Raw genomic sequence first — 57671 nt, 5'->3', positions numbered from 1 at the left:
TTCACCTGCCTGTGTCTGAAGTGGACTAACTGTCGGTTTCGCGGGTGTCAGGTGCAGTCCAGGCCGCATCGGCGGCACAGCAGCGCAACACCGTCGGACGCCGCGCGGTCGTCAGGGTCGGGCTGTGGAATGCCGGTGGCGTCAAACCAGAGCCCGGTGGAGGTCTGGTCGTCGCAGTACTCCGCGCGCCCCATCGGCCAGGGCCGGTTTGGTACCTCGATCACGGTGCGGCCCGGGTGGACGTACTCGCGGGTCATCTCGTCGCGTCCGTGCCAGCGGACCGGTTCGTCGCGGCGGCGCAGGACACCGAACGCACGGTCAGTAGTAGCGTCCGCGGTCCGGTGAGAGAGCGGAACCGGCGACGTGGTCAAAGACGTCGGGCAGAGAAGCTGGGGCCATCGGATTTCCCCCTCAGTGGACGCAGAATGCGTGGTGTACGGCGCGGACGAGCGTGAATCGAGAGCGGTACAGCCGGCAGGAGACCGCGGCGGGGTAGCGCAGTTCCGGCGGTGCGGGAGCCTCGCCGGGCGCCCGCGCTGGTGGAGTTGTGCTGTCGTAGCGCGGATTCCACGGTGTCCGGTGGGTGTTGCGCTGCGAGTTGTCCCAGCGGATCGTTATCGACCAGTCCGGTTCGGTCAGGTCGCCGTCGCGGAACCGTATGGTGACGATCTCGACGAGGTACCGGCGATGCCAGTACCCGTCCCAGTAGGTGCCGCCGACCTGGCGCGGGCCGATCGCGTCGAACACCTCGCGCATTCGCTCGCGGTGACGCCACAGGCGGGTCTGCGCCGCGTCGAACGCGCGTAGCTCGTGCGGCGGCGGTGCCCATAGACAGTCACAGGGCTGCGGGTACCACGGTTCGGGCTCGTCGCAATCCCACGGCTCGATGGGATCGTCGCGATCGCTGACCAGGAATTCGCCGGTGCCGGCGCAGTCGCGGCAGCTGGCGAAGGCCCACAGCCCGCGCAGGTGGGTTTGGCGGTAACCCTCGGGAACGTGGATCGTCGGTTCCGTCATGTGCACCTCCGTAAACGGTCGGTCACCGGCGGGCGGGGCCCGCCGGTGGTGAACGGGACCTCGCGAGCACGGCGCGGCCCGGGCCGACTACCGCCGGACAGTGGATCGGCACTCTGGCAAGGTCCGGGCCGCGCCGTGCTTTTCTGGTGACCGGTTGCGCCGCGCGGCGTCCCGGCAAGGTCGGCAGCTGGCTACTTCTCGTGCGGCACGTCCAGGATCGGCACGAAGTGGGCGCAGACCACTGGTTGCCGTTGCCGGGCCTCGGAAATCACGATGCCGATGGCGTCGCGCAGGCAGCTGCGGACGGCGTGGTGGCTGGGACGGCTCGCCGGGTGGTGATGGACGACGACCGGGTCGAGAGGCCGCTGGCGCTCGCGGTGCTCGCCGGCGTGGTCGCGTTCTTCGACGCTGGAGAGCGTGGCGGTGAACCCGATGTCGGGCTGGAAGGCGATGCGCAGGCGCGCCCAGGGAAGCCAGCCGTGGGAGGCTGGGCGGCCGAGGTTCCAGTACGCGATCGCGGTGTGGCCTTCCCAGCGGATTACAGGGTTGGGATGCGGGGTGATCGCCGTGTCGATGACCGGGTCGGCCGGTGCAGCGGGTTCGCCGTCGTGCGGGCGGACGTCGGTCTTGTGGATGGTGAAACCGGAGCCGGGGCGCTCGCCGGCGATGGCTATGCACATGCCTTGGTCCTGCACGACCGTGCCGAGCAGGGATGTGCCGCCGTAGGTGAACCGGACGCGGTCGCCTTCGGTGTAGCGGTGCTGGAGCACGGGCAGCCAGCCCGCGGGGATCAGGTGGGCGGGGATGAGGGCCTTTTCCAGGTCGGTGCTGTCCGGTTGCCGCTGCCAGAGCCAGACCAGCTCCTGTGTGCCAGGGGCGGCCGGATCTGATGACGCGATTTCGGGCATCGCAGGGTCTCCTTCTCAGCGGATGGCGAGTCGCGGTCGGGGTATCGGGCGGTCGGTGAGGATGCGGGGGTTTTCGCGGCCGGCGGCGATGCCGTCGCGGATCGTGGTGATCAGTTCGCGGGCGTCGAAGTCGGCGACGCCGAGGTGGTGGCGGGCGGCGTTGGTGAGGTGGTGGGTGATGGCGGCGGCGCTGATCCAGCCGTTGCCGTGCAGTTCGCCGAGGGCCGCGGCGGCGGCGTAGACGGTGATGTGGCGGTGGCCCTCGGTGGCGGTGGTGACATTGCGGCACTCGGCGGCCACGGCGGCCTGGACGTAGGCGCTGACCCGGCGGCTGGTCGCGGGCAGGGGCGGTGGCGGCTGATGCGTGGCCCGCGGCGGTGCCGGTGGCGGGGTGAGGGCGGTGACGAGCCAGCCGGGCAGGACCGCCACCGGAAGATCCGAGGTGATGGCGTAGGGCACCGGCACGCCGTGGACGACGGCGACGGATCCCGGGGCGGCGACGAGCGCGCCGGGGCCGCGGGTGTCGACGTGCCAGCCGAGCCCGCGGCCGCGGGCGCCGACGGTGCTGCGCAGCCGCGAGCCGGGCGGCCGGGCGAAATATCGATGTTCGCCGCCGCGTGGGGTGGCGACGGTGAACGTGTCCACCGGGTCAGGTTCGCCGGCCTGCTGGGCGAGCAGGGTGAGGACGTCGCGGCCGTGGGTGATGCCGCGGTGGGCCCAGTGGAGGGGGATGGGTCCCTGGGCGGCGTCGAGGTCGAGCACGAGCAGGCCTGCTGGTCCGCAGGTGATGCCGATGTTGTGGGTCGGGTGGCGGAGCCACCAGCGGCGGATGCGGTCGGGATCGCAGGTGGCTCGCTGTTGCCAGTCGGGAATGGCGGGCCGCTTGCTGCGCGGGGCGAGCGGGAACACCGGCCACCCGCGCCCGGCGCCGCCCAACGCGGCTGCCAGCAGTCCGGTGGTGGCGGGGACGAGCGCCGCCGCCGGCGTAGTCGTGGTGGTCATGGCACCAGCTCGGCCGCGATCGGGGCCGGGACGGGGTCGATGACCATGGCGGCGGCGTTGTCGGTGCCGCCGAAGTACCGCGCGGCCAGCGTGAGCCGGTTCGCGCACGCGGCCGGGTCGCTGAACGTGCGGCACGCGCGGATGAGGGAGGCGTGCGGGACGAGTTGGTGGACGCCGTCGCTGGTCAGCAGCAACCGCCGGCGCGGCCCGGTTGTGGCGATGTGGCCGAGGGAGTCGTGGTCGGCGGTGGCCACGGAGCTGGTGACGACGTTGTCCCGCCGGGCGGCCAGCTGTTCGAGGTCCTGCGGCCGGTCTCGGTAGTGCTCGGCGAGGCTGTCGCGCAGCTGTTGACCTTCGGTGTGGTCGACGGTGAGCTGGGTGAGGACGCCCGCGTCGGGGTCGTATTCGTAGGCGCGGCAGTCCCCGACCCACGCGATGTCCCACCCGCCACCATGCTCGCGCGGGCGTGGGGCGGCGACGACCATGACGGTGTCGCCCTCGAGCACGGCGGCGAGGGTGCCGGCGGCGGCGAGCAGACCGGCGACGGCGCCGCGGTCGGAGGCGACGTAGGCGGCGGTCGCGGCCGCGCTGCCGGCAGCGTGGGCGGCGAGCGGGGAGTCGCCGATCCCGTCGGCCAGGGCCCAGCCGTGGCGGGCACCGGCGAGGGAGACGTGGGTGCCGGTGGCGTCGGCCTGGTGGGTGCGGTCGCCGATGCGCAGCGCCGAGCCGGGCAGGTAGGTGGGGTGGTCGGCGGCGTAGCGGCGGTGGTGGCGGGCCAGGGCGCGGGCGTCGCGGTGGGATTCGGCGAGCTCGGCCCAGCCGCACCGGCAGGTGGCGTGGGTCCAGCACGGGCCGGGCGGCAGCGGGGCATACGGCCAGACGGGGTGGTGACCGGCGGCGTAGGTGCTGGTGCGGTGGATGCTGTCGAAGACCGGCGGAAGGTGCGGATGCATCGAAGGGACTCCGTTCACGCGCGGGGCTGGCGGCGAGCCCGGCGGGAGGCGAGCACGACGGGACGGGGCAGGACGCTGGGGCGGGCCCGGCAGTGCAGTGCGCGGGCCCGCCCCTGGCCGAGGAACCGGGTGCGGCGACGGTCCGGGCGGCTAGACCGCGGCGCCGATCTGCTCCGCCTCGGCCTCGGCGTCCTGCTCGACCGGCTCCTGATCGGTGCCGCTGGTGGCGTCCTCGGTGTGGTCTGCCGCCGTGTCGCTCTGCGCGTCCGCATCCGCGTCCGTGTCGTCGACGTTGTCGACCCCGTCTGCGGCGTCCTCGACCTCGGCGTGGTCGGCGGCGTTCGGGGCCTCGGCCCCGTCGGCCTCGCCGCTCTCGGCGGTCGTGGGTCCGTCGCTCGTGAGCCCGGTGGCGAGGTCGCCGAGCTGCGCGGCGATGACCTCCTGCTCGGTTTCCGGGTCGATCACCTTCCGCTCCACATCGGAAGCCGGGTAGCCCCAGCCGATGATCGCGGCCATGTACGCCTGCGCTGCGCCCCACGGGCTTCGCCAGGTGTCGGAGCTCAGCTCATCCTCGATCGCGCAGAGGGTGAGGAACAGGTCGTAGAGGGTGGCCTTCCCCGCAGTGGACGCCTTCGCGATCTTGGCGGTCAGGTCGGTGATGATGGCCTCGTCCGGCATGCCCAGCAGTTCTATCGCGAGCGGGTGTCCGCTTTCCAACGCGTAGCGCAGCTCTTTGCTGCCTTCGGCCTTCTGCAGCGCGAGGAATAGCTGCGCGCCCTGCGGCGCGGTCTTGCGCTGCACGAGGGCGGCCAGCCATTCCCGACGCGGTGCTTCGGAGGCATCCCAGTCCTTCGAGTTCTGGTTGACCCACTCGTCGATGATGCGCGCCTTCTGGCGCTCGAGTTCGGAGGCGGCCTGCACGGCGCGGGCTGCCGCGATTTCGTCGCTGGTGACTACGTCGTCGAGGTTGTCGAGGTCGACGGCCTCGTCGGAAGTGCCGGTGGGAATGGGGGGCAGCGAGGTGAAGTCTATTCGGCCAGCCGGTGCGTAGCTGAGGGCGTGACCGTGGGCGCGGAAGTCGGCGCAGCCGTAGACCGCGACCGGGACCTTCTGGCAGTCGTCGTCGTACCGATCGGTGAGCCAGGCCCCATGGCCGGGGCAGGACTTGTGGTCGTCGGCCGCGAGCTCGGTCTGGGGCGCGTCCTCGGGCGTCGGACGAAGCCGATCCAGCGAGCGGGCGTCTGCGTCCCAGGCGGACAGGCTGGTGTCGAAAATTGTGATGCTGGCGTTGGTCAGTTCCTCGATGAGATCCTCGCTCAGGGCTTTGAAGCGAGAATTCTCGTCACGTTCGGTGCGCTTGCGTGCGGCGAAGACGGTGAAATTGTTGGGTGCCTCGCGTGCGATGCGGATCAGTTCCTTGGCGGTGTCGGGGTCGCCGGCTTCGTCGAACTCGGCGATCACCGCGGCCTGCAGTAGATCCAGCTGGAATCGTTCGCTGGCCTTGACCGCCAGCTCACTTCGCCCGGCCTGCAGGACGTTCTCGACGTAGGTCTTGCCCTTCTTGCCCAGAGCGAGCTTGCGGGCGATTCCGGCGGGCTTCAGGTTGAACGCGGCGAGCTGCTGGAGGGCGCGAGCGGTGTCGGCCAGGGTCAGGGACCTGCGCAGGGCGGGGTCGTTCTCGATGAACTGGTTGACGATCCGCTCGATGGTGGCCTTGCGCTCGTCAGCCGGCGGCGGGGTCTTCATCCAGACCGGCACCGTGCAGCCCGCTTCGCGGGCGTTGAGGACGCGGCGCTGACCTTCGGTGACCACGATGGTGCCGGTGTCGTAGTCGCGGTAGCCGTTGACCGCGGTCTTGACGCCGTGGGTCTTGAAGTTCGCCGTGGTGTCCTCGTCGGCCTCCGCGTTGTCGGTGCGCACGTTCTCGGCGAGCAGCACCTCGCCCGGCTTGACCCGGAGGATGGTGTCGATCTCGGCGTCCCACTTCGCGTGCAGCGCCGTGCGGTCGGTGTCGGACAGGCCGTCGAGCGGCGTGCCCTCGACGTCGGTCGCGGTCGTGTCGCCGTCGGGGGCGGTGTCGTCGGTGACGGCACCGCCCAGGTCGGACTGTGGGAGGTCGGTGTCCGGTGTGGCTGTCGGGTTGTCGGTGTCGCGCTGGGTCGGCAGATCCATCCTGCTGGTCACGAAGGTGCTCCTTCACACGGGCCGGCTGGTCACCGGAAACGAATCCGGTGACCGGCCTCGAACCCCGCACCACCTCCCTATCCATCACCGCGTCGCGGTGGAAGAGAAGGGGAGTGCGGGTGTCCCGGTCGGGACGCACTCGCCCGAGCGGGGCCGCCCGCGTCCGCGGCAAGCCCGCCCCGACCACGCGACCAGGAGCAGAGATCGTGATCGGGCGGGCTTCCGCCGACGCCAGGCTCCGCTAGAGTGCGTCGGCCCCGACCGGAACACCCGCACCCGCTTTCCTTACCGATGCAAAACTTTCCCCATCTTCTTGCCTAGTACTCCAGTAGTAGTTCGTGATTTTCATGGTTCCTGGCGTGATTGTCGCTGGTAGTGGGCTTGCCGGGCGCGGTGTTGGTGGCGTCGCCGCCAGCGGGACCAGCGCAGGCATGCGCCGATGTCGCGGGTGGGCTGGATAACGAGCTGGGTGAACAGGTGCCGGATTTCTTTGAGGGTCAAGGGAATCAGCCCGTCCGGTGCGGGTCTGGATCGGGCGGTGACGGTCAGGATCGTGAGGAAGGCGTGGGCGAGCAGCACCAGAGTGGTCCAGCGGTACCAGGAGGTCCAGGTGCGGGCCTGGTGCTCGTCCAGTCCGGTCTGGCCCTTCGAGGTTTGAAACGATTCCTCGATGGTCCACCGACGTCCGGCGACCCGCACCAGCACCACAAGACCCACCTTGTCGGACGCGTAGCAGCGGCAGTAGGCCAACTCGCCGGTGCGGCGGTTGCGGCGGACCAGCAACCACCGATGCCCCGCGGGCTCGTCATCGCCGCCGGTGATGCCGATCCAGGCCCAGTCGTAGAAACGGTGCCCTTTCGCGCCTTTACCGGCCGAGAGCCGCTGCCAGGCCCGTTTCGGCAGCCGCATAACCAGTTCGTCGGCCCGATACGTCCCGGCGCTCGTGGTGACACGGTGGTCGCAGGCCACCGCCAGCACGTACCCGACCTGGGCGGCCCTCCAGGTCGGCACGCAAGCTCGGGTTGCCGCCCTAGACCTCGTCACCGGCGACCCACCGCGCCCGCACGCCGGCGTCGAGGGCCCGCAGGATCATCCGCGACGCTAGTTCGGGCTTGGTCGCGAACACCGTGCCGTCCGGGATCCCGGCCTCGGCGTACCGGCTGAGATCCTCGGTCCACGAGGCCGGCAGGTAGAGTTCACGGTCGATCAGGGCGTGCCCAGTTTTGTTGGTATAGGTCAGAAACACCACGACCTGGGCGTTCTCGATCCGGCCGGCGGTCCCGGTGTATTGGCGGGCCACCCCGACCGTGCACGAGCCCTTCTTCACGCCCCCGGTCTCGTCCACAACCAGCATCGCGTCGGTGTCACCGAGCCGTTCCACCGCGACTTCGCGGACATCGTCGCGTACCGCATCGGCGTCCCACACCCCCGCGACAACAGGTTCTGCATCCCATCGGGGGTGGCATCCCCGGCGTGTTCAGCGATCGTCCAGCAGTTTTTCCGCGGCAGATCCGCCAGCAACCCCAGCACGAACGCCCGCGCCCGCCGCCGCGGCTCCACCCGCACGAACCGTGCCGCCACCCGCGCCATCAGCCCATCGAACCTCTCCCGCCACCGCACCGGATCAGCCTCAGCAGGGTCTACGATGACACCCGTGGCCACCACATGATCTTGAGTTGTCGACACAACCACTCATGATCGACTGGTGGCCGCACCCATCTTCGCTCGGCCCCACCAGGCAAGATCACGAACACCGGTTTGAGTACTTACCATGAGCAATTGAGTTGCGCGCATCACACCAAGACCGATCAATAAGTTTTGCCTTCATTTTTCAATGCGTCAAGCGAGAATCCGACCTCATCCGAAATGCGAGAGCTATCAGCGAACACGTCCGCAGTACCGCATTGGCCCTATGGTCGAGAGTGATGCTATTCGGGTAGTGAATCGAGGTGGCTCTCCAGGCGATCGAGCCGACCGCGCCAGTGTTCGCGGTATGGCTCAAGCCACTCATCCACTTCGGCCAGCGGTGCTGCCCGTAGCTGGTAGAACCGACGTTGAGCATCTTGGCGCACAGACACAAGACCCGCCTGTCGCAGCAGTTTCAAGTGCTTCGACACGGTTGGCTGGGCGATCGGCAGCTCGTTGAGGAGATCGGTGACGGGTCGCTCGCCTTCACGCAGCAGGTCGAGAATCCGGCGCCGGTTCGGCTCTGCCAGCACCTCATACACCGTCGTGTCAGTCGAGTGCATCCGTGCGCTCCAGCAGTTCACGCAGCCGACCGAGACCGGTTCCCCAACCTGGCGCGACGGCCGCAGCGGTTTCCGGCCCATCCACGACGTTGGTGAAGATCAGCAGACAGCCAGCGGCATCGGAGACGAGTTCGAACCGCAAGGTCTCGGCGTCCCACGTGTATTCCAGCAGGTTTGGCGGATCGTATGCCGTGACCGTGCCCGACCCGACCGCCTGGCCGTCGGCGACGTAGGACAGCTTCGCGTCGGGAGCGAAGCGCAGCTCAGAGTGGTCGTAGTCGAGGATCTCAACGAACCAGGACTTCAGCTGGTCGGTCTCGGTCAGCGCACGCCACACCTTGTCGCGCGGGTGGGCGAGCTGACGCTCGAACCGGACGGCCACTCGACCGTCCGGCAGCGTGGTTGCGGTCTCTTTCATCTTTTACCTCCATCCCTCAAGGGCAATATTGCCGGATAGTAATATCTCTCGCAAGGCTGAAACTATCGAGCAGGCAGCAACGGTGCAGCGCCTCCGCGCCGCGGTGAGAGCGTCGTGGCACCGTGCCCCTGGATCGGGTACGGCTGCAGCCCTGGTCCACGCGGGCCGGCCGGGCACCCCACCGCCCTACCCGTCTGCTCACCGCACTCGCACCCGGCTGGCACACCCCAGCCACTGACGCTCGACAGCTGGAACCACGCGGCCGGTGCCCCTACCGCGACCGCGAATCCGGATCGACGCTGCGACCCGCCCGGTGCCTGATAAACCCGTTGACCTGGACGAACCGGCGCCGCCGCCGCCAACATCGAGCCCGCGAAAGCCCACTACCGAGCCCGGCCAGCAACATGATCACGATCTACGGCTGGAGCACTAGCCCCATTGCACCGGCGTGCCGCCCACGGGCTCTTGCCCCACAACTCACCTCCTGTTGCAGCTCATCTAGGAGCCGGATTCCGCAGCAGGCCCAGCATTCCGCTGCGGTGGGAGAGCGTCAGCCAGGTATCGGCGATGTCCGGGTGCGCCCGGCCGTCCAGGTCAGCGCGCGTCCAGGCCAGCCACAGGCACCCCAACGGTAGCGCGCGCGTTCTCGGGCTTGGGTGACGCTGTCCCGCAGCGATTCCAGGACGGCAGCGACGGATCGGGCTCGGCGACGGTTACCTCCCGCAGGAACAGGTCGACGCGATCGAGCAGCCACTGCGGGATCCGGGCGAGGTAGCGCGCACGCTGCGCCGGGGTGCAACGGCACTCTTCGGTCCGGACGCAGCCGGAGGCGCAGTCGCGGGCGGTCGACACCATGCGGGCCCTGGCTGGGCGCGTTTCGGCGCCTGCCGCGCGGTGATGCCGATCGTGCCGTGCTCCAGCGCTGGACGCAGCACCCGGATCCGTACCCACGCGCCGATTAACCGCTTGTATGAAAGTTCATCGTGCATCGTATGTCGCCGGGCGGGCAGATGCTGATGCCGATCATCGCCGACGCCGACGACTGGCTCGAACGACGGGACGCGAACGCGTCGCGGCTGCACGTCCACACCGAACTGGGTGACCCGGCGATCTGAGTCACGATCGGGTGCCTGTGCTCGCGCTGGTGTAGTGGTGGCGCTGCGAACGCGCCCCCGTGCCGGCCTTCGTCGGATCCGGAGCCGAGGCGGAGGCTCGGATGCCGCGTCGAGTCCGGTCAAGGCCGAACATCGACGCAGGGGCGTCCTGGCTTCGGCTCTCGCGTTCATCGGCGATGCCGGTCCGCGCCGCCTCGTTGCCGGAGCCGACGCGGACCGAAACCGTCTATAGGTGGTAGAAGTCGCTGTAGTGGTCGGGTGAGTACCAGACTTCGCCGGAATTCATGTCGACGATGATCCGGTAGGCGTCTCGGTGGGCGCCACAGGTGCGCGGGTAGACGTCGTACTCCTGGAAGGAGTCGCCGCTGGGCAACTGTCCGTCGTTGTTGTAGTACGTTCCGCCGGCGAAGTTGCACTGCCCGTTCGGCCAGTCGTACCAGCCCCTGCTGCCTGGGTAGCCGTCTGCCTCCCAGGTCGAGTTGGCCGACCGGGCATCAGAGCAGCCGGAAATGGTGCACGAATCGAAAGTTGACGCGTTGGCCGGTGTTGCCGCTGCCGCGATGCCCGCGGTCGACATCATGACGGCGGCTGCCACGCCGAGCCCCTTGGCCCACACGGGCCGGGTGCTTAGCTTCCTCTGCATAGGTCCTCCTTGGAAGTGCTACTGGCAAACATTGTTGATGATTATTTTTGGCGAGAAGCAGGAAACGAAAATCTTCGCCAATGGCGAATGAACTCTCGTCGAAACCCGGCAATGGCCGGTAGGGCCTTGGTGCGAAGTGCAGTGATCACCGTCAGGGCGTGCGGATGGCCGGCCCCGAAGACCTTACGTCCGAGATCGGGTTGCCTGTCCTGCTTGGCCGGCAAGCGTGTGTTCGCCGACGGCAGGTGCTCGGCGTGAGGTCGGCCGGCGCCCACCCATGCGGGGTGGGCGCCGGCCGGCGGGGGGGCGATGGTCAGGCGGAGGTGGCGCAGCCGCCGATGTCGTTGCTCCAGGTCGGCTGGACGGCGAACCGTCCGGCCGAGGTGGACAGTGCGGTCAGGCCCTGCCAGGCGCACAGGTCGCCGTTTTCCTCGCCGCTGGAGTCGAGCCAGCCGTTGCCGGCCTGCGGGTCGGTTTCCGCCTCCGCGTATTCGTGGCCGCCGACGATGCTGAACCCGTCGAGGGAGTTCTGCACGGAGTTAGCGCCGCATCCGGATCCGGCGTCGAGCACGTAGGGCATGTTGGTGTAGGCGACGTTGCCGTTCCAGTCGTGCCAGGCACAGAAACCGGCGTTGGGGAAGTTGTCGGGACTGGTGCCCGACGGGCTGACCACGAACACGTCGGCGTTGACCCCGGACACCCCGAAGTGGCTCGCTCCGCGGTTGGCTTCGGAGGAGATCTGCGACGCGGTCGAGCTGGCCGGGGCGGCCGAACCGTTGTCGACCCAGGTACCGCCGAGGACGGGGTTGGCGCTGGAGGCGTTGCCGCTGTTGTCGGTGTACTGGTTCATCACGTTCGACCACCGCTCGGAGCCGTTACCGAGGCCGGCGAAGAAGTTGGTCAGATAGGACCGAACGCCGTTGGTGTCGCTGTTCCACTGAGAGCCCCAGAAGACCAGGTAGACCTTGGTGTTGTGCTCGACGGGGCCGCCGCCCCAGGCCAGCTGGGACAGTAGCGTGCGGGGCGCGGCGTGCGCGCCTCGCTGGTGCATGACGATCTTGTGCGGCTGATGTGCCGTGGTCTGGACGGGGGTCGCGGCGTGGGCGGTGCCGGTCATCGCGGCGGCCAGCCCCAACGCGGTCGCGCAGACTGCCGCACCAGCGCGGCCCCAGCGGGTCTCGGAGACCAAGGACATAATCTTTCCTCCGTGATTTCGTGTTCTTCGACGGAAACAGCTCCATAATGGAATTAATGGGGGAAAACCGATTGCAAATGATGATTTAGGCGGATTCGCTTGATCGATTTATCGGGTATCTATTTCGGGGTGCGCTCAGGGTGTCCGCCGCTTGGTTGCCGTGGCGGCGGGATGTAGCGGATTCGTTTCCGGAATCTGGGTTCAGCCGATGCCCAGTACGGCCTCGGCTGTGGTCCAGTCGGTGAGCATCGCGTCCTGGGCATCGGCGAGGGTTGCCTGCCCGGCGCAGACGGCCTTCTTCACCGCGTTCTCCACCGAGTCCTTGCTGTAGGCGTTCTCGGTCCCTGCGTGAGGTTCGGGCCACAGGTTGGCCGGATCCTTCGGTGCGCCACCGAGTTCGAGGGGCAAGAAGTGATCCTCTTCGTAGTCGGACATGGTCGTGTCGCCGTAGCCGTAGTCGATGATTCCCTGTTGCTTCAGGTTGTTCGTGTAACTGGTCGAGGGCCGGATGGTTGCGGTCCATCCGGGCACGCAGATGGTCGAGTCGACGGTGTCCTGCGTGACGTCCGGGTTCAGGACGCCCGGTGTACACGTGGAATCGGGCAGGGGGAGGTAGGCCTGGGAGCAGCTGGCCGAGAGCGTGTTCGCCTGAGCGGCTGGGGTGAGGGCGCACGCCGCAACCAGGACGGCAGCGGAAAGGGCGAACCGTACGAGCGTCACGGGCATGGCGATCCTTCGAACGGTGGGGAGGAGGTGGGGCGGGTCGACGCCGCTGCGCGTGTGGCCGGGATGGCGGGTTCCGGTCCGGGCGTCGTTCCGGTGGAAGTGTGTGATCTCTCGCTGGTGAATCGGATGGGGTATGCGGTAAGAGTCCCCGCGGGCTGCGCGGTCGGCTACCTACCTCCGTAGGGAGTGGTAGGTAAATTGCAATCTGTTAACCATGCTTGTTGGTCGTTCTTATATTGCGTCAACCCGACATCCGGGGCACTGCGGCCCGAAGGGCACGAAGTGGCGGGTTTCTCCTCGGCGCCAATGTTTCGGGGCCTCGACGCTGCTTCGGCGGCGAGGACGGCCCTGGGGGCGCGAACGGATGGCTGTGTAGGCCGCGCAGGCTAGTTGGCCGTCGGAATCCGACAGCCGGTCGGGACCGCGCGTGTGGCGAGGTCAGCAGCTTTGTCTGTCCGATCCGCGCAGAGGACTTTGTGCAGGCCGCCGCTCGTTGTGCTCCGGCTTGTCGCCTGGTCGCGAGCCACGAACTCGGCATGATCGTGCTGCGCGATCACCCTGGCCCAGCGCACCACGTCCACTCCGGATCCGTCCCGCGCAGCGCAGGCGAGCAGCGTTCAGGGCGCACGGTGGCCTTGGTAACCGATAATAGTTCCGGCGAAGCGGTCGGCCTCGGCGCAGGGGTCGGTGTGGGCGCTGAGTGCTGGGTCGGTCGCGTCGACGGTGACCGCGAGGAGGGTGTTGTCGGCGACGCCGATCATGGTGGTGCAGTGGCCGATGCTGGCGCCGCGGTGAATGCCGGGGTAGCTGTGCACGGTGGTGGGTTCGAATCCGGCGATGCTTGCGCGGTGCTGGTAGAGGGCTTCGACCCCGCCGCTGGTGGTGTCGACGGTGGCCTGGTAGCTCAGGCCTCGAGCGTCACCGGGTGTCCATCGGCAGGCGCCGGCCTGCCCGGTGCCGGGGGTGGTGACGTAGTACTGCGCGAGCAGCTGGGCGCTCATCAGCCCGCACGGCGCGGCGGCGAACCCGGCGAGGTCGATCGGGTCGGCGGCGAGCTCCGGGGACAGCCGCTGCGGGCCGGGCGGACCCGAAGTGCAGCTGGTGACGGCGGCGAGCAGCGTGCCCATGGTGAGCGTGATCGCGGCGATCCGCACGGTGGTCTCCTCTCGGGCGCCCGGCATCCAGGATGGCACGCGTCGGCTCGCCCGGTGCCGGTTCCGGGCGGGCCGTCCGGTTCTCATGCGGATGCCCGATGTGCGGCCGTCGCTGCCCAGTGGGCCGGGTCGAGGGTGATCTGTCCGGTGTCGGTGTCGAAGTCGAACAGTTCCGCGTAGCGGCCCCAGTCGATGGCGGTGTTGAGCTGCTGCTGGGCGTCCTCGGGGGAGAAGCCGCGGCGGAGCAGGTCGAGGAAGAAGCCGGCGCGAAGGTTCCCGTCGGCGCTGGCGGCCAGCGCTTTGTGGATGGTGCGCACCAGGGGCGCGCGGTCGCGGGCTTGTTCGGCGAAGATCTTCTTGCTGTCCTGGATGTCGGCGGTGGTGAACGTCTCGCCGGCCGGGGTGAGGTGCAGGTCGCCGCCGGCGACGAACAGGAAGTCGAGCATGGCGGCGGCGTCGACCAGCGGAAGCAGGTCGTCGACTTCGAAGCCGATTTCGGCGGCGATGTCGGGCAGGTCCGCGCGGCAGCCGCGGGCGTAGACGATCTCGACAAGCCCGGCGAGCCCGCCGACGGACGCGGCCGGCAGGGGGCGCGCGGTGGGGGTGGCTTGAGTGGGTTCGGGCACGGTCTCACCGGGTTCGCGGCCGGTGAGCAGGTCGTAGAGCTGGTCGACGAGGGCGTCGAAGGCCGGGGTCCTGCGGTCGCGGGGGCGGGGGAGGTCGACGGCGACCTCGGCGCGGATGTGGCCGGGATTGGCGCCGAGGACGACGACGCGGTCGGCGAGCTGGACGGCTTCTTCGATATTGTGGGTCACGATGCAGATCGCCTTGGTGGGGAAGCCGTCCTGCGCCCAGAGTGTCATGAGCTCGGTGCGGAGGTTTTCGGCGGTCAGGACGTCGAGGGCGGAGAAGGGTTCGTCCATGAGGAGCAGATCGGGTTCGAGAACCAGCGCGCGGGCGAAGCCGACGCGCTGGCGCATGCCGCCGGAGAGTTCTTTGGGGTAGGCGGATTCGAAGCCGTCGAGGCCGATCATGTCGATGGCTTTGAGCGCGCGTTCCCGGCGTTGTGCGGGCGCGATCCCTTGGGCGGCGAGGCCGAGTTCGACGTTGTCCTGGACAGTCAGCCAGGGCATGAGCGCGAAGGTCTGGAAGACCATGGCGGTGCCGGGGTTGGCGCCGTTGAGTTCGGTGCCCCGGTAGCGGACCGACCCGCTGGTGGGGCCGATCAGCCCGGCGACTGTGCGCAGCAGGGTGGACTTGCCGGACCCGGAACGGCCGAGCAGTGCGACGATTTCGCCGGCGCGCAGGTCGAGGGTGATGTTGTCGAGGACGCGCAGCTCGTCGCCGGCCCGCCCGGCGAAACTTTTGCTGACTTTCTCGACGGCGACGAGAACTTCGGAGCGAGACACGGGGAACCTCGTTTCAGGACAGGGAGAAGCGGCGTTCGGCCAGGGCATACAGGCGTCGCCAGAACAGCCGGTTGAGGCCGACGACGTAGAGGCTCATCACCGCGACACCGATCAGGATCTGTCCGGCGTTCCCGGCGCTGGTGGCGTCCTTGATGTAGGCACCGAGCCCGGTCGCGGTGAGGGTGAGCCCGTTGTAGGAGACGACTTCGGCGACGATGGAGGCGTTCCACGCACCGCCGGCGGCGGTGATCCCGCCGGTGACGTAGCTGGGGAAGATCGCCGGCAGGACCAGCCTGCGCCACCACAGCTTCCGCGGGAGCCGCAGGTTGGCGGCGGCTTCGCGCAGGTCGTTGGGGACCGCGCTGGCCCCGGCGATCACGTTGAACAAGATGTACCACTGCGCCCCCAGGGACATGAGCAGGATGCCGCCCCAGTTCAGCGAGATCCCGGTTGCGACGAGGACGGCGGTGATCAGTGGGAACAGGAAGTTCGCCGGGAACGACGCGAGCACCTGCACGACCGGCTGGGCCAGCCGGGACACCCTGGGGTTGAGCCCGATCCACACCCCGACCGGCACCCACACCGCCGTCGCGACCGCGACCAGCACGAGTACCCGGGCGAAGGTGATCAGCCCGAGCAGCAGGGCGTGGGCGACCTCGCCGAACCCGGCGGTGCCGGCGATGAAGGCGACCATCCGGACGAAGCTGTAGCCGATCAGCGCGAGCACCGCTGCGGTGAACACGACGTCCCCGGCCCGGCGGCGCGCCGGCGAGACCCGCAGGGGGCGTTCGGCGAGCCCGAACCCGGCCATCACCCGGTCGATCGGGTGCACCAGCGGCCCGAACACCCGGCCCAGCAGGGCCGGGACCCGGGAGCGGCGCAGCAGGTCCAAGGTGAGGCTCCGGGGCGCCTGGGCGGTCTCGGAGTATTCGATCCGGAATCGTTCGGACCAGGCGGTCAGCGGGCGCCAGAACAGCACGTTGACCCCAACCACCATGACGACCATGACGGCGACGGCGAGCAGTACCTTGCCCAGAGCGCCCTCGTCGGAGGCGGCGGCGACATAGGCGCCGATGCCGGGCAGGGCGTAGGAGCGGTTGTCGACGCTGAGGGCTTCGGAGGCGGTGAGGAAGAACCAGCCGCCGCCGAAGCTCATCATCCCGTTCCAGATCAGCGGGATCATCCCGCCCGGCACGTCCACCCGCCAGAACCGCTGCCACCGCGAGAGCCGCAGATCGCGCGCGGCCTCGTCCAGTTCGCGTGGCTGGGAGACCAGCGAGTGGTAGAACGCGAAGGTCATGTTCCATGCCTGGGACGTGAAGATCGCGAAGATCGACGCGCACTCCAGGCCCAGTTCCGAACCCGGGAACAGGGCGATGAACCCGGTGATCGTCACCGAGAGGAAGCCGAGGATCGGCACCGACTGCAGGATGTCCAACGCCGGCAGCAGCACCTTCTCCGCGCGCCGCAGCCGGGCGGCGGCCGTCGCGTAGACGAAGGTGAAGACCACCGAGGCCACCAGCGCGAGGAACATCCGCAGCAGCGAACGCCCGGCGTAGTAGGGGAGTTCGGCCGGATCGGTGGACACTGTGGACGGTGCGGTCGCCGGTGTCCACGGACCGGCGGCACCGTGCGCCAGGCGCACCACCAGCCACAGTAGCGCGGCAGCGCCGAGGAACACCGCGATGTCGGCGAGGGTGCGCCGCGGTCGCGCGAGCACGCCCTTGGTCGGGAAGGTTCGCAGCAAGGACATGGTTCACCTGTCCTCGGTATCGTCGTGGTCGGGGGTGGTGACCTGCCAGCGGACGCTGGTCACCGAGGGCTCCAGCGACAGCCGGGACACCGCGGACTCCATCTGCTTGTCGTCGCGCTGCCCGGCCGACAGGTCCGCGCGCACCTCCACCTGGCCGTCGCTGGCCGCATTGAGGCTTTCGATGGACTGCAGCGCGAAGTCCGTGCGCGACAACGATTGCACGAGCAGGGTGCGCACGTGTGCCTCGGCGTCATCGCGGGTCACCGCGCGAAAGGTGTAGGTGGCGGGAGTTTCGGTGCGAGTGTCCGGCCGGCGATCGACAGCGCGCCCGAGCGGGCGCAGCGCCACGTTCACCGCCACCACCACGACCGTGCCCGCCGTCGCCTCGACGTACAGCCCGGTGCCGGCGAGGGATCCCACCGCCGCCGAGCACCACAGGGTCGCCGCGGTGTTGAGGCCTCGCACGGTCAGGCCCTCACGCAGGATGACCCCGGCGCCGAGGAACCCGATCCCGGACACGATCTGCGCCGCCACCCGCGTCGGATCGGCGCCCGCGCCGGTGAACCCGTGCGCGGACAGCAGCACGAACAGCGTCGCGCCCGCCGCGACCAGCGCGTTGGTGCGCAACCCGGCCATCCGGGCCCGGTACTGGCGCTCGAAGCCGATCACCGTGCCGAGTCCGACACCGCTGCCCAGGCGCAGCAGCATCTCCGCAGTCGTCATCCTGCGCTCACTTTCGGTCAGGTAGATGGAGAGGGCGGTTACCACCAGGCGGGGCGGCGGCCGTGGAGCCGTTTGGCCAGCTGCGCTGCCACGGCGTAGGTCACCAGGACGAGGACCAGCCACAGCAGGTAGCCGCCGGGCAGCTGGTGCAGGCGCAGCGGCCCGGCCAGGGGCGACAGCGGCAGCAGCAGCCCGGTCAGCCCGGCACCCGTCGCCGCGGCCACGACCACGCGAGTGGGGCGGGCGCCCCGGGCGAACCCGGCCCGGCTGCGCAGGACCAGCATCACCAGAAGCTGGGAGAGCAGGCTTTCGGCGAACCAGCCCGTCTGGAACAGCAGCGGGTCGGCGCCGGCGCCGAACACCCACCACAGCACGGCGAACGTCGAGAGGTCGAACACGGAGCTCAGCGGGCCGAACACGAGCATGAACCGGGTCAGCCCGCGCGCGTCCCAGCGCCGTGGCGCGCTCAGGTACTCCTCGTCGACGCGGTCCCAGGCCAGCGCGAGCTGGGCGAGGTCGTAGAGCAGGTTCGCGACCACGAGCTGGATCGGCAGGATGGGGAGAAACGGCAGGAACGCGCTCGCCGCGAGCACGGTCAGCACGTTCCCGAAGTTCGACGCGGCGGTGATGTTGACGTACTTCAGCGTGTTGCCCAGCGTGCGGCGGCCCTCGACGACACCGCGGGCGAGCACGCCGAGGTCGCGCTCCAGCATCACCAGGTCGGCGGCGTTCTTCGCCGCGTCGGTCGCGGTGTCGGGGGCGATGCCGACGTCGGCGGCCCGCAGCGCGGTGACGTCGTTGACGCCGTCACCGATGAACCCGACAACCCGGCCCTGCGCCCGCAGCGCCGCTACGATCCGAGCCTTGTGCGCGGGGGCGAGCTTGGCGAACACCGTCGTTCGCTCGGTCAGCACGCGCAGATCGGCGTCGTCGGCCCGCTCGACGTCGCTGCCGAGCACGACGTCGCCGACCGGGACCCCGACCTGTTCGGCCACGCGCGCCGCGGCGTGGCGGTTGTCGCCGGTCAGGATCTTCACCGTGATCCCGCGCCGGGACAGTGTCCGGACGGCTTCGCTCGCGCCGTCGCGGACCGGGTCGACGAACCCGATGAACCCGACCAGGATCAGGCCGGTCTCGTCGTCCTCGGTGTAGCGGCCGGGGCGGGCCGGGCGCTCGCGGGCGGCGACGGCCAGCAGCCGCATGCCGTGCTCGGTGTGTGCCCGGACGAGGTCGGTCACTTCGGCCCGGGCCGCGTCGGTCAGCCTGGCCAGTTCACCGGCGCGGCGGGCGTGGCCGCAGCGGGGCAGGATCTCGTCCGGATCCCCCTTTGTGATCATGATGTGGGCGCCTGCGCGGTGGACGACTGTGGTCGCGCGGCGGCGAGCGTGGTCGAAGCCCAGCTCGTCGACCTTGGTGAACAGCGCGTCGGTCACGAGGTCGTCGTCCGGCTCGGCGAGCTGCGCGAGGATCGCCTCGTCGAGCCGGTCGCGCCGGTCGGCCTGGAAGTGCACCGCGAGGTAGGCGTATTCGGCGGCTTCGCCGTCCGGGCGGCCGTCGGCGTCGATGCTGTGCGCGAAGGCGACGCGGTCCTGGGTCAGGGTGCCGGTCTTGTCCACGCACAGCACGTCCATCGCGGCCAGGTCCTGGATTGCGTTGAGCCGCTTGACGATCACCTTCCGGTGAGACAACGCGGCCGCGCCACGGGCCAGGTTTGTCGTGACGATCACCGGCAGCATCTCCGGTGTCAGGCCGACCGCGACGGCGACCGCGAACATCGCTGCCTGCGCCCAGTTCCCGGTGACCGTGCCGTTGACCACGAGCACGATCGGCACCATCACCAGCATGAACCGCACCAGCGTCCAGCCCACGCGGCGGACGCCGTGGTCGAAGCTGGATTCGGTGCGCGGCGCCGAGGACTGCGTGGCGAGGGACCCGAAGTACGTCCCGGCGCCGGTGGCGACCACGACCGCGGTCGCGGTACCGCCGACCACCGACGTCCCGGCGAGCACGACCGCCGGCGCGTCCACGAGTCCCGTCGGCGACGCCGGTGGTCGCCGGCGTGGTGCGGGCACCCGCTTCGCCACCGGCAGCGCCTCGCCGGACAACGCCGACTGGTCCACCACCAGGTCCGCGGCCGCGACCACCCGGACGTCCGCGGCCACCACGTCGCCCGGCCCGAGCAGCACCAGGTCGCCGGGGACGAGGTCGGCCGTCGGCACCTCGCGTTCGGCGCCCGGGAAGCCCTCGCCGGCCCGGCGTCGGACGGTGGCCGTAGTGCTGACCGTGGCCCGCACGGCACCGACCGCCCGCTCGGACCGTGCCTGCTGCCAGAACCGCAGCAGCACGTTCAGCGCCACCATCGCGGCCACGGTCACGCCGCCGCGGAGGTCGCCGACCACCGCGAAGACCAGACCGAGGGCGGCCAGCAGCGCCACGAACGGGCTGCGGGCCGCAACCCATCCGCGCTTGGCCACTCCCGTCGCGACAGCGGGATCGGGGCGGTTGTCACCGAAGCGGCGCAGCCGGTCGGCGGCCTCGGCTTCGGTGAGGCCCTTCGGCGAGCTTTCGAGCCGGTGGAAGACCGTGATCGCGGGTGCGTCGCCCAGTTCGGGCGGCACGCCGGGGAAACGCGTCATGGGGTGGGGTCCTGTCCATCGAGGGCACAGCTGTACGAGACGACAGCGGCGCGATCACGTGGACCACCGGGTCTACCCCGGCGCGGCCGGGGAGGGCCGGATGTCCCCGCGGTCGCGGCGACTACTTCCTTCGCCGGTCACCCGGCTCACCTCCCTCCACACGACAGGCTGCATCACCCGGCGGGCGACGACCGGGCACCAGTACACCCCAACCCGACACGAACAGTCAAACACTTGTGCAAGTGACCGTCCTTACGTCACTCTGTGGGGACACTCGAGAGGATGTACCCCGTGCCTGCGCCACCCTATCCCGACGCGCTGCCGCCCGATCTGCTCCAGGACGCCGCGACGACCTTCGGCCTGCTGTCGGCCACCGTTCGGCTGCATCTGCTGTGGCTGCTCGCTCACGGCGACCGCGACGTCGGGACCCTCGCCGAGGAAACCAGCCAGAGCGTTGCCACCGTCAGCCATCACCTCGGCAAGCTCAAGCTCGCCGGCCTCGTCCGCGCCCGCCGCCACGGCAAGCATCAGATCCATTCGATCGACGACCCCCAGGTCGCCGACATCGTCCGGCTCGCCATCCGGCACCACCAGGAACTCCGCACCGGTTCATCGCGGGCGCGCCGCACCCGCGGCGCCTGAGGCCGTCCTCTCTCAGTGTCCTATCAGGACACAATTGAGAGCCTCTCCGGAGATCGATCGGACAGCGGGGTGGCGGATGTGGCAGCCGAGGTGAGCGGTGGCCGGGGTGCGCGGCTGCACGCGGCGGTGTTCGGGTGGCTTTCCCGTCCGCTGGCGTCGTTCCACCTGGTTTTGTGCCTGTGTGGACTGTTGACGTTGCTCGGTGCGGTGATGGTGCTGTCGGCGTCCTCGGCGTCGGCGTACGACCCGCACGCCGGGGGGAGTGTCTACGGCACGTTCTACCGGCACCTCGCCTCCATCGCCGCCGGGCTTGTCGCGTTGTGGGCGGGGCTGCGGCTGCCGTTGCCGGCGATCAGGCGGGCGTCGCCGACGGCGATGATCGGGGCGCTGGTCCTGCTGGTGCTGGTGATCACGCCGCTCGGGACGCTGGCCGAGGGGGCCCGGCGCTGGTTCTCCTTCGGTCCGCTGTCGGTGCAGCCCGTCGAGATCGCCAAGGTCGCCCTCATCCTGTGGGGAGCGCACATCCTGGTGACGAAGGCCCGGCTTCTGCGGTACTGGCGCCATCTCCTGGTGCCGGTGGTTCCGGCCGCGCTGCTGATGTTCGCGCTGGTGATGGCCCAGCCGAACTTCAGCGGCACGATCACGCTCGGGATCGTCCTGATGGCTCTGCTGTGGTTCGCCGGCGCGCCGAAGCGGTTGTTCGCGGCGTTGCTGCTCGGGGCCGGGGTGGGGGTGGTCGTGCTGGCCGTGGCCGCGCAGTACCGGCTGGCCCGGGTACTGTCGTTCGTGTCCGACGGAACCGACGCGTCGGGTTCGGGCTACCAGGCGCTGCAGGCGGAGTACGCGCTCGCCGACGGCGGCCTGCTCGGCGTGGGACTGGGACAAGGTGCGTCGAAGTGGAAGTACCTGCCAGATGTTCAGAACGATTTCATCTTTGCGCTCGTCGGCGAGGAACTCGGCTTCGTGGGCTGCGTGGTCGTCCTCGCGCTCTTCGGGGCGCTGGCGGTGGTGGGTTTCCGGATCGCCACACGCAATCGCGACCCGTGGAACCGGATGGTCGCCGCCACGATCACGGTTCTCCTGGTGACTCAGGCTGCCATCAACATTGGCTACGTGGTCGACGTCCTGCCGGTGACCGGTGTCACGCTCCCGCTGGTCTCCTACGGTGGAACTTCGCTGGTGGTCACGATGTTCCTTTTCGGCCTTCTCGCTCATTGCGCCCGGCACGAGCCGCAAGCCGTGGCGGACCTGACGCACCTGGGCCCGGGCCGCCTCGGCCGGCTCCTGCGCTTGCCCGCACCCGGGGTCTCGACGCGGCCGTCGGTACCGCGTGACTCGCCGCGAACCGAGCGGCGGCGGCATGGGCGGACCGATCGTCGCCCGGTTGTGCCCATCGGCGAGCGTGGCGGCGGAGGGCCGCCCAGGTAGTGCGCACCGGCTGCGGTTCTCAGCGTTTTGCCAGCATCAGACGGATATCATCGCGCGCCTCAGGACGGCTCACGCCCGCACGCGCGAATGGCTGTTCTCCGGAATGGCCGTGAGGAGTGCATTATGTCCGAAGTGGACTGCGGGGGATGAGGCTCGCCGTGTGGGCGGTGCTGTGCGCCGTTTGCCTCGCCTCGGACCACGTCGTGCTCGGGGTACTCGGATTACTGGCGCTCTTCGCCGCTCACGGTGGCTCCGCAGATGGTCGCCCAGCACGTCGCGAGCACCCGCTCGCTCTGCCTCCCGCGTGACGTGGTGATTCCGGCCCCGAGTGGCGACGCTGACGAGGTTCGGAGGTAGCCCGCCGATGAACCTGTCCACGCTGGCTCTGGTCTTGCTGGCCGGACTCGCCGGTCCGCTGCTGGCGGCGCCGCGCTGTGCCCGGGTCCCGGTCGTGGTCGGGGAGATCCTGGTGGGTGTGGCGGTCGGGCACACCGGTGCCGGCTGGGTGAACGCCGACGACCCGATCCTGTCCTTCGTCGCTTCCGCCGGCTTTGCGCTCGTCATGCTGGTGGCCGGCAGTCACGTGCCGCTGCGAGACTCGGCGTTGCGGGTCGCGAGCGGCCGGGGCGTGCTGCTCGCCGCGGTCGTCGGCGTGCTGTCGGTGCCGGCCGGGCTCGGGGTGGCTGCGCTGGTCGGTACCGGGCACGGCCTGCTCTACGCGGTTCTGCTCGCTTCCAGCTCGGCAGCTCTGGTGATGCCGGTGATCGACGAGGCGAAACCGGGCACGCCGCCGGTGATCGCGATGATCGTGCAGGTCGCGATCGCGGATACCGCGTGCATCGTCGCCCTGCCGCTGGCGGAGGATCCCGCGCGGGCCGGTCACGCGGCACTGCGCGCACTCGCCGTGATCGCCGTCGGCGCGGTTTGGTTCCTCGTGCTGCGTCGGCTGCACGCCGACGGACTGGTGGAGCGGGCGCACGAGCTGAGCAAGACCCGGCATTTCGGGCTCGAGCTGCGGATCGCGTTGATCGTGCTGTTCGGGCTGGCCGGGCTGGCCCAGCTCGTCGGCGTGTCGGTGATGCTCGCGGGATTCGTGGCCGGGCTGGTGTTGGCTGCCGTGGGCGAGCCCCGGCGGCTGGCCAAGCAGTTGTTCGCGGTGACCGACGGGTTCCTCAGCCCGGTGTTCTTCGTCTGGCTCGGCGCTTCGCTCGACCTGCGCGCGCTCGGCCGGCACCCGGAGATGCTGGTGCTCGCGGTGCTGCTCGCTGTCGGCACGGTCGTCGTGCACGGCGCGACCCGCGTGCTCGGCCAGCCGCTGTCGCTGGCGGTGCTCGCCGGTGCGCAGCTCGGCGTCCCGGTCGCGGCCGTCACCATCGGGAGCCGCGAGCAGCTGCTCGCTCCGGGCGAGGGTGGCGCGATGCTGGCCGCCGCTCTGGTCAGCGTCGCGGTGACCGGGTGGGCCGCGCGGTCCGCGACACGCAGTAGCACGCAACAACGGAGGTCCGCGTGAAGGAACACTGGAAAACCGAACCCGACGAGCACGACTACCCGGCCGCTCTCGACTACCTGACGCTGGTCACCGACGAACGGACGGCCGCGCGCCTGGTCGAGGAACTCAGGCAGGCCGAGCTGACCCACCGCAAGGCCAAGGACATCTTGCGGGCCGCCCGGCTGGAGCTGCTGGATGAAGACAACGTCCACGTCGCCAAGGACCTTCGCAAGGTCAAGAAGGGCAGGGCCCTCTCGCCGGTCCTGCTCGTGCGCGGACACGGCCACCCGGGCCTGGAGACCACCGACAATCTCCTCGTCGCCGATGGGTACCACCGTGTCTGCGCCTCTCATCACCTCGACGAGAACGCCGACATTCCGTGCAAGCTGATCTGACCGGGCAGTGTCACCGGGCTTCTCAGCGATTTGCCAGCGAACGGTGAATAGCATCGGGAACAGCTCGGCTCCGGCTGTCCGTCGTCCTTCGTGACGATGCCGGTGTGCCCGGGCCGTTCAAATGTGTCCACACAGGACATAACGTCCGCTGGCTCCGGTGAGGTTGTCGGGACCGATGATTGCCCGTCTGAAGAGGGTGGTGATGGGCGTGCCGCCCGAAGTGCCGGCCCAGCGGTCCATGACGCGCCGCGGCACCGAGCTGGTGATGCTCGCCTTCGCCACGGTCATCGTGGTGTTCGCTTTCGTTCTGGTGGAGAGCAACCAGGACCACGAATTGACCCAGAGCGTGCTGTGGTACGGGCTGGGGTACTTCGCCATCTTCGGTGTCGCGCACTTCGCGACCCGCCGCTGGGCACCGCACGCCGACCCGCTCATCCTGCCGTGCACGGCCCTGCTCAACGGGATCGGCCTGGTGATGATCTACCGGATCGACTTGGCGCAGGAAGCGAAAGCCATCCAGAACAACGACACCTTCGCGGCCGAGGCGCCGAAGCAGGTCCTGTGGACCGTCCTCGCGCTGGCGCTGTTCCTGCTCGTGCTGATCGTGGTCAAGGACCATCGGCGGCTGGCCCGGTTCGGATACACCGCGGGACTGGCCGGGATCGTCGCCGTCGCACTGCCGGCCGTGCTGCCCAGCGCGATCTCAGAGGTGAACGGGGCGAAAGTGTGGATCAAGCTCGGCCCGTTGTCGATTCAGCCCGGTGAGTTCGCGAAGATCCTGCTGCTGGTGTTCTTCGCATCGTTCCTCGTGGCGAAGCGCGACGTGTTCATGTCAGCGGGCAGGAAAGTGTTCGGCATCGAGCTTCCGCGCGCCCGCGACCTCGGTCCGATCCTGATCGCCGCGCTGGGCTGCATGGGCGTCCTGGCCTTCGAAAAGGAGCTCGGGGCGGCGCTGCTGTTCTTCGGGATCGTACTCGTGCTGATCTACGTCGCCACCGAGCGCGGCATCTGGGTCGGGCTCGGGCTCGTCGTGTTCGCCGCCGGCTGCGTGCTCGCCTACCTGCTGTTCAACCACGTCCGCCAGCGCGTGGCGAACTGGATCGACCCACTGGCCACCTACGACCAGCCCGGCGGGGGCTACCAGCTGGCCCAAGGACTGTTCGGGATCGCGACCGGTGGCGTCGGCGGCACCGGACTGGGCTCGGGCCGGCCGGACATGGTGCCCGAGGCGAGCACCGACTTCATCACCGCGGCGATCGGCGAGGAACTCGGATTCGTCGGTCTCGCGGCGATTCTGATGATCTACCTGATCCTCGCGATGCGCGGCATGCGGGCCGCGCTGGCGGTGCGGGACACGTTCGGGAAGCTGCTCGGTGTCGGCTTGTCCTTCGCGGTCGTGATGCAGATCTTCGTGGTCGTCGGCGGGGTCACGAAGCTGATCCCGGAAACCGGGATCACCGCTCCGTTCCTGTCCAAGGGCGGCTCGTCACTGCTCGCGAACTACATCCTCGTGGCGCTGCTGCTGCGGATTTCCGATACGGCCCGGCGGCCCGCGCCCCGCCCGGCGGCGCCACCGTCACGCCAGGCGCCCTTGGCCGACGCGCACACCGTGCTGGTCAGCGTCCCGGGCGCACCGCCGGCCCCGTCACGGTGATGCCGGAAATCGGAGGGCTTGGCCGATCTTCCGGCGGGTCCGTGGCTGTCGGGTGCGACCACCGGGATGGTTCCTCTTCAACGTCGGGGCGGACGTCTGCACCGAGTGTGCGACGGAGTCATTGAGAAGACGTTGAGGGCGCGCCGTCCTCTCTGGACGCCGATTTCCGGCAGCTCACGGTCCTTTCACTCATCAAAACCTCAGCGGCCTCTCGGTACGATCACGGTGCGCCGCACACGGCACGGGTCCCTGGGCAGGGGCGTCGCGCGCGGCGCACCGAAGAGTGCCGGCCGGGCGGAGGTGTGCTCCGAGGAGAGTGATGGGGGTGGAGCGTGGATCACGAGCAGCGTCGAACGCCGCCGGTTCCGCCCGCCCGTCGTCGGCCCACTCCGCCACGGCCGGCCGCCGGACAGCCCGCAGCGGCCGGGAATCGCGTGGACCGGGAAGCTCGCACGGTCCGCACCGCTGCCGCGACTGCGGCCGCCGCACGCCGTCGGCGGCGTCCGGCCTTGGTCGCGGGCCGGGTCGCGTTCGGACTGGCGTCGTTGCTGGTGCTGACCGGCACCGGGGTGGCCTCGACCATGCTGACCAGCCTCGTCGACGGCCTGAGCACCTCCGACGCCCTTAACGCGAATGGGCCGAGATCCACCGGCCAGGACCAGAACATCCTGCTGATCGGGCTGGACTCGCGCAAGGACCAGGACGGCAACCAGCTGCCCAAGGAGATCCTAGACCAGCTGCATGCCGGGGACGGCACCGAAGGCGGCTACAACACCAACACCCTGATCCTCATGCACATCCCCGGCGACGGCGGCAAGGTCTCGGCGGTCTCGATCCCCCGCGACGACTACGTTCCCGTCGCGGGGATCCCCGGCTACACCCACGCGAAGATCAAAGAAGCGTACGGATTGGCCAAGTTCTATGCCGAACAGCAATTCGCCAAGCAGGGCATCACCGACAGGGCCGAGCTGGAACATCAAGGCCGCGAAGCGGGCCGGAAGAAAACCCTCGAGACCGTCCGGAACTTCCTGGACGTGCCGATCGACCGGTTCGCCGAGATCAACCTCGCCGGCTTCTACGACCTGGCCACCGCACTCGGCGGCGTCGAAGTCTGCCTGAACCACCCGGTCAAGGACAGCTACTCGGGCGCGGACTTCCCCGCCGGGCACCAGACGCTCAACGGGTCGCAGGCGCTCTCGTTCGTGCGGCAGCGCCACGGCCTCGACAACGGGGACCTGGACCGCACCCACCGGCAGCAGGCGTTCATCGCCTCTGCGGCGCACAAGCTGCGCAGCGCCGGCACCTTCACCGACCTGGGCAAGCTGCAGGACCTCATCGACACGGCGAAGAAGGACGTGGTGATCTCCGCCGGGTGGGACATCCTGTCCTTCGCGCAGCAGGCGCAGAACCTCACCGGCGGCAACCTCGAGTTCACCACGCTGCCGATCGCCGGGTACGAAAAAGTCAACGGGCAGGACGTGAACAAGGTCGACACAGAGCAGGTGCGGGCCGCCGTGCGTACCGCGTTCGGCATCGCCACCCCACCGCCGTCGACCCCGCAGGTGAAGGCGTCGGCCACGATCGACGTCCGCAACACCACCGGCAAGACCGGCCTCGCCGCGGCCGTGACGCAGGCGCTGACGCCCTACGGGTTCCGTGCCGGCGAGCGGACCAGTGCCGCTCCCGCCGCATCGGCTGTCGCCTACGGCGCGGGCGCGCAAAGTGACGCCGCCGCGGCGGCGTCACTGCTGGGCGGGCTGCCGGTCGCGGCCGACAGCCATCTGCCGAGGGGACACGTCCGGATCACCCTCGGCACCGGCTTCGCCTTGCCGGCCACGCTCGGCCCGCACGGCGCCGACACCCCACCCGGCGTCCACGCCTCAGCCTCGATGTCGGCCGGACCGACGTCCGTGAACGAACCGCCTCCGGCCGCCGGGCCGCAGGGCGGCACGGTCGACGGCAGCGGCATCCCCTGCGTCAACTGAGTGTTCACGAGGAGTCCCGAGCCGTGCCCGTTCCTGTACCGTTGTCGGCGGTCCCCGCCCTGCTCGCCGGGCGCCGCTGCCAGGTGGGGATAGTGACCGCGCAGGTCGTGTTCGCCGTCGCGGGCGGGCTGCTGACGGTGTTGCACGTGGACCCTCGGTGGGGACCGATCAATCCAGTGACCGGGATGTTGTCGGACTATGCGTGGTGTCCTGGTTGGTGGATGTGGGATACGGCGTTGGTGATGATCGCCGCCGGGTCGGCAGTGGTGCTCGCAGTGCTGTACCGCCGCCGGGTGCTGGTGGGCCGGCTGGAGCTGTCGGCGATGGTTGTGTGGTGCCTGAGTGTGCTGGCGGTCGCGGTGTTCAGCAAGGATCCTCAGGGCGGCGCGGTCACCGCGACCGGCAAGGCCCACCTGGGTGCGACCACGATCTCGTGCGTGAGTCTGCCGCTGGCGGGTTGGCTGCTGGGGCGCCGCCACCGCCACGAGCCGAGCTGGCGGCGGTCGGCGGCGTGGTCACGGGGCCTGGCGCTGGCCACGATCCCGTTCTTCCTGCCGTTCATCGTTCCGTTCACCGCTGACGTTGTGCTTGGCGGGCGCCTGCCGACTGTGGCGACCGGGTTGGTGGAGCGGGCGATGGCAGCCATCGAGCTGGTGTTGCTGGTCGTGCTCGCTCGCTGGGTCCGCCCCGCGACGGCCGGGGATGTCTCGGACTTGCCCTCGTTGACAACCTGAGGGGCGGGCCTGACCGGCCCTTCGTAACCGCACGAGTCCGGCGCCTGCGCAAGCCGTCAGCGCAATGCCTGCTCAATCAAGCAGTGCACCCGGCCTCGGTGGCAGTGCACAATTCCGAAGACGGCGGAAACCTCCTTTAGCCTGCGCGGAGCGTCCATCGGCGGCCTCGTTCTCCGTGTGCAGTCGAGGCGGCAATTCGGCCTGGATGGTTGTGACTTGCCGGATTTCGTACTGGAGGTCATTCACATTTGGCGATGCCGCGCAGTGCTGCCTGCAGGAGGGTGAGCTAAGCGGAGCTTTCCAGCCCGGCAGCCCAAGGACACCACGTCGAGCGGACGGCTCCCGCGCTGGTTCTCGAGCGAGAACAGCGTCGGCTCTGTCATCGCCGCCCTCGCCTGTGGCGGACGCCGTGACGAGCGGGTGTGGATGCCGCACGGCCCGGCTGCCCGGGTTCGCACCTCGCGTGGCCCGGTGGCGGCACCCGCTGCGGTAGTGCCTGCGTTGTCGGCAGGTGCGGGAGCGGGCATGGGAGGATGCCGGTTTCGTGGGCGATGGCGACGGCGTGTGCGCGGTTGCGGGCCTTCAGCTTGGCGAGGATGTTCTTCACGTGGGTGCGGATGGTTTCGGGTGACCGGAACTGCTTGAGCGCGATCTGGATGTTGCTCAGGCCGCGGGCGACGTCGTCGAGGACTTCCCGTTCGGTAGCGGTCAGTGTGGCTGGCTGGGACATGCTCGGATCTCCGATGGCAGGTGGCGAGGCGAGGGGGCTGGCCGGGCAGCGCGGCGCGTGCGCTGGCCCGGCCAGCCCCGAACCGGGAGCCGGCTCGCCCGGGGGAAGGCGTGCCGCTCGGGGATTCCCGGTTCATTCAGGTGGCCTCGCGTGGTGTGGTGTGCGGACGACCGCGGTCACCCAGGTCCCGCCGTGGCGCCGGTCAAGGCCCCGTACCTGCAGGCAGGACGTTGACGTGTCGAGGTGTGGCCTTGACCGGTGTCGCGGGACCTGGTCGCGTGATCGAGGCCGCACAGCACCGCGAAGTCACGGATGGCCGGGAGCCACGGCATCGGCCGTGAGCTCGCGATCGGCCGTCCATGCGATGAGAGCGTCGGTGGCGGCGTGGACGGAGTCGTAGCGGGGCTGCTCGTCGTCGGGCAGATCGGGACGGAGCACGGAACCGGTGAGGGCGCGGGGCTCGTAGCGGTCGAGCACGCCGGCGGCGACGCGACGGACGGTCCCGACGGCGCGGTCGTCGACACGCACCGTCCAGACGTAATCGAACCGGTAAGCCGCGCGGGCCGGCGCGGGCGCGGGTGGCGCTCGGGGCAGCGGTAGGCGGCCCGCCAGTTGGTGACAGAGCAGTCGATGACGTCGTCGCCGGCGTTGACTATCGCGGTGATCGCGTCGCGGCCAGCGCCGGGCCGACGAGGTCGGCCAGCATCGTGAACGCCTCTCACGCCTTCCTGATCACGGCCAGGACCGGCGCGGCCTGCTCTCGCAGCGCTGTCGCGTTCAGGTGCGCGAGTTCGGTTTGCGGTCGGCGTAGGCGCGCTCGTCGGTGAACCCGCGGATCCAGCGAGGGGCGAGGGCGTCCAGACAGGCAATGCAGTCGGGGCAGCGATAGATACTCGGGCGCGACACCGCGATCGAAATCCCGTGACCGGTGTTCGTGCAGCCGTCGGTGCCGCACGTCATCGGCGGGATGGTGCTGGTGCTCATGGCGGAAGTCCTTTCGTGAGCTGGAGCAGCGAGTGTGGGCGGGGACCGGAGGGCGCTCAGAGTGCGGCGAGGACGTTGTGCAGGGTCGCGGCGGCGGTGCGGTCGTGCTTGGCCAGTTCACCGGTCATCACCCGGGTCATGTTCCGTTCGGCACGGGTGGCGCCGCGGATGACGGCCTCGTGGGTGAGGTGGGTGTTGACGGCCTGCAGCACACCCCACCCGGTGTTCTTCCACGGGCTGACGCGGCTGTCGCTGGTCCACAACCGGGTCAGCGCCGAGCGTTTCTTGGTGGCGTTGGTGCGCCCCCGGCCCGGCTGCTCGGGGATCGGGGTGCGGGCGTCGAGGAAGGCTTTCCAAGCCCGGTCGGTGACCGTGGTCTGGCACAGTTTTTTGACTTCGGCGGCGAAGTCGTCGGCGACGGTGTGCACGATCTGCAGGGCGTCTCGGGCAGAGAGCAGTTGCAGGGCGCTGTTGCGCTTGTGGACGACGGCGACTTCCTGGCCGTCTTCGCACAGCCCGATGTTCATGGTGTTGTCGCACACGACGTTGGTGACGACCCGCTTGTAGCGAGTTTTCAGGCTGGCGTCATGGCTGGAGCAGGCGAGCAGGTTGGGCCGGAACTCCACGCCTTCGGGGGTGGTGATGTTGTCGGAGACTTCGACGCTGACCCACGCTTGCTTGCGGTCGCGCAGCAGCCCGGCAGAGCCGATGGCGAGGCCGTCGTCAAGCAGTGCGGCGACGTTGTCCAGCAGCCAGGTGCCGTACTGGTGGATGCCGTATTCGTCGGTGTGGATGGCGAGGATGTCGCCGGTGTCGGAGGTGGTCACGCCCAGGTGGTGCTCGGCGAGGCGGAGCCCGAACCGGTCTTCGACCAGGACCCGGGCCGGTTCGGCGGTCCAGCCGAACAGGCGCCGTTTGACCTCGGTGATGGGGATCGGGCCGGGGTAGTGGTTCGGTTCGGTGCCTTGGTGGTCGGCGCGGTAGTGCCAGGCGTGGCCGCGTTGGTCGGTGAATCCGATGAGGACGTTGGTGTTGAGCCACGTGCTGGTTTCCTTCGACACGGAGATCGCCCTTTCGATGTGAGTGGTGCGGGCTTGACGCCGGGGGCGGCGGGCTCGCGGGGTGAACGGCCACGACTCACCAGGGCGAGCGCCGGCGGTGCACAGGCCCGAGCCCGAGATCGAGCCCGCGGTGCGGACTGGTGGTCGTGCACCGCCGGCGTGGGCCTGGTTCGCTGGGCTGATTGCCGCTGCGACGCCCACGGGGGCGGCGTGCCCGACGGCTCGACGGCTCGACGGCTCGACGGCTCGACGGCTCGACGGCTCGACGGCTCGACGGCTCGACGGCTCGACGGCTCGACGGCGGAGCCTGGAACGGCTTCTTCGCAGCTCGTCAACTGTGCCTTGCGTCTCATTCGACGGTGTAACGAGGGCGTGAGGTTTTTCCGATGTGATCGACGAATCCTGGAAAAACACCAGGTCAAGCGGGCGAAACGGACATAACTCTGTTTGCTCGCGTTCTACCCACGGGGCGAGCGCTCGCAGTGGGCGGTTGAGGTGCGGTACGCGTCGCGTGTCGTGCAGGGGAGGGTGGGCCGTGCTGCGGGTAAGGCATGTTCGTGGGTTGGGCCGGACGAGATCACTCATCGTGCTGCTGGTGTTGGCATTGCTGGCCGGCACCGTGGAAGCGATGGTCGCGGCGCCTCTGGCTGCGGCTGCGGCGTCGCCGATCGATCCGCGTGAGGTCGGGTTGCTGCCGTCGGCCACGCCGGTGCCGGCAACAGCAGAGGCGCCGTCGAAGGCGGATTTCGCCGCTCAGTCCCGGTTGGACGGGGGTGCGGGGTCGCATTTCGATCCGCAGCGGTCGAGGCCGGTGTCGCGGTCGATGTACTTGACCGAGTACGTCAACGTCGATGGCACGCACTCGGTGCGGCAGTCGAGCCAGCCGATGAACGTGCAGGACGCGGCCGGGAACTGGCAGCCGGTTCAGACCACGTTGGAGACCGATCCGTCGACCAAGCGCGCCGAGGCGGACCACCATCCGTTGAGCCCGTCGCTGGCGACCAAGGCCAACGACGCGGCGGTGCTGCAGGTCGAGTCTGGCGGGCACACCGCGGGCCTGGCGCTGGACCAGGCGGCGCCGGCGTCGGCGGCGGTGAAGGGCGACTCGGTCACCTACCCGGAGGTCGCCGCGGGCACGGACCTGGACTACGAGATCACCCCGGGTGCGGTCAAGGAGTCCATCAAGCTCAAGCGTCCGCCGGCCGATGGGCGCTCGTCGTGGAAGTTCAAGCTCACCACCGGTGACCTGACGCCCAAGCTGGAGCAGAACGGGTCGGTGACGTTGGCCGATGCGGCAGGTGCGGCGAAGTTCGTGTTGCCGCCGATCGAGACCTGGGATTCCGCGGGCGGCGGGGTGACGGCGCCGGCGATGACCGGCGGCGCCTACACCCTCGACAAGTCCGGCAAGGACTGGTGGCTGACGGTCGCGATCGACGCGAACTGGCTGCGTGACCCCAAGCGCGTGTATCCGGTGTTCGTGGACCCGACGGTGACGTTCGGCGTCCAGTTCTCCTTCGCCTACCGCTCGGATGGCACCAACTGCACCAACTGCGGTCTGCGGATCGGCAACAGCCAGGCCAACGGTGACACTTACAACCGGTCGGTGGCGCACTTCGACTACTCGCCGCTGTGGGGCAAGACCGTGGTCGGCGCGAGCGTGGACGTCACCCGCAACACCAGCGTCGTCGGCTCTGTGAAGACCTGGAACGCGAACCTCTACCACGCCCTGGACAACAACTTCAACGCTGTCGGACCGTTCCTGGCCAGTGCTCTGGTCGGCGACGTGGGTTCGTTCTCCAGCCAGGCGTTCACCGATTTCCTACGCACCCGGGTCAACGCCCGTGACAGCAACGTCTCGTTCATGCTGCTCGGTGCCGAGAACCCGGGCACCTGGACCTACAAGAACCTCAACGCCACCCTCACGGTGGACACGGGTTCTCCGGCGCCGGCCACGACGCTGGTCGCCCCGCTGGACGGGACGGTGTCGACGTCGCTGACGCCGACGTTGTCGGTCGCACCGGTGACGGACCCGGACGGTGATGCGGTGAAGTACTGCTTCCGGATCGCCACCGGCGCCGACGGCAAGTCCGGTGTCGTCGTCGAGTCCGGCTGCCTGACCACTCCGACGTGGACGGTGCCGGCAGGGGTCCTTCAGGACGGTGTCGCCTATACCTGGCAGGCGATGACCTACAGCGGCGCCACCACGATCACCCCGACCTGGATCGGGCACCTGAAGATCGACCAGCGGATCGGTGACCACGGCCCGTCGCCGGTGGACACCGCGGGACCGGTGAGTGTCAACCTGGCCAACGGCAATGTCTCCACCGCCGAGCAGACGCCCACGTTCACCACAGTCGGCGGCAATGCCGGGCTGAGCTTCACCTACAACTCCCAGCAGGTGGAGAACAAGGGCCTCAAGGCGTCCTACTTCGTCGACCTCTCGCACAACGGGATCATCAATGATGCGCAGCAGCCGGTGCTGGTGCGGACCGAGCCGCAGGTCAACGTTGACTGGGGAACCGATTCGCCGTTCGCGCCGGCGTTGCCCGCGGACTGGTTCGTCGCCCGCTGGGAGGGCTTCTTCCAGGCCCCCGTCACTGGGACCTACCAGTTCGCCGGGGTGCACGACGACGGCGGTACCGTGTGGATCAACGGCACCAAGGTCTACGAAGTCAACACTGCCAGCGACCTGAACTGGACCCAGTCCAGCAACGTTTCTTTAACCGCCGGGCAACGCGTCCCGATCAAGGTGGAGAACGCCGAAGCGATGGGCGCGGCGAAGATGCGGCTGTTCGTCCGCACCGCCGACAACACCACGGTCGCTCCGCAGATCGTCCCCGCCGACTGGCTGTTCACCTCCGACCTGCCGGTGCTGCCCCAGGGCTGGACGCTGTCGGCGGACCTGGACGGTGACGGCTCGAGCTACACCGAGGCCAAGGTCACCGACCAGAACATCGTGCTGACCGACGCCACCGGCGCCAAGCACACCTGGACCAAGAAGAGCGCCGGCGGCTACACCTCTCCGGACAACGAGGACGGCACCATCGCCCTCGACACCGCCGGCAAGATCACCCTCAACGAGGGCGGCGCGATCTATGTCTTCCGCGCCGACGGCAAGCTGGACACCCAGACCAGCGTGCTCGACGGCCGCAAACCGGCCACGCTGCAGTACCTCTATGACGGGACCCCGTCGCGGCTGCGGGAGATCAAGGACCCGGTCTCGCAGCGGTCGCACGTGCTGCACTACAACCGCCCGGGCGACGACTGCTACGGCGGCGTCACCCCGCCGCCCGGAGCCGCGGCACTGCCGCCGTCGCAGATGCTGTGCCGCATCACCTACTGGGACGGCACCGAGACCCGCCTCTGGTACACCGGCACGGGAACTTTGAGCCTGGGCCGGATCGAGGACCCCGGCTCGGAGATCACCGACTACGGCTACAACGCCCAGGGCCTGCTCGCCGGGACCCGCAGCAGCCTGGCCAACGACTGGATCGCCGCCGACCCGGCCAATCGCAAGGCCAACGAAGGCGACCTGACCACGACGATCAGCTACGACACGTCCGCGAAGCCCAAGGCCATCGGCATCAGCTTCGCCGTGCCCGCCATCGGCCAGCCGCGTTCGGGCCGGACCTACCGCTACGACCCGGCGAACCGGCAGACGTTCGTCGACGTTGCCGGCCTCAGCCCGGCGACCGGGTTCTACTCCAAGGTCACCTACGACAACGCAGACCGCGCCCTGTCCACCACCGACGCGACCGGCCGCGCCACCAGCGAAACGTGGAACGTCAAGGACCAGGGACTGACTTCAACCGACGCCGCGGGACGGGTGTCGACCACGGTCTACGACTACGCCGACCGGGTCACCGATACCTATGGGCCGGCGCCGGCGTCTTGTTTCACCGGTCAGAACCCGACCGCGGCCTGCTCTGCCACTGTCCCGCACAACCACACCGGCTACGACGAAGGCATCAACGGCCTCACCGTGTCCTGGTACGACAACGACCAGCTCTCCGGCACCCCGAAGGCATACACCACCGGACTCGGTACCGCGGACGGCACATTTGTGAAGGACTGGGGTAGCGCGGCACCCACCGCTGGAATTCCTGCAGACCACTTCTCGCTGCGTGCGGCAGGCGATCTCGTCTTTCCCGCCGCTGGTGACTACACACTGCGGCTGCTCGCCAACGACGGCGTCCGTGTCTGGGTCGACGACCAGCTCGTCATCGACGACTGGATCAACACCAGCGCGAAGTGGCGCCAAGGTGTCGTGCACGCCGACACTGCGGGCCAGGCCAAACGGATCCGCGTCGACTACTACGAGTTCGACCTCACCGCCCAGCTGGAACTGCACTGGACCACACCGTCCGGCACCCAGCAGCCCGTTCCCGGCTCGCAGCTGCGGCCCCGTTATGGTCTGACCACGTCGACGGTTGAGTCCGAGTCCGACGGTGTACCGGACAAGGTCGTCACCACACAGTACGACCAGAGCGGCTTGGACGCGGCGTACGGTCTCCCGAGCCGGACAACCGGAGGGAGCGGAACCACCGCGACGACGGTCGCAGCGAGCTACGAACCCGCCGGCAACGGCTATCTGCGCCCCACAACGCGCACGATGCCCACCAACGCCGTCACCACTACCAGCTACTACGGCGACACCGAGACCCGGAGCAATCCCTGCATCGCTGGCAGTCTCGCCGTCAACCAAGGCGGCCGGCCGAAACTGACTGTCTCGGCGACGCCGGCGGCCGGAAACGCGCGTACCGACGAACTCGTCTATGACGCGTCCGGCCGAGTGGTCGCCAAGGCCACCTCCGGGGACTGGGTGTGCACCACCTACGACTCGCGTGGCCGCGTGGTGTCACTGCATGTTCCCGCGAACGCCACCGTGGGGGAACGTACGGTCATCACCAACCACGCGGTCGGGGGCGACCCCCTGCTCACCTCGGTTTCCGATCTGAACGGCACGGTGAGCACGCGAACGGATCTGCTCGGTCGAGTCACCTCCTACACCGACGTGCACGGCACCCGCACCGACACCAGCTACGACCAGGTCGGCCGGGCGGCCTCCGAAACCGTGACGCCGCCCAACGGCAGCGATGCCGCCCAGACGATGACCTCCACCTACGACGATGCCGGACGGCCACTCACCACCAAGCTGGGCAACACCGTGCTGGCCACCGCAACCTACGACGCGGCCGGAGAGCCATCCGGTGCGACGTACGCGAACGGGACGACCCTTGGGAAGCCGAGCAAGAACGACGCAGGCGAAATCACTGCCCTGCCGTGGACAACTAGCGACGGAACGGCACTCGCCACGCAGGTCACCAGGACCCGCGCCGGAACCATCATCGACGAGTCGCTCGCCGGAATCGACGCACGACCAGAAGGCGCCAACTACGGCTACGACTCGATCGGCCGTCTCACCGAAGCCTACATAGCTGGCCATCACTACAACTACGACTTCACGTCCAACGCCGCCTCCGACTGTCCGACCGGCACTCAAGTCAACGCCGGCCTGAACACCAACCGTGTCCGGCTGCTCGACCAGACGGCGATCGGTACCGGCACCACCAACTACTGCTATGACGCTGCCGACCGGCTGCTCGCCACCACCGGCGCTACCACTCTCACCAGTGTCACCTATGACGCTCACGGAAACACGACCCAACTCGTCGCTCCAGGCGGCACCACCAGCTTCGGCTGGGACGCCGACGACCGCAACTTGACGGTGCGCACCACCGGAAGCGATCCGGCGGACATCGGATACGTGCGCGACGCGACCGATCGCATCATCCGTCGCGCCGTCGCACAGGGCGACGCCAACAGCGACGAGCTGTACTCCTACACCGGCGCGGGAGACAGCGCCGACCTGGTCCTCTCCGCAACGGACAAAAAGTTGCTGAGCCGGACGATCAGCCTTCCCGGCGGCGTCATCTATACCATTCGCGCCGATGGCGGCGCCACGACGTGGGATCTGCCGACAATTCGCGGCGACCTGGCGGCGACCTGCGACAACGCCGGAAAGCAATTCGGACCGCTTCGCTTCTATACCCCCTATGGCGAACCCGTGACCCCTGCGGGAGCCCCCGACAGTGACGCCGTACCCGACAATCAGCCCGGTCAGGCCGACTACGGATGGCTCGGCCAGCATCAGCGCCTCTACGAACACGCCGGCTCGCTGGCCCTCGTGCAGATGGGCGCCAGGCCCTACCTGCCGACATTGGGCCGATTCCTGTCCGTCGATCCCGTGGCCGGCGGCTCCGCCAACGACTACGACTACGTCAACGCGGATCCGATCAACTCCACCGACCTCGACGGAACCCGCAGTCACCGCCACCGCGGCAGTTCACATCACCGCATCCACCGAGCGCACAGCTCTCACGGCGAGTGGACTCATCGGGTCGGCAAAGTCGCGAAACACTTCGGCCGATCGGAAAAGCAGATCCGCGAAGCAATCCACCGAGTCAAGAGAGGTATGGGCGGCGGACGACGCAGCAACCCCGACCTTGAGATCAACCTCCACAACGGTGACGCGAGGGTCAAGGGCGCGCACGATGTCGAAGGCAACATCTGGGACTACCTGGAGAGCCGGCGGCTCGACGGACGTCACCTCGCCGATCGCCGTGACCCGGGGTATGACCTCTCCGGATGGGTTCCACAGTGGTCCACCCCGTTCAGGGGTGACGACTTCGGATATGTCAGCGGCGGAGTGTATTATCCCTTCAACGTGGGACGAGGCTGGAGCGGTAGCTGGTTCAGCGTAGGGCGACCGGAATTCTGTATCGTCATATGCTTCTGACTGGCAGTGGCCGGCATACACACGCCCATAAAATTGAAGGGTGACTAGTGATTTACGTTCAGCGGGGGACACATTGTGTGAGTGCCTTCCTGTCGGTCGAATCGGTGCGTAGCGGCGAGTACTCGTCGCTGCTGCGCACCGAAAAGCTATCCGTCGAGTTCGCTAAAGACGGCAGTGCTGAGTTCGGCATTCTTGATCGTGACGACTCGTCGACGCTCGATGACGACTTGCGTCAGCTTTGCGCGCTGCTGAATAACGCGCTGCTGAATACGAAGTCGGGCTCTCCTCTTCTTCGAGAGAAACAGGCGGCCCTATGCTATTTCATTGGCCTGTTTCCTGATGACGATCAGCAAGGCGAATTCTTCATGTCGTTCTCGGCTCTCCGTTATGCGGCAGAGGCTGGGGCGACTATGATAATTGATGCTTACCCGCCCGAGGCTGGATCTTTCGACGGTGACGACCGGAAGTGGTTTGCCGCCTCCGCTGCCTCGGATTTTGCCTCGTCATCGTCTCGCATCTGGCATCTTCTTCGCGGTGATGGTGATGATTTGGGTGAAGACTCGAATGAGGCGCTCGTCAAACGCATAACGCAGGCGATCGGCGATAGTCGTTCGACTTTGATATCCTTGGCTGCCGAGAACGGTCAGTATGGAATAGAAGTTCCACTTCTCGGGGTTTCTGAAAAATCCGACGATGGTGGTCTCTTCCTGGAGCTGCGAACACCGCCTCCTGACAACGCTGGTTAGCGTTGTCATTTTCCGGGCTCCGAGCGCGCACGACGCCTTGGGACATCGCCGCCGACCAGGCGTGCCGGAACCTGGTCTACCAGCGCTTCGCGCTGACCGAGGGCATAGTGCCGATCTGGCCGGCGGTCTGGTCCAGCTGCTGCTCGATGACCTCGGCGGTGGCGTGCTGTTGGAACAGCAGCCCGACGGTGGTGGCGCCGGGCGCTCCGTGGGTGTGGGCGAGGGCGGAGGCGGTGAGGTGGCGGTCGCCGCGGCGGACGGCGCTGGCCGCGATCAAGGTGGCCAGTCGGTCGCGGGCAGCAGGGTCTTGGCTGCCGCGGTAGAGGGCCATCCACAGCTGCTCGACCCGCTGCGGGTCGACCTCGTTCGGTGGGAGGAGCAGCGGCCCGTAGACGGCGTTGTCGGCCAGCGCGGTCACGGTCGCGAAGGCGCCGACGTCGTCGACGAGTTCGCCGCGGCCGGCCTGGATGATGGCATGGGCGACGATCCGGATGGCCTCGTCCCCGCGCCGCATCAGCAGCGGCACGACCCGGCAGGCGAACCGACCGAGGTGGGCCGGCAGGGTCTCGCCGGCGTCGGTGAAGGGCAGGCCCCAGGTCGGGGTCGGGGCGTCCCCGCCGAGCTGGACCGGTGCGGCGAAGTCGAGGTCGGTGCGTGGGGCGATGACGGTGCCGAGGTGGGTGGGGCGGCGGTAGTCGCGCCAGGGGGCGCCGGGGCGGGTGTGCGGGGCGCAGTATCGGCCGAGGACGGTGTGCCCGGCGGGGTGCAGGTCGGCCTCGAGCGCGGCGATCGCGGCCCGCAGCGGCAGCCCGTTCCAGGAGTGGCTCTCGGCGATCACGACGACGACCAGGTCGGTGTCGCGGTCGGCTGGTAGCGCCGCCTGCACGTGCCAGGCGAGCTCGGTGGTGGTCATGCCCCGCACGAGGCTGATCGGGAACGCCACGCCGGCCGGCGACGTCAGCCGCCACGGAACAGGGCTGTCCAGGTGGGAGGGCAGAGCGATGACGTGGAGGGTGTCGGCGCGGGTGTCGGGCAGGGATCCGATCAGTTCACCGGGGGTCAGGTACGCGGTCACGGTCGGCGCTCCTCAGCTCGGCCTCCCCAGCGCATGAGCCCGGGGAGGCGGTGGCGGCCCACGAAGGTGTGAGCCGCCACCGCCTTGAGCGCGCGCCCGATGGCGGCCCTGGCGCTGCCCGAGGTCACCGGGGGCAGCGTGAGGTGCGGGCCGCCGTCGGGGCGCGCGCTAGCGTCGGTCGGTCTCGTCCACCGGGGTCGCCGCCTCCGGTTCCGGGTCCACCTCCTCCTCGGACTGCTCGATCACTGCGATGACGTCGTCGGCCGAGGTGACCAGACGGGCCGTGCCGTCCTGGATCAGCCGGTGGCACCCGGCGGACGCGGCCGACGACAGCGGACCCGGGAGGGCGAGGACGGGTCGGCCGAGCTTGTCGGCCAGGCCCGCGGCGTGGAGGGCGCCGCTGCACTGGCCAGCTTCGACAACAACCGTCGCGCGGGTGAGCGCGGCGAGCAGCCGGTGGCGTAGAAGAAACCGGTGCCGCGCGGGCGGTGTGCCGGGCGGGTACTCGGAGACGACCGCGCCGGAGGACGCGATCCGCTGGAGCAGGCCCACGTGTCCGGCCGGGTAGCCGCAGTCGAGCCCGCATGCCAGGACGGCGACGGTGCAGGCTCGGCGATCGGTGGCCAGTGCTCCGCGGTGGGCTGCGCCGTCGATGCCGTAGGCGGCGCCGCTCCACACCGTGACATCCCGAGACGCGAGGGTGTAGCCGAATTCGGTGGCGTGGTGTTCGCCGTACTGGGTGGCGGCCCGTGCTCCCACGATCGCGACCGACCGCGCGGACGCCAGCTCGTCCAGCCGTGGCTTCCCCTGGATCCAGAGGCCCAGGGGTAGCCCACCGAGGTCGGCGTCGTCTGCGGACAGGGTGCTCAGGCCACCGACGACGTCGGCCGGCCACTCGTCGTCTTCGGGGATGACGAAGCGGGCGCCGAGCTCGGCGGCGGTGCGCAGGGTGGCGTCGGCGCGGGTCCAGTCGACGTCGTGGCGGGTTTTGGTGAGGACGTCGGTGGGTGCGGTGCGTTCGGCGACGTGGTGGGCGGCGTCGACGGGCCCGACGTCGGTGACGTAGCGGGCGAGGATCGGGTTGGTGGGTTCGGCGGCGTGCTGGAGAAACGCGCGGGCACGCCGCTCGTCGGTGGACCAGGACATGAAGGCTCCTTCGGGCGAGCTGCTGGGCAGGCGGTGGGCGTTCAGGATTCGGCGGGGAAGCGCCGCACGCGGATTTCGCGGCCGCGGCGTTCGACGACGGTGCCCGTCGGCCACATGGCGGCGAGCAGCAGCAGCTCCACGGCGGCGTCGATGACACCGTTGCGCGTCTCGACGTTGTCTTTCCAGCCGAGGGCGAGGAGGCCGGCGTGGAACCGGCCGATGTATTCCGCGGCGGTCATGTCGGTTGCGACGACCTCGGCGGTGGTCGAGGTCTGCCGGCTGGTGATGCCGACGAAGCTGCGGGCGCAGCCGCAGATGGGAGAGTCCGGGTCCTCGTGGCATTCGCCGGGAAGATCGACCAGTTCCGTCCCCGGAAGGTCGTTGGAGTCGTTGTCCCGTTCGCCTTGAGTGCGGTGGGTGGAGACGAAGTACTTCAACACGGATTCCTCCTCGATGGCCGCGGCCCGGGTGGGCTGTGGACGCGGCCTTGTCCGGCGGGCCCCGCGGGTCCGGGGCAAGCCGGCCGGAGGATGACGGTTGTGTCCTTCGTGGACCGTGGGCTTGCCCCGGACCCGCGGGTCTGCTGCACTCGTGCGGCAGCCACGTCGAGCCGTGGTCGCGCGGTGGGGGAGGTCGTCGCCGAATACTGCGGTTCGCGCACGCGATGACACTCAAAGTTATTACCAGAAATTCCGCAACACTTGTGGCGAATTGTTGGTTTTCGAGGCACTCTGGTGTCAGAAGGTGATCCACGGTGGTCCACAGGGAGCGACCACAATGGACCCTTCTGGGGACCTTGAACCGCTCGACCCCCAGGCGGTCACAGGGTTCCCGGCTCGGGGCCAGGTCTCTGGGGAGGGCGCCTGCCCCGAGCCGAAACTTAGACCGACGACGCACCATCCGCTTTCAACGCGCCGCGGTTTCCAGGCCGAGGCAGTCCTGGGCGGTGCGTCGGTTTCCGTGCGTGCGTTGACGATCCGCTGCCCTCGCGCTCGAAGGGAGCTGCCCTCTGGGCGGTCACGGCGCGCCAGAGTCGATGGGAGTCCCATCAGGACAAGAGTCTTCTGAATGCGAACCGGATCACCGCGTCGCTGCTGACGATCGGTGCTCTCGCGAGTGCGACGATGGCAGCTGCGGCACCAGCCGATGCAGCCGACCCTCCGTCGGCCGCCGACGTTCGTCCGATCAAACTTGACGTGAGTGGGCTGGGCGAGGGGCAAGGCCGACACGGGTACGCCGGCGGTCGCACCCGATGGATTGCCGCGTGTGGGGCTGGTCCTACCGCGGCGGTATCTACAGTTGCGTCTGCAGCGATCTGTGGGAGGTCGAGCAGCGCACCAGCCCCGGAGGTGGTGGAACACCGTGGGGGTTTCGCGGTGCCTGTAGCAGCGCGGCGGCGCCCACCGGGTGCCGTGCGTGGGCGGGTCGGTCCGGCCGGTGCCCGTTCCCGGCCGGACCGGCGTCCTGCCCTCACTCGACTTGGCCGATCAGGTTGTGGCATGTCGATCGCGAGCGCCCATGGTCGGCGTCACCGGTTGCCGAATCGGGCGATCCAGTCGCGGACGATGTGCTCGGGCACGCCGAGACGCGCGGCGATCTGCGGCCACCGCACATGGCGAGCTCGCAGCTCCATCACCTCCCACACCCGATACGGTGTCTGCTCTCCTCGTGGCAGCAGTAGCGGACAGTTCCGGGCCGTGGGCGGCCAGGGCAGCCAGTCCGGGTCCGGCGCGCTGTCGGCCGCGGATCGTCGGTGCAGTGCGGTGATGTACTCACCAATCGTCGGCCAGCCTCCGCCCCTTCTCATCGACTTCGGCTGGCCCTGACGCCCGTTCGGGGTTGACATCGCCTCTTCGTTCCTTCCTGAGCTGGCGCATCCCGGACACGAACAACGCGATGCCCCAGGCGGCATCGAGGATCACCGCTATCCAGGTGGTGACGGTGCCGTAGACGGGTTTCCAGCGGGTGAAAACCATGGCGATGATCGGAATGACCAGCGCTGCGACGCACGGCACTCCGATGGCGTCGCCGAGGATGCGGCTCAGGGCGGGGGGCGGGGACGGCATTTAACGCTCGGGCGGCAGGGTGTCGAAGAACGCTGCGAGCAGAGCCGGATCACGCCCGAGAAAGTCCCGGACCTGATGCCACAAGTGCTCGGCGCGCACCCAGTCCGCGTTGCACCGGTGAAACTTGATCCGCTGCATCCGGTCAGCGCCCGGGCCTGGGTTCCGGGTGTGCATGTCGTGCTGTGCGGTCGACAGTGTTTCGGGCACCACCGTGACGTCCTTCGTTATGTCCTCACGCCCCGTCTGCATGGCCGATTGCTTCTTGCTCTAGCGCTGTGAACGTCGACCGGTAGCGCTGTACCAGGCTTCGGTCATTGACGAAGATGACGTTGTCGTGGTGGCGCAACGCGACAGTGAAGGTCTTGCCGGCCGTCTCATAGACGGTGAAAGGCTCGATCCTTCGTTCGGTGCCGGTGGTCATCGGGGCGAGCATGATTTTCAGCTGGTGGCAATCGGAGGTTGTGTTGATGGCGTGTAGCTGTGACTCGGGTGCTGGCGCCAATGCTGCTGCGCTCAGCAGCACTGTCCGCTGTCGAGGCTGCTTCCGGTCGAGCTGCCGGGCCTGTCGGAGGAAGAATTCTACGTCAGCATCGTCGGGCGGTGTCTGGTCACGCCGCAGAATCGCGCGGCTGTACTCCGTGGTTTGCAACGATTCTGGGACCGTGTGGGGCGCCCATTCCCAGGAGCGGACGGCGAGCTCATCCAGCTTCTGCTGCAGGCTGGTGGTGTCTGGACTGAGGGTTTCGATGAAGGTGGGGGAGTCGAGCTGGTGCCAGAGCCGCATGATGCGTTGGCGTTCAGCCGGTGTGAGGCGGAGAAATCCGAGCAGGTGCGCCACCTCGTCGATCGTCGGCGGCCGCTTGCCGGTTTCCCAGTCTGACAGGGTCTGAGCGTGGACTCCGAGCTTGTCTGCCAGCTTGCGTAGGCTCAGCTCTCGGCCTGTTCTTGCCGCCCGCAGAGAGCTGCTCAAGGCGAGCAGCGCTGGAACCGATCTAGGTTTGGTCATGCAGTTTCTCTTTCCAGGTGGCGGATTCGTCGGGAGCGATCAGCGTCTACAACGACACTCAGGAGCTTCGATCAAGGTCGCCGGCCTTGTTTCCGTCGGTCGACATCGACGGCCGGGTCGCTGCCTCCTCGGAGCACCGTGGTGGACCTGTGCGGGTCACGCCGGCCGAGCAGCGCAGTGCGCATAACGGGGCTGGCCGCGTCCCGGGCCAGCGCAGCCGCCACGGGGAGGTCCGGCGTGACGTGGGTGATGTCGCCGAGCAGCTGATCGGCTGCGAGCGTGTTCTCGACGGCGAGCGGGATACCGGCCTCGGCGAAGCGGGCGGCGAGTGAGGATGCACCGATGTGGTTCTGATCGTCTGTTCCGTGGGTGAGCAGCTGGGTGATTGCTGCGCGGCTGCCGGCGGGTGTGCTGTCGAGGAGCGCGAGGATGGCGGCGAGGTGGATCCCGGCTGGCCGGAGCAGCGTAGTGGCGAGGATTCCGAGCGGCGCGCCGGCGGTGAGCAGGCGCGTGACCGCGGGTGTTGCGGCGAGGTCGTGGTGGTGGTCGGCGGGCAGGCAGAGGACGTGGGCGCGGCCGGCGGCGGCGCGGTGGTCGATGTGGTCGTGCACGTGCTGGGTGACCGGGTCGTGTTCGATCACCACGATCCGCGCGCCGGCGTCGTGCAGGTCGGTCAGCGTGGACGAGTGACCCCAGAGGGGCAGGCCGCCGGTGCCGAGGATGAGGAAGTGGCGTAGGCCGTGGTCGAGCATGGCTGCTGCGGCGCGGCGGTCCCAGGTGGCGGCCGCGATCGCCAGCCGGGGCAGCTGCGGGTGCTCGGCGAGGAGGTCATCGGCGAAGATGCGGTCGACGGTGGTGTTGAGGTGGCCGTCGAGCAGGTAATCGGCGACAGCGTCCCGGCGGGGGCGTTCGATGTCGACGTGGACGCGTTCGTCATCGTGCGCCCGCGGGGGAGGGGGTGTGGCTGCGGTGGGTGGTGGCATGTCGAGGTGCTCTCCGAGCTGGCCGGACGCTCCTGCGGTGGCGGGCCGTCCGTCGGGTCCCGGGGTGGGCGCGGCATCGGACTGCCGCGACCGCCCCGGGAGCAGGTGTTGCGAGGGTCAACCGGCGGGTGTGGCGGCGGCGGTGTGGGTGGTGGCGCCGGGGGCGCCGGGCAGCAGCGTGCGGATTTGCTGGGTGATCCACCGCTGGTAGGTGTGGAGGTCGGTGTAGATGGCCGCGCTGCCGCAGAACGCGGCGATGGTGCGGGAGGCCGCGCCGAGCAGATACCAGTCGCCGCCGTGGCGCTGCAGGAGCCCAGAGCCGGAGTCGCCGTTGCAGACGCCGCCACCGGTCGGCGGGACCCCGGCGCACAGTTCGCCGGTGCCGATGCCGCCGGGGGCGCACGTGGCCGCGCGCTGGAGCGGCACGTCGAGCTGGCTGAGCTGGGCCGGTGCGGGGCCGGTCCAGGCGGCGGGGTCGGTGGTGATGCCCCAGCCGATCGCCCGCGCGGGGGCCCACAGCCACGCGGGGGCTATCCGGGCCGGGCGGACGCCGTCGATGTGGCCGGCGAACCGGATCAGGGAGACGTCCCAGATCTCGCCGGCCTGGTCCGGCCGGCCCCAGGCCCAGTGTGGCGGGACCACGATCTTGCTGCCAGAGCGGACGACGCCGCCCTGCAGCCGGTTGGGCGAGCCGAACCGTGCGTGGTAGATCGCGGGATCGCTGCGGTCGATGGTGGGGTCGCGCAGGTCGGTCCGGAAGCTGGTGAAGATCTTCTTCTCGGCCGGGGTCATCCGCGCTTGCTCGGCGGGGCTGGGCGGGTTGCTCAGGCAGTGGCTCGCCGTGGCCGCCACCGCGGCCGGCTGGCCGGTGTCGTCGTACCCCTGCTCCAGAAGGGTGAGCCCGCACGAATGCCAGTCGGGATCGTCGTGGTCAAGCAGCTGCAGGGATCCGGCGCCGGCGTAGGCGACCGGGGCGGGGTCGCCGCCAACGATCCGCGGCGATGCCATCGCGGCGGACGGCGCGGGTGGTGGTGTGCCGGTGTCGGCGGTCGCGGCAGAGATGCCGAACAGCATCGGCAGCAGGGCAAGCGGTGCTGCAGCTGTTGCTCTGAGACGCACGGGTGGAATGTCCCTTCTCGACAACGAATTCGGCGCAACTTGTGCTCGCCTGGTGTGGTGTGGGTGCCTGGCCGTGCTCCCGGGGGGGCGTGAGCACGGCCAGGCACCGGTGGTCACCCACGATCGGGAAGGCCGGTTGCTTGACCAGCGATCGCGGGCAGGTGACCGGCCACGCCGGTGGCCGGTCGAGTCCGGGCAACCGGCGTCCTCGCGCAGGTATCCAATTTCGTGCGAGGACGCCGGCCCCGGTTCCCTGACCATCCGCGACATCGGGGCACGGACGGTCAGGAAGTCAGGGCGGTGCCGGCCGCCACGGGGGTTCCGGCAGGTCGCGGTCCGGTCCAGGTTTCTGGGTGAGGACCGCGGCGGTGAAGTTCCCGCACACCGGCGTGTCCGTGGGCGGCCCGTCGGGAAACCAGGCGAACGCGGGGCCGATCCCAGGCGGTAACAGGACGGTGCCGCGGATCATCGCTTCGATCTGGGCTTCGGTGGCGAGACTTCCGGTTCCGGGGCCACGGCGCTGCACGGCAGCCTCGAATTCGAGTGCCTGGACGGCGAGGTCGGGATGCTCGGGCTGCAGCAGGTGCGTCATGGCCAGGAACGCATTGGCGGGCAGCCGGACGAGATGATCTTGCACGACCTGGGCGGCCTCGGCGCGGCTGCCGCCGTGAAAGGACATCACCCCGCCCAGCAGGAGCGCCACGTGGTCATGGTCGGGCGAGACCAGGCCAGGGGTTTCCTTGTCGTTGTGGTAGAGCGTGTTCCACATGGCGTGGGGATCCCAGGGGTCGGCATCAACGACGTGGACGCCGTTGGCCTCGTCGGCAAGGGTGCGTAGGTGCGCCAGGACCAGGGGATCGTGGTCGACGTAGATCACGTTCGGGCGCGTGGTGTTCTGCTCGCGGTTCCGGTTGGTCGCCTCGGCGCGGCGGACGACCGAGTGCAGGTCGTGTTCGTAGTCGATGTTGGGCAGGCCCGCGCCGGCGACCACGATGGTGCTGACGCCTTGCCGGGCGACGAGGTAGGCGGCTGCGCGATCGAGGAACGCGCGTTCGGACCGGAACACGAACCCGGCGCCCGGCACCTGAGCTTCGAGCAGGAGCGCAGCAGCAAGTTCGTTTTTGTGCGCGAACTTGACGCAGGAGCTATCGCGTTTGTCGCTGTCTTTGGCTTCGCGGAAGGCATCGAGAAGGAAGGCGAGATTGATACGGTCCGGATCGGTCCCGACTGGCTTTCGCCACCAGGGCTTTCCGGCGCCTGTAGGCTGATGGATCGCGGTGGCGGGCGTCGTGCTTGGTGGCGTCATGAATGTACCGGTGCTTCAGTGGCCAGCAGGTTGGTCAGGGGCGCGATGCTCAAGCGGCAGCTGTCCGCCATCGCCGCAAGTGCGTCGGTGTTCGGTTTGCGGATCGGTAATCCCCTGGCGTGGAGCATGTCGTGGGCCCACTGGGCTATGGGGCGGAGCGCGTTGTGCTGGGTGGCGGCCAGGGCGGTGAGGTCCACGGCAAGGTCGGGGTCCCAGCCGATGCGGCGCCCTGCTCGTGCCAGCAGCCTGGAGGCCGGAGCTGTTAGGGCCTGGCGGCTTTGTCGAGGTGGAGCAGGGCTTTCGAGCGGGTGGCTTTCACCCGCGTGATGCGTGTTCGCGCCGTCGGCTGGCCGTTGGCCCACGCGGCGAGTGCAGGGCGGGACCGGCCGCGGGTTTCCCGTTGCTGCTGCAGTTCTGCGCCTATGACGGGGGCTGGTTCGCCGGTGTCGGTCGTGGTCATCGGGATCGTCCAAGGCCTGTTGCAGGGGATGGATGGTGTGGGGGGAGTCGGGGTCGCGGGTGGGCCAGTGCCGTATCTGCGCGGTGGGCGTGCGGGAGTCGAGGTAGTCGTGCAGCGGCCGGGGGCGTGCGGTGCTCCACCAGTAGGCATTGGGGCGGGCGCCGTCGGTCATCGGCATGGCGGCCCCAGCCGTCCGTCGTCGTCGTGGCCTGTGGCGGCGCCGCCGTTCTCGCGATCGCATCGGAGTTTCTCGCAGGTCACGTCGGCGGAGGTGGCACGGTACTGGGGATTGCGGGATTGCGCTGCGGTGACCAGGTCGCGGCGGGAGCCGGCTGATCCGCATGCGGGTGCGCACACGCCGGTGGCGTCGAACGTGTCGCTGTGGAGGGCGTGGATGCGTGGGTGATTGGTGGAGGGGGAGCGCAGGACGGTCGCGGTCGGACGGCTTGATGAGGGCGCAGGTCGCCCGTCATGGAGGTGCCGCTGCTCGGCCTGCTCGCTGCCAGTGTGGTTCACCGCGGTTCACCGCCCGGATGCCCGGCGCCGTCCTCGGCGTCGGTGACAGTGTCCTGGTCTTCGTCGAGCGGGGCGATCTCGGCGATCGCGGCCGGGGACAGTCCGGCGGCGATGCGGTACAGCAGCGCGGCGGTCTGTGCGCAGTCCTCGGCGAACGCTGCGACTTCCCGGGCCACCGCGTCCGCGCTCACCGGGTTCCCCGCTACCCGCTCGGCGAGTCGCAGCGTTGTCCGCAACTCCCTGACCGCTTCCGCCGCGACGGCGCGCGGGTCGTCGATAGTCGGCTCGCGTCGAGCGTAGGCGTGCACGATGACTCGTGCTCCGGTCCCGATCAGGTCGTGGCCAAGTTTCCGGTAAGAGCTCCAGTCGTGTCGGTCACGCTCGGCGTAGGCCAGTCGCACCAGTGCGTCGGTGTAGGCGCCGGTGATCAGGGAGGGCAGTGTGATTGGCGGTGTGCCTGGCTTGTTAAGTGCGCGTGATGGCCGTTCGGCGTCAGTCATGGGTGTGTTCCAGCGATCTGGGGTGGAGGTTCGTCAGAATCAGGTGGATCGGCGTGCCCGTGTGGCGCCAGCCGGAGGGAAACTGTGTGCATGGCGTCCACGAGACGCTGGTACATCGGGGCTGCGTGCGTTGACGGGATCAGGTTCGGGTCTCCCCAGCCCTGTAGCCACGCCGTCATCCACGCCTGGGCGTACTTCAGCGCCTGCCCCTCTGCCGAGCTCGCACGGACCTCTTTCAGCGCGCGATCGACAGCTGCCGCGGCGTCGTGAAGGTCCTGGCGAGCGTGTTGTTCGGAGTCCGTGTTGTGCCAGTCGATGTCGGGCAGGGCGACCAGAGCCTGTCGCGCCTTGACGATGGCGAGCTGTCTTCGCGCGCGTCGCCGCGCCACCAGGAGCTTCATGGCGTTCACAGCCGCGGAGCCGAGCCGGTCACGAGGTGGGGCGTGAACGGCTCAATGATCGGCTTGTCCCAGAGGAACGCGAAGGGACTCTTGACGGGTGATGTCATGCGAGGTCACGTCCCGAGCTGTCGAGCCGCCCGCGGCGCGGATGAGCGCTCCAGCAACCGGGCACACGTGTACGTCCTGGGCTGCCCCGCCCATCGCTGGGTCAGGCGGACCGCGAAAGCGGTCCTCACATTCGTGGGGCCTCCGCCGCTGCGAAGTCGCGCAGTCGTATCCGCCGCACCCGTGGAGATATAGGGTATCTCACTGTTACACACCGTCACGCTTGTGACGCTAAGTGCGACTGATAACGGCGAGGGACAATAAAGGGACAACGCCGTACGCTGGTAGCCGCGAGTTGCCAACGGAAGCAATCGAGAGCAGGTGACACCCATGGCCGTGATCGGACTACCTGGCGAAAACGTCGGCGACCGCCTGAAGGCTGCCCGCAAGCTGGCTGGCGTGACACAGCAACAGCTCTCGCAGCTTACGCACTTCTCTGTATCTCTAATCAAGAAAGTGGAGCAGGGCAGCGTTCCGCCATCGGCTGCGTTCGTCGCTAACGCAGCGAAGGCGCTTGGCCTGCGTACGGCCACCCTGTATGGCTTAGAACAGGTGATCGACGAGCCGAGTCGCGAAGCTGCTGGCGTCGCTGACCTTCGGAGTGCCCTCGACGCCTACGACGACCCACGGCCTGAAGGTGAGCCTCTCGACCTGGCGACGATCATCGGCCGGCTCGACGCTGCCTCCGAAAAAGTATTAGGACTCAACTACGTCGCGGTTGCCCAACAGCTGCCCGCGTTGCTGCACCACTTGTACGTTCTCATCGACCAACCCGGTCGTGCAGGCGAGCTTGCACACGGCGCACTGCACGACGCTTACCGCATGGCTGCCACCGTGAGCGGCCGCTTCCGTCAGGCTGACCTCGCCGCGATCGCTTCGGAACGGCACGTTCAAATCGCCGACCGCACCGGCGACCCGCTACGCATCGCGATAAGCGCCTATCATCGGAGCACCCGCTACTTGCAGCATGGCGACTACCGTGCCGGGCTCCGCCTACTCGACCGCGCCCGCGAGTACATCGCTACCGGCCCCCCGGACCGCGCCGTCGCAGTACAGCTTGATCTTCGATCATCGATTCTTGCTGCGCGCGCCGGTGATGGCGCAGAGGCGGATGGCTATCTGGGCAATGCACGAGCGATCGTCGAGGAGTTCCGACCGCCAGCGGTGCCGTACTACGGCGTTGACGCGAGCTCGACGAACATCATCGTGCACTGGTGTGCAGCACCGGTCGAGCACTACGACGGCGCGGAGGCGGTCCGCCGAGCCTCATCCGTTCAGGTGGCCGATCCTCGTCGCCCAGAGCGTGTAGGGCACCACCACATTGATATGGCCCGTGCCTGGATGCTGCACGGCGATCGCGGCCAGGCACTCGAGGAGCTGAACGCCGCTCGCCGAGTCGCCCCGAACGCGACTCGCTACCACCCCTCAGTTCGTGAGACCGTGCTAGCTCTCGCAACCGCCGATCGCCAGACCACTGATTCCTTGGCCGGATTCGCTCGCTGGTCTGGCGTGCAGCTGTAGAGGCATGCCCGACGACGTCATCGTTGATGCCCAAGTCTTGTCTGATTGTCCGAAATCACCACGTCAAACAGGTTTGTCGCGACCTTGACGCGTGCCGCCGGCTTGATCGCTTGTCGCCTCGGACCCGCTCGGGCTCGGAGCTGGCCCGACCGAGTCTGGAGGCGACCAAGGCGTTTGCATGTGCTGGGTGAACTCGATCCACGGATAACGCAGTATACTGCGATAAGGGCATTCTCGTCGCTGCGGACTAGCACGTCGGAGGGAGCCGGGATTCGGTGGCCCTCAGTACTGCCAGGTCGATCCGGTGCCGCGGTACTGCTCGACCGGAATCGGTTCGATGCCGTCTCGCATATGGTCGATGTACAGCGTGCCGTGCAGGTGGTCGACCTCGTGGGCGACGAGGCGGGCGACGCCGCGTTCGAACACGGTGATCTTCTTCTGTCCGTCGATCGTGGTGTGCTCGACGTGGATCCCGTGGGCGCGGGGGACCTGGCCGCGGACGTCGAAGAAGGACAGGCAGCCCTCGTACTGTTCGTCGACGTCTCCTGCGGACTCGATGATGGTGGGGTTGAACAGCGTGATTGCTTCGCCGTCCGGTGTGCGCACGATCGCTGCGGCCCGGTCGATCCCGATCTGAGGCGCGGCGATCCCCATTCCCTTGCCGAAGGTGTGGGCTTGGGCGACGCGCTCGCACGCCGAGTTCAGCTCGGTCACCACGCGGCGGGCGTCTTCGGCCTCGGCTGGAAGGTCGAATCTGCGGGCGACGCGGCGCAGGGCCGGGTCGGTGTCCTGCACGATGCCGAGTGAGGCCATGACGGTGCTCGGCGCGGGCGGCGGACCGTCGCCGGCGGCTGTGCGGCCGCGGAAGTCCCATTCGAGCCGGTAGCGAGCGTGTAGCGGCGGGTCTTCGCATGACCAGGAAAATGCGTGCCGGTCGCCGGTGTCGTCGCGCGCGATGGCGGTGGCGAACGGCATGGCCTGAGCAGTCATCGAGGTGTGCAGTCCCCACACGGCGGCCGTCAGGTTTGCGGGGAAGTCCAGGGTGACCGACAGGGTGCGGGTCGGTAGCCGGACGGCGCGCTGGAACCAGTTGCCCCAGTGGACTTCGCTCACGGTGTACTCGTACTCGATCCAGCAGGATTCCCCGGGGTACAGGGGAAAGTGCCCGTGTTCGCCGGCGAAGAGCAGCCAGACTTCCTTGAACGCGTCGCGGTCGTGGTGAGGAGTCCAGTCCATCGCGTTGGTGCGGTTCTGGCCGTGCCAGGCGTGGAGGTTGATCTCGTCCCAGGCGAGCGGGTTCTCGCTGTAGAGCCGGTTGGAGCGTTCAGGGTCACCGGGATACCGGTCGACGGAGATGCGGATCAGGTAGCGCGTGATCGGTTCGGTGCCCTGGTTGACCAGGTGGCGGCGCTGGGTGAGCCGGTAGATGCCGTCGTCGTAGCGCAAGGTCGCGTCGTCGTGGTCGACCACCAGGCTTCCGCCTCCGGTCATCGCTTCGGGCAGCGGCGGAACGGCAGGCCGGGTTTTCGGCGGGCGGTGGGCTTCGAACTCGCGGAACGCGGTGTGCAGAGCGCCGCCGGCGCGCAGGGCCGTTTCGGCTTGTCTGGCGAAAGCCTCCGACGGACGCTCGGTGCCGGAGAGCACCTTGGAGACGTAGGAGCGGTCGTAGCCCATGGCCTGCGCCAGCGCGGCGCGGGAGAACCCGCGGACGTCGCGCCAGCGTTCGAACTCGACGGCGAACGAGTTCGCCTCGGCGTCCGGTCCGCCGGTGTCGGTCGTGCCCGTCGTCATCGCCGCCTCCGCCGATCAGAACCGTGAGTGTGCGTGAACCTACCGTGAGTTCCTTCTCAGTCTAGTTGCCCACCCCGATGTCGCGGTGTTCTCGATCTACCAGCGCTCGGTGACGCACCCCGATCAGCGAACGGGCGAGAGCGATGGCGTGTGGGTGGCGAATCGCCGAACAACGCGAGGAGGGGCATGAAACCCAGAGTCGGAGATGGCGCGACGCGTCCCGTGCGGGTCGGTGGGGGAGACCGCCTTGCCCCGTGCTTCCGGCGACTCAGGCACACGGGTGAAAGAGATTCAGATACCTCCACCGAAGCGCTGGGACGTTGCACCCGGATCCGTGCTGACAACCAGGTCGGCCCTGGCGCATTGCGAAGCCGTCCAGTACCTGCCCTATGCAAATTTGCGAGCGACGTAGAGAAGTGGTCATTGTGGCAGTGTTTGTCGTCGTCTACGCGGGAACAGTCGCAGCCGCCATGGTGGTCTGGGCCCTCGTGACGTTGCTCGGACGCGCCGCGTGGACGCGCTACAAAAGACCGAAAATCGCATATCCAGGGAACTCTGCGCTTTCCGTCGTTACGGCATTGGCAGTGGGAGCCCGCCACCCCACCGGTAACGAGACCGGTTCAGTCCACCGCCATCGCGCAAGGCACGTGGGGCCGGACCGATGACACGGACCTCGGTCGAGAAAGCCAGGCCGCCTCCAGCGAGAATGTCAGGCCGTGATGCGAGAAGGGGCGAACGTGCCGTATCCGACAATGATGCTCGACCACCCCGGATGGCTTCCCGGGAACGACGGCCAGGCTCGACGCGTGCTCCGGTCCGCCGGCTCGGTGTGGTCAGTGATCTGTACGCCGGTGCCCGCCGGCGGGCACCGGGTCGACCTCGCCCGGCTCACTGGCGACACGGACGTCGCGCCGGTAATCGGCACCATCGACCCGCGGACGCTGGTGGGCGACGTTGCGGTCTGCAAGCCCCTGCGGGCCGACGGCCCGGTCGCCCGCGTACGAACCTCCGACGCGTGGGAAGCGCTCGGCACCGCAGTAACCCGCCAGGTGATCAAGGCCGCGACCGCGCGCGAGAACTACCGCGCGTTCTGCGAAGCCTACGGCGAGCAGCACGACACCGTGGCCGGTCCGGCGTGGCTGTTCCCCGCGCCCGAGACCGTGCTCGCCTTATCCGACGACGAGTTCGACGCGCTGCGGATGAAGTTCTTCCGCAACGGCCTGCGTTCGGCCGCCGAGGCAGCCCTCAAGTCGGCCGAAGCCTGGGCGGACATGACAGGCGAGCAGCTCCTCGCCGCGGTGCAGAGCGTGCGCCGGATCGGCCCGTGGACAGCCGGCGCCACCGTCGCCGACGTCACCAACGACTACAGCCTCTATCCCTTCGCCGACCTCGCCGTGCGCACCTGGGCGGGCAAGCTCGCCCCTTCGGTCGACTGGCCGAAACCCGAACCCGAGTTCGGGCGTTTGTGGCAGGCGATGGCCGGCGCGCAGTTGTCCGAGTGGACGCTGCTCACCCTCGCTTGGGGAGTCCGACATGCCACAGGAGTTGCTCTCTGACCTGATCGCCGGCGCCGACCTGACGCGTCAGATCGACGCCCTGTTCGTCAACGCGCCGTTGCGCGACTACGACGAGCGCCCGCGGGTGAACGACTTCACGTTGCCGGTGCTCGGCATGGCCTACATCGCCACCTACGCCGCCGCGCAAGGCTTCAACGTCGGTGTGCTCGACGCCGAGGCTCACGGGCTCGGCATCGAACAGACCGCCCGCCTGGTGAACGCGGCCGCGCCGCGGTGGGCCGGATTCAACCTGCTGGCCCCGACCTACGAGATCAGCGCCCGGATCGCCGAGCTGCTCGACCGCGACATCAGGCTCATGCTCGGCGGCCACCAGGCAAAAGCGATGCCGGCCGAAATCCTGCGCGACCAGCGGATGAGCCACTGCGAAGCACTGGTGATCGGTGAGGGCGAAACGCGGGTCGCCGCCCTGCTCGACGACCACCGACGACGGACCGAGCTGCCCGGGGTGATGTGGCTCGACCCGATCATGCACACCCCGGTCACGGGCGGCGTCGGGGCCAAAAACGGGCACCACCTCGCACCGGACATCAACGGCTTGCCGTTCGTCGACCGCCGCTACCTGGCGCAAGACCCGCACCGCGACGGCGGCCGGCTCGAGACGAACATGGTCGGCGCCCGCGGCTGCCCCTACGACTGCTCGTTCTGCGGCGCCGCGGTGTCGGCGAACCCCGACATCACCATCCGCACGCGAGAGCCGCACAACATCCTCAACGAGATGGACCAACTCCGTGGCACCGGCGTCAACGCCTTCCGGTTCGTCGACGACCTGTTCCTCGGCGTCCCCCGCGTCATCACCACGATGATGACGGCGTTCACCGCCGACCACGTCGGCGACTGGGCGAAGTGGGACGCCACCGGGCGCATCAACGTACTGAACCGGACGAGCGACGCCATGCTCGACACCCTCGTTGCGAACGGCCTGCGCGAGGTCGCGCTCGGCGTCGAATCCGGCAACGCGCGGATGCTCGAGCGGATCGACAAGCGCATCACCCCCGACATGGCGCGGTCGGTGGTGCGCCGGCTCGCCGAACGGGGAATCAACGTGAAGGGGTATTTCATCCTCGGGTTTCCGACCGAGACGTGCGCTGAGATCGACGACACCGTACGGCTCGTGCACGACCTGTGGGACATCACCGACCGCTTGCCCGGCCGGTTTCGTGCGTCGGCGTTCGAGTACCGCCCGTATCCGGGTACCCCCGATTGGGCCGAGCTGATGAGGTCCGGCAAGTACACCGCCGAGCAGCTGCTCAACTACAGCGCCGTGGACCTCACCTCCGGCGGTGTCGACGAGTCGATGCGCGAGCGCGACGAATTCAACTTCTCCGTCAACATTCAGTTGAGCGAGGCACCGATCGACTACGTCCGGGCCAGCCTCATCACGGTCGCCCGCGCGCAGTTCGACCGGAGGGCGGCCGCGTGAGGCGAAGGGGCCGCGGGGCGTTCGTCACCATCGACGGCCCGGCCGGCGTCGGCAAGACCACGACAACCCGTCTGCTGCGCGAGTACCTCGGCAGTCGCGGGTATCAGGTCCACACCACGACTGAGCCGTCGCACGGCGTGCTCGGCGAGACGGCCCGGCACAACACCGACATCTACCACGGCCACACCCTCGCGTGCCTGGTCGCCGCCGACCGATACCACCATCTCGAGCAGGAGGTGCGACCGCACCTCGCCGCGGGAGCCATCGTCGTCTGCGACCGCTACGTCGCCTCGTCCTACGTGCTGCAATGCATGGACGGCGTGCCGCTGCCGTTCGTCGAGGCGATCAATGCCGCGGCCGACGTGCCCGACCTCGCCGTCATCATGCAGGCGCCGCCGGAGGTGACGGCGGCCCGGGTCACCGCCCGGGGCGCGCACGACCGTTTCCACACCGGCGAGGACAGCAGCCGCCGGGAAAGCGAGTTGTACGAGCAGGCCGCGGAACGGCTCGCACACCGGCGGTATCCCGTGGTCGCTGTGGACACCGCCGGCGCTTCACCGGCGGAGGTCGCTACCTACGTCGCAGGCCGAATCGCCGAGTTGATGGAGGGTCCCGGCGCCGAGGTGGCCACGGCGTAGCCTGCCTGCGAGCCCGCCGACGCGGGCGGGCTCGCAGGTTCAGCACCTCCGCCACCCGTGAGGATCTTCACCGGATGCCCGACGGTCAGCACACGATCATTGACGTGCACGTTCTCCTCGTTCGCGACGCCGAGCTGCTGCTCACACAGCGGCGCGGCACCTACGGCGGGGGCATGTGGCACCTTCCCTCCGGCAAGCTCGACGCCGGCGAGTCCCTGCCGGCTGGCGCGGCGCGCGAGGCTGACGAAGAGGTCGGCGTGCTCATCGATCCGGCGGACCTGCGGCACTCGCACACCGTGCACGTCGCGGGATCCGGGCCGGTGCCGCGGCTCGGCGTGTTCTTCGAGGCTCGTCGCTGGTCCGGGGAGCCGTACAACCGCGAGCCCGACAAGTGCTCGGCCGTCGAATGGTTCCCGCTCGACAACCTGCCCGACGACGTGATCCCGTACCCGCTTGCCGGCATTCGAGGATCCCTCGACGGCCGGGCGTTCAGCCTGCTCGGTTGGGCCGACGAACGCAGGTCGGCCTTGACCTGAGCCGGGCTATGTCCGGGAAGTCGGTCCACGACCAGTCCGCCCGTGCATCGCTCGGCGACCACCCTCGATACAAGGGGGTTGGCGTGGTGCGCTGACGCTCCGGAAACCGCGACTTCGCCGCGCACGCCCCTGGTCCTGGGCAATCCGGCCCGCGCGGTCGGCTGGGTCTGCCGCTGCGCGGGCACCTTGCACGACCGGCTGCGGTGCCCGCGGTGCGAGCGGACCTACGACCTGGCCGCCGACCTGCTGACCGAGATTCAGACCGGTCGGTAACCCGACGCCGGTCACCGCCTATCTCGGCAGGGTGGGTAGCGTCGCCGCGCATGACCCAGGGATGGCTACCGCCCGCCGAGTACTACGCCACGCTGCCCAAGCAGATCGCCAGCGCCGGCCTGATCTTCCGCGGCGCCACGGGCCGCGTTCTGCTCGTCGAGCCCACCTACGGCGCCGAATCCTGGGAGATTCCCGGTGGCGGACTGGAGGAAGGTGAGTCTCCGTGGGCGGGCGTGCGCCGCGAAATCAAGGAGGAGCTTGGATTCGACCTGCTCCCCGGTCGGCTACTGGTCGTGGACTGGGTCCCGCCGCAACCGGACGGCCGCCCCGCCCTGACCAACAATCTGTTCGACGGCGGAATCCTGAGCGAGGACCAAATCGCGTCAGTACGGCTGGCCGATGGCGAGCTGAAGCGCTCAAAGTTCGCCACCCGCGCTGAAGCCGCGAAAATGCTCCGGCCACATATGGCACGCCGCGTCGCCGTGTGCCTCGATGTCGTG

The 57671-nt window shown here is 68.8% G+C and carries 50 protein-coding genes and 1 pseudogene (1 of these 51 only partly in view); 16 read left to right on the top strand and 35 right to left on the bottom strand.

Annotation, left to right across the window (positions count from 1 at the left end; all coding sequences use genetic code 11):
* Positions 1 to 47: 47 nt before the first annotated feature.
* The 10 genes and pseudogenes from ABZW17_RS16515 to ABZW17_RS16470 form a co-directional block, all read right to left on the bottom strand.
* Entirely contained in the window at positions 48 to 257 is a 210-nt protein-coding gene (locus tag ABZW17_RS16515; protein ID WP_354814102.1) for a hypothetical protein, read from the bottom strand.
* Between the two features lie 154 nt (positions 258 to 411).
* A complete protein-coding gene (locus ABZW17_RS16510; RefSeq protein ID WP_354814100.1) occupies positions 412 to 1017 on the bottom strand; it encodes a hypothetical protein in 606 nt (201 codons plus the stop codon).
* Between the two features lie 191 nt (positions 1018 to 1208).
* Positions 1209 to 1925 carry a hypothetical protein gene (locus ABZW17_RS16505; RefSeq protein WP_354814098.1) on the bottom strand — a complete coding sequence of 239 codons (717 nt, stop codon included), beginning with the start codon at positions 1923 to 1925 and terminating at the stop codon, positions 1209 to 1211.
* 15 nt (positions 1926 to 1940) lie between these two features.
* On the bottom strand, positions 1941 to 2927 hold the full coding sequence (locus tag ABZW17_RS16500; protein WP_354814096.1) for a bifunctional DNA primase/polymerase: 987 nt from the start codon (positions 2925 to 2927) through the stop codon (positions 1941 to 1943).
* A complete protein-coding gene (locus ABZW17_RS16495; RefSeq protein WP_354814094.1) occupies positions 2924 to 3880 on the bottom strand; it encodes a hypothetical protein in 957 nt (318 codons plus the stop codon). Before ABZW17_RS16495 ends, ABZW17_RS16500 begins: the two co-directional genes overlap by 4 nt.
* 150 nt (positions 3881 to 4030) lie before the next feature.
* Positions 4031 to 6064, bottom strand: a complete 2034-nt coding sequence (locus ABZW17_RS16490; protein WP_354814092.1) for a hypothetical protein — start codon at positions 6062 to 6064, stop codon at positions 4031 to 4033.
* 345 nt (positions 6065 to 6409) lie between these two features.
* Positions 6410 to 7654 (bottom strand): annotated as a pseudogene (locus ABZW17_RS16485) (IS701 family transposase).
* Between the two features lie 338 nt (positions 7655 to 7992).
* On the bottom strand, positions 7993 to 8313 hold the full coding sequence (locus ABZW17_RS16480; RefSeq protein ID WP_354814090.1) for a metalloregulator ArsR/SmtB family transcription factor: 321 nt from the start codon (positions 8311 to 8313) through the stop codon (positions 7993 to 7995).
* Entirely contained in the window at positions 8300 to 8731 is a 432-nt protein-coding gene (locus ABZW17_RS16475) for an SRPBCC domain-containing protein (RefSeq protein WP_354814088.1), read from the bottom strand. The genes ABZW17_RS16480 and ABZW17_RS16475 overlap by 14 nt, the downstream gene beginning before the upstream one ends.
* A 594-nt stretch (positions 8732 to 9325) precedes the next feature.
* Entirely contained in the window at positions 9326 to 9682 is a 357-nt protein-coding gene (locus tag ABZW17_RS16470) for an ATP-binding protein (RefSeq protein WP_354814086.1), read from the bottom strand.
* A 41-nt stretch (positions 9683 to 9723) separates the two neighbouring features.
* On the opposite strand from ABZW17_RS16470, the gene ABZW17_RS16465 reads away from it, so the two are divergent.
* Positions 9724 to 9846: a hypothetical protein gene (locus ABZW17_RS16465; RefSeq protein WP_354814084.1), complete on the top strand. Its 123-nt coding sequence runs from the start codon at positions 9724 to 9726 to the stop codon at positions 9844 to 9846.
* 226 nt (positions 9847 to 10072) lie between these two features.
* Here ABZW17_RS16465 and ABZW17_RS16460 read toward each other — a convergent pair whose 3' ends face one another.
* From ABZW17_RS16460 to mgtA, 8 genes are all read right to left on the bottom strand, one after another.
* Positions 10073 to 10489 carry a ribonuclease domain-containing protein gene (locus ABZW17_RS16460; protein ID WP_354814082.1) on the bottom strand — a complete coding sequence of 139 codons (417 nt, stop codon included), beginning with the start codon at positions 10487 to 10489 and terminating at the stop codon, positions 10073 to 10075.
* A 313-nt stretch (positions 10490 to 10802) separates the two neighbouring features.
* Entirely contained in the window at positions 10803 to 11684 is an 882-nt protein-coding gene (locus ABZW17_RS16455; RefSeq protein WP_354814080.1) for a hypothetical protein, read from the bottom strand.
* A 201-nt stretch (positions 11685 to 11885) separates the two neighbouring features.
* The gene (locus ABZW17_RS16450; RefSeq protein WP_354814078.1) at positions 11886 to 12410 is read right to left on the bottom strand and encodes a hypothetical protein; all 525 of its coding nucleotides are present in this window, start codon (positions 12408 to 12410) and stop codon (positions 11886 to 11888) included.
* 617 nt (positions 12411 to 13027) lie between these two features.
* Positions 13028 to 13564 (bottom strand): DUF3558 domain-containing protein, encoded by a 537-nt coding sequence (locus ABZW17_RS16445; protein ID WP_354814076.1) that lies wholly within the window; start codon positions 13562 to 13564, stop codon positions 13028 to 13030.
* A gap of 83 nt (positions 13565 to 13647) precedes the next feature.
* Positions 13648 to 14973, bottom strand: coding sequence for a nitrate/sulfonate/bicarbonate ABC transporter ATP-binding protein (locus ABZW17_RS16440; protein ID WP_354814074.1), 1326 nt, complete (start codon positions 14971 to 14973; stop codon positions 13648 to 13650).
* A gap of 13 nt (positions 14974 to 14986) precedes the next feature.
* Positions 14987 to 16726, bottom strand: a complete 1740-nt coding sequence (locus ABZW17_RS16435) for an ABC transporter permease subunit (protein WP_354814072.1) — start codon at positions 16724 to 16726, stop codon at positions 14987 to 14989.
* 3 nt (positions 16727 to 16729) lie between these two features.
* Positions 16730 to 17449 carry an MgtC/SapB family protein gene (locus ABZW17_RS16430; RefSeq protein WP_354814070.1) on the bottom strand — a complete coding sequence of 240 codons (720 nt, stop codon included), beginning with the start codon at positions 17447 to 17449 and terminating at the stop codon, positions 16730 to 16732.
* Positions 17450 to 17487: 38 nt separating this feature from the next.
* The gene (mgtA, locus tag ABZW17_RS16425) at positions 17488 to 20085 is read right to left on the bottom strand and encodes a magnesium-translocating P-type ATPase (RefSeq protein ID WP_354814068.1); all 2598 of its coding nucleotides are present in this window, start codon (positions 20083 to 20085) and stop codon (positions 17488 to 17490) included.
* Positions 20086 to 20367: 282 nt separating this feature from the next.
* Here mgtA and ABZW17_RS16420 point away from each other — a divergent pair, with 282 nt between their 5' ends.
* From ABZW17_RS16420 to ABZW17_RS16390, 7 genes are all read left to right on the top strand, one after another.
* Complete coding sequence (locus ABZW17_RS16420; RefSeq protein WP_354814066.1) at positions 20368 to 20727, top strand: metalloregulator ArsR/SmtB family transcription factor; 360 nt, start codon at positions 20368 to 20370, stop codon at positions 20725 to 20727.
* A 78-nt stretch (positions 20728 to 20805) separates the two neighbouring features.
* The gene (ftsW, locus tag ABZW17_RS16415) at positions 20806 to 22155 is read left to right on the top strand and encodes a putative lipid II flippase FtsW (RefSeq protein WP_354814064.1); all 1350 of its coding nucleotides are present in this window, start codon (positions 20806 to 20808) and stop codon (positions 22153 to 22155) included.
* A gap of 364 nt (positions 22156 to 22519) precedes the next feature.
* Positions 22520 to 23665, top strand: coding sequence for a cation:proton antiporter (locus ABZW17_RS16410; protein WP_354814062.1), 1146 nt, complete (start codon positions 22520 to 22522; stop codon positions 23663 to 23665).
* The gene (locus ABZW17_RS16405) at positions 23662 to 24039 is read left to right on the top strand and encodes a hypothetical protein (protein ID WP_354814060.1); all 378 of its coding nucleotides are present in this window, start codon (positions 23662 to 23664) and stop codon (positions 24037 to 24039) included. Before ABZW17_RS16410 ends, ABZW17_RS16405 begins: the two co-directional genes overlap by 4 nt.
* A 202-nt stretch (positions 24040 to 24241) precedes the next feature.
* Positions 24242 to 25693 (top strand): FtsW/RodA/SpoVE family cell cycle protein, encoded by a 1452-nt coding sequence (locus ABZW17_RS16400; protein WP_354814192.1) that lies wholly within the window; start codon positions 24242 to 24244, stop codon positions 25691 to 25693.
* A gap of 434 nt (positions 25694 to 26127) precedes the next feature.
* On the top strand, positions 26128 to 27678 hold the full coding sequence (locus ABZW17_RS16395) for an LCP family protein (RefSeq protein ID WP_354814058.1): 1551 nt from the start codon (positions 26128 to 26130) through the stop codon (positions 27676 to 27678).
* 92 nt (positions 27679 to 27770) lie between these two features.
* On the top strand, positions 27771 to 28412 hold the full coding sequence (locus tag ABZW17_RS16390) for a DUF998 domain-containing protein (protein ID WP_354814056.1): 642 nt from the start codon (positions 27771 to 27773) through the stop codon (positions 28410 to 28412).
* Positions 28413 to 28791: 379 nt separating this feature from the next.
* Here ABZW17_RS16390 and ABZW17_RS16385 read toward each other — a convergent pair whose 3' ends face one another.
* From ABZW17_RS16385 to ABZW17_RS16370, 4 genes are all read right to left on the bottom strand, one after another.
* Positions 28792 to 29142 carry a helix-turn-helix transcriptional regulator gene (locus ABZW17_RS16385; RefSeq protein ID WP_354814054.1) on the bottom strand — a complete coding sequence of 117 codons (351 nt, stop codon included), beginning with the start codon at positions 29140 to 29142 and terminating at the stop codon, positions 28792 to 28794.
* Between the two features lie 306 nt (positions 29143 to 29448).
* Positions 29449 to 29670: a hypothetical protein gene (locus tag ABZW17_RS16380; RefSeq protein ID WP_354814052.1), complete on the bottom strand. Its 222-nt coding sequence runs from the start codon at positions 29668 to 29670 to the stop codon at positions 29449 to 29451.
* 249 nt (positions 29671 to 29919) lie between these two features.
* Entirely contained in the window at positions 29920 to 30126 is a 207-nt protein-coding gene (locus tag ABZW17_RS16375; protein ID WP_354814050.1) for a hypothetical protein, read from the bottom strand.
* Between the two features lie 56 nt (positions 30127 to 30182).
* Entirely contained in the window at positions 30183 to 31601 is a 1419-nt protein-coding gene (locus ABZW17_RS16370; protein WP_354814048.1) for a DUF932 domain-containing protein, read from the bottom strand.
* Positions 31602 to 31773: 172 nt separating this feature from the next.
* Between ABZW17_RS16370 and ABZW17_RS16365 the strand changes: the two genes are divergently transcribed.
* Both ABZW17_RS16365 and ABZW17_RS16360 read left to right on the top strand, forming a co-directional pair.
* Positions 31774 to 37986 (top strand): PA14 domain-containing protein, encoded by a 6213-nt coding sequence (locus ABZW17_RS16365; RefSeq protein ID WP_354814046.1) that lies wholly within the window; start codon positions 31774 to 31776, stop codon positions 37984 to 37986.
* Between the two features lie 77 nt (positions 37987 to 38063).
* Positions 38064 to 38732, top strand: a complete 669-nt coding sequence (locus ABZW17_RS16360) for a hypothetical protein (protein ID WP_354814044.1) — start codon at positions 38064 to 38066, stop codon at positions 38730 to 38732.
* Between the two features lie 76 nt (positions 38733 to 38808).
* Here ABZW17_RS16360 and ABZW17_RS16355 read toward each other — a convergent pair whose 3' ends face one another.
* From ABZW17_RS16355 to ABZW17_RS16300, 12 genes are all read right to left on the bottom strand, one after another.
* On the bottom strand, positions 38809 to 39807 hold the full coding sequence (locus ABZW17_RS16355; RefSeq protein WP_354814042.1) for a hypothetical protein: 999 nt from the start codon (positions 39805 to 39807) through the stop codon (positions 38809 to 38811).
* Positions 39808 to 39975: 168 nt separating this feature from the next.
* Positions 39976 to 40953, bottom strand: a complete 978-nt coding sequence (gene dprA / locus ABZW17_RS16350; protein ID WP_354814040.1) for a DNA-processing protein DprA — start codon at positions 40951 to 40953, stop codon at positions 39976 to 39978.
* Between the two features lie 41 nt (positions 40954 to 40994).
* Positions 40995 to 41390, bottom strand: coding sequence for a hypothetical protein (locus ABZW17_RS16345; protein ID WP_354814038.1), 396 nt, complete (start codon positions 41388 to 41390; stop codon positions 40995 to 40997).
* A 1091-nt stretch (positions 41391 to 42481) separates the two neighbouring features.
* The gene (locus tag ABZW17_RS16340) at positions 42482 to 42589 is read right to left on the bottom strand and encodes a helix-turn-helix domain-containing protein (protein ID WP_354814036.1); all 108 of its coding nucleotides are present in this window, start codon (positions 42587 to 42589) and stop codon (positions 42482 to 42484) included.
* 136 nt (positions 42590 to 42725) lie between these two features.
* Positions 42726 to 43019, bottom strand: coding sequence for a hypothetical protein (locus tag ABZW17_RS16335; RefSeq protein WP_354814034.1), 294 nt, complete (start codon positions 43017 to 43019; stop codon positions 42726 to 42728).
* Entirely contained in the window at positions 43020 to 43268 is a 249-nt protein-coding gene (locus ABZW17_RS16330; RefSeq protein ID WP_354814032.1) for a hypothetical protein, read from the bottom strand.
* Complete coding sequence (locus tag ABZW17_RS16325) at positions 43252 to 44025, bottom strand: Scr1 family TA system antitoxin-like transcriptional regulator (RefSeq protein ID WP_354814030.1); 774 nt, start codon at positions 44023 to 44025, stop codon at positions 43252 to 43254. Before ABZW17_RS16325 ends, ABZW17_RS16330 begins: the two co-directional genes overlap by 17 nt.
* A gap of 71 nt (positions 44026 to 44096) precedes the next feature.
* Positions 44097 to 45008, bottom strand: a complete 912-nt coding sequence (locus tag ABZW17_RS16320) for an SAM-dependent methyltransferase (protein WP_354814028.1) — start codon at positions 45006 to 45008, stop codon at positions 44097 to 44099.
* 117 nt (positions 45009 to 45125) lie between these two features.
* Positions 45126 to 46082: a trypsin-like serine protease gene (locus ABZW17_RS16315; RefSeq protein ID WP_354814026.1), complete on the bottom strand. Its 957-nt coding sequence runs from the start codon at positions 46080 to 46082 to the stop codon at positions 45126 to 45128.
* Between the two features lie 337 nt (positions 46083 to 46419).
* Complete coding sequence (locus tag ABZW17_RS16310; protein WP_354814024.1) at positions 46420 to 47433, bottom strand: SAM-dependent methyltransferase; 1014 nt, start codon at positions 47431 to 47433, stop codon at positions 46420 to 46422.
* 972 nt (positions 47434 to 48405) lie between these two features.
* The gene (locus tag ABZW17_RS16305) at positions 48406 to 48909 is read right to left on the bottom strand and encodes a hypothetical protein (protein ID WP_354814022.1); all 504 of its coding nucleotides are present in this window, start codon (positions 48907 to 48909) and stop codon (positions 48406 to 48408) included.
* Positions 48906 to 49310 carry a hypothetical protein gene (locus ABZW17_RS16300; RefSeq protein WP_354814020.1) on the bottom strand — a complete coding sequence of 135 codons (405 nt, stop codon included), beginning with the start codon at positions 49308 to 49310 and terminating at the stop codon, positions 48906 to 48908. Before ABZW17_RS16300 ends, ABZW17_RS16305 begins: the two co-directional genes overlap by 4 nt.
* A gap of 435 nt (positions 49311 to 49745) precedes the next feature.
* On the opposite strand from ABZW17_RS16300, the gene ABZW17_RS16295 reads away from it, so the two are divergent.
* Positions 49746 to 50936, top strand: a complete 1191-nt coding sequence (locus tag ABZW17_RS16295) for a helix-turn-helix transcriptional regulator (RefSeq protein ID WP_354814018.1) — start codon at positions 49746 to 49748, stop codon at positions 50934 to 50936.
* 282 nt (positions 50937 to 51218) lie between these two features.
* Here the strand turns inward: ABZW17_RS16295 and ABZW17_RS16290 are convergent, their stop codons facing one another.
* Positions 51219 to 52727 (bottom strand): peptide deformylase, encoded by a 1509-nt coding sequence (locus ABZW17_RS16290; protein ID WP_354814016.1) that lies wholly within the window; start codon positions 52725 to 52727, stop codon positions 51219 to 51221.
* Positions 52728 to 53533: 806 nt separating this feature from the next.
* On the opposite strand from ABZW17_RS16290, the gene ABZW17_RS16285 reads away from it, so the two are divergent.
* The 5 genes from ABZW17_RS16285 to ABZW17_RS16265 all read left to right on the top strand — a co-directional run.
* Positions 53534 to 54283 (top strand): hypothetical protein, encoded by a 750-nt coding sequence (locus ABZW17_RS16285; protein WP_354814014.1) that lies wholly within the window; start codon positions 53534 to 53536, stop codon positions 54281 to 54283.
* Positions 54261 to 55724 carry a radical SAM protein gene (locus ABZW17_RS16280; RefSeq protein ID WP_354814012.1) on the top strand — a complete coding sequence of 488 codons (1464 nt, stop codon included), beginning with the start codon at positions 54261 to 54263 and terminating at the stop codon, positions 55722 to 55724. Before ABZW17_RS16285 ends, ABZW17_RS16280 begins: the two co-directional genes overlap by 23 nt.
* On the top strand, positions 55721 to 56362 hold the full coding sequence (gene tmk / locus ABZW17_RS16275) for a dTMP kinase (RefSeq protein WP_354814010.1): 642 nt from the start codon (positions 55721 to 55723) through the stop codon (positions 56360 to 56362). Before ABZW17_RS16280 ends, tmk begins: the two co-directional genes overlap by 4 nt.
* Positions 56363 to 56466: 104 nt before the next feature.
* The gene (locus ABZW17_RS16270; RefSeq protein WP_354814008.1) at positions 56467 to 56898 is read left to right on the top strand and encodes an NUDIX domain-containing protein; all 432 of its coding nucleotides are present in this window, start codon (positions 56467 to 56469) and stop codon (positions 56896 to 56898) included.
* Positions 56899 to 57221: 323 nt separating this feature from the next.
* Positions 57222 to 57671, top strand: the 5' portion of a protein-coding gene (locus ABZW17_RS16265; protein WP_354814006.1) for an NUDIX hydrolase. The gene runs 66 nt beyond the window's last position; the window shows 450 of its 516 coding nt (coding positions 1-450); the start codon lies at positions 57222 to 57224; its stop codon lies beyond the right edge, outside the window.

Source organism: Amycolatopsis sp. NPDC004625, from assembly GCF_040609695.1.
Taxonomy (GTDB): Bacteria; Actinomycetota; Actinomycetes; order Mycobacteriales; family Pseudonocardiaceae; genus Amycolatopsis.
Note: the sequence above shows the minus strand (reverse complement) of the source record. Positions and strands in the feature narration are given on the sequence as shown.

Bases quoted from the DNA above. Each gene is read 5' to 3' on its own strand.
- ABZW17_RS16305 (WP_354814022.1), bottom strand. From the start codon at position 48,909: ATGACTGACGCCGAACGGCCATCACGCGCACTTAACAAGCCAGGCACA.
- ABZW17_RS16385 (WP_354814054.1), bottom strand. From the start codon at position 29,142: ATGTCCCAGCCAGCCACACTGACCGCTACCGAACGGGAAGTCCTCGAC.
- ABZW17_RS16505 (WP_354814098.1), bottom strand. From the start codon at position 1,925: ATGCCCGAAATCGCGTCATCAGATCCGGCCGCCCCTGGCACACAGGAG.
- ABZW17_RS16455 (WP_354814080.1), bottom strand. From the start codon at position 11,684: ATGTCCTTGGTCTCCGAGACCCGCTGGGGCCGCGCTGGTGCGGCAGTC.
- ABZW17_RS16510 (WP_354814100.1), bottom strand. From the start codon at position 1,017: ATGACGGAACCGACGATCCACGTTCCCGAGGGTTACCGCCAAACCCAC.
- ABZW17_RS16515 (WP_354814102.1), bottom strand. From the start codon at position 257: ATGACCCGCGAGTACGTCCACCCGGGCCGCACCGTGATCGAGGTACCA.
- ABZW17_RS16430 (WP_354814070.1), bottom strand. From the start codon at position 17,449: ATGACGACTGCGGAGATGCTGCTGCGCCTGGGCAGCGGTGTCGGACTC.
- dprA (WP_354814040.1), bottom strand. From the start codon at position 40,953: ATGTCCTGGTCCACCGACGAGCGGCGTGCCCGCGCGTTTCTCCAGCAC.
- ABZW17_RS16410 (WP_354814062.1), top strand. From the start codon at position 22,520: ATGAACCTGTCCACGCTGGCTCTGGTCTTGCTGGCCGGACTCGCCGGT.
- ABZW17_RS16290 (WP_354814016.1), bottom strand. From the start codon at position 52,727: ATGACGACGGGCACGACCGACACCGGCGGACCGGACGCCGAGGCGAAC.
- ABZW17_RS16375 (WP_354814050.1), bottom strand. From the start codon at position 30,126: ATGAGCACCAGCACCATCCCGCCGATGACGTGCGGCACCGACGGCTGC.
- ABZW17_RS16420 (WP_354814066.1), top strand. From the start codon at position 20,368: ATGTACCCCGTGCCTGCGCCACCCTATCCCGACGCGCTGCCGCCCGAT.
- ABZW17_RS16480 (WP_354814090.1), bottom strand. From the start codon at position 8,313: ATGCACTCGACTGACACGACGGTGTATGAGGTGCTGGCAGAGCCGAAC.
- ABZW17_RS16310 (WP_354814024.1), bottom strand. From the start codon at position 47,433: ATGACGCCACCAAGCACGACGCCCGCCACCGCGATCCATCAGCCTACA.
- ABZW17_RS16330 (WP_354814032.1), bottom strand. From the start codon at position 43,268: ATGCAGACGGGGCGTGAGGACATAACGAAGGACGTCACGGTGGTGCCC.
- ABZW17_RS16295 (WP_354814018.1), top strand. From the start codon at position 49,746: ATGGCCGTGATCGGACTACCTGGCGAAAACGTCGGCGACCGCCTGAAG.
- ABZW17_RS16495 (WP_354814094.1), bottom strand. From the start codon at position 3,880: ATGCATCCGCACCTTCCGCCGGTCTTCGACAGCATCCACCGCACCAGC.
- ABZW17_RS16280 (WP_354814012.1), top strand. From the start codon at position 54,261: ATGCCACAGGAGTTGCTCTCTGACCTGATCGCCGGCGCCGACCTGACG.
- ABZW17_RS16435 (WP_354814072.1), bottom strand. From the start codon at position 16,726: ATGTCCTTGCTGCGAACCTTCCCGACCAAGGGCGTGCTCGCGCGACCG.
- mgtA (WP_354814068.1), bottom strand. From the start codon at position 20,085: ATGACGCGTTTCCCCGGCGTGCCGCCCGAACTGGGCGACGCACCCGCG.
- ABZW17_RS16335 (WP_354814034.1), bottom strand. From the start codon at position 43,019: ATGCCGTCCCCGCCCCCCGCCCTGAGCCGCATCCTCGGCGACGCCATC.
- ABZW17_RS16325 (WP_354814030.1), bottom strand. From the start codon at position 44,025: ATGACCAAACCTAGATCGGTTCCAGCGCTGCTCGCCTTGAGCAGCTCT.
- ABZW17_RS16475 (WP_354814088.1), bottom strand. From the start codon at position 8,731: ATGAAAGAGACCGCAACCACGCTGCCGGACGGTCGAGTGGCCGTCCGG.
- ABZW17_RS16465 (WP_354814084.1), top strand. From the start codon at position 9,724: ATGTCGCCGGGCGGGCAGATGCTGATGCCGATCATCGCCGACGCCGAC.
- ABZW17_RS16320 (WP_354814028.1), bottom strand. From the start codon at position 45,008: ATGCCACCACCCACCGCAGCCACACCCCCTCCCCCGCGGGCGCACGAT.
- ABZW17_RS16460 (WP_354814082.1), bottom strand. From the start codon at position 10,489: ATGCAGAGGAAGCTAAGCACCCGGCCCGTGTGGGCCAAGGGGCTCGGC.
- ABZW17_RS16500 (WP_354814096.1), bottom strand. From the start codon at position 2,927: ATGACCACCACGACTACGCCGGCGGCGGCGCTCGTCCCCGCCACCACC.
- ABZW17_RS16450 (WP_354814078.1), bottom strand. From the start codon at position 12,410: ATGCCCGTGACGCTCGTACGGTTCGCCCTTTCCGCTGCCGTCCTGGTT.
- ABZW17_RS16400 (WP_354814192.1), top strand. From the start codon at position 24,242: ATGGGCGTGCCGCCCGAAGTGCCGGCCCAGCGGTCCATGACGCGCCGC.
- ABZW17_RS16300 (WP_354814020.1), bottom strand. From the start codon at position 49,310: ATGAAGCTCCTGGTGGCGCGGCGACGCGCGCGAAGACAGCTCGCCATC.
- ABZW17_RS16315 (WP_354814026.1), bottom strand. From the start codon at position 46,082: ATGCTGTTCGGCATCTCTGCCGCGACCGCCGACACCGGCACACCACCA.